Below are 56926 nucleotides of genomic sequence, written 5' to 3'. Positions count from 1 at the left end.
AGCGCCGGGCTCCGACACGCGAACGACCGTGGATCCTCACAGCCGCCGCCGATGCCGGATCGGTACCGTCGGTGCCATGACGACCGGCAGCTCCGTGCCCCCGCTCTCGATCACCGACGGTCTCCAGAACTTCACGCCACAGGAGCTCCGGAGCCTGCGCGACGAGTTCCAGCAGTTCCTCCTGGAGTACCGCTTCGGCATGCAGGAGATCGAGACGAAGCTGCAGATCCTGCGCGACGAGTTCCAGCAGCTGCACGATTACAACCCCATCGAGCACCTCTCGAGCCGGCTGAAGTCACCCGACGGCATCGTGGAGAAGGTCGTCCGGAAGGGGGTCGAACCCGAGTTCGCGTCGATCCGCGAGCACATCACCGACATCGCCGGCGTCCGCGTCACCTGCAGCTTCACGCAGGACGCCTATCGCCTGTTCGACCTGCTCACGGCCCAGGACGACATCGAGGTCCGGACCGTCAAGGACTACATCGCTGAACCCAAGCCCAACGGCTACAAGAGCCTGCACGCGATCGTGGAGGTGCCCGTCTTCCTCTCGACCGGACGCATCACCGTGCCCGTCGAGGTGCAGTTCCGCACCATTGCGATGGACTTCTGGGCGAGCCTCGAGCACAAGATCTATTACAAGTTCGCCGCGAACGTGCCGGCGGAGCTGACCGCGGAGCTGAAGGATGCCGCCGAGACGGCGGCCGAGCTCGACGCGAAGATGGAGCGCCTGCACCGCGAGGTGCGGCACCGTCCCCGCGTCGTGCGCATCTGAGCGCGCGACGCGGGGACGCGGGGATCAGTCCTCCGAGACCGTGATCTCGACGGGGATGTTGCCGCGGGTCGCGTTCGAGTACGGGCACACCTGGTGCGCGGCGTCCGCGAGCTCCTGGGCGACCTCGCGCTCGACGCCGGGCAGCACGACCTCGAGGACGACCGAGAGCGAGAACCCGCCGGCATCCGTGGGGTGGATCTGCACCTGGCCGCCGACGGCCGAGTCGGTCACGTCGATCTTCTTGGAGCGCGCCACCATCTGCAGGGCGGAGTGGAAGCAGGCGGCGTAGCCGGCGGCGAAGAGCTGCTCGGGGTTCGAGCCGCTGCCCGAACCCCCCATCTCCTTCGGAATGGCCATCTCGAGGTCGACCCGGCCGTCCGTGGTGCGGACGTGCCCGTTGCGGCCGGCGCCCGTCGAGAGTGCTTCGGCGGTGTAGAGAGCGCTCATGCGTGCTCCTCCTTCATTTCCTTTTCGGGGGTGGTCTTCGTCGCGCGGGTATCCGCGCGCAGATCGGTGGCGGTGTCGCGCATCCCGTCCGCCAACTCGGTGAGGGCGGCGATCAGCTGCCGGGCACCATCGACGGTGACGCCCATCCCCTGCGCGATGCAGGCGGGCACGTGGGCGAGCTCCGAGCGCAGTTCGCGGCCTCGGGGGGTGAGCGACACGGTCACGACGCGCTCGTCGACACTGTCGCGACCCCGTTCCACCAGGCCGTCACGCGTCATCCGGCGCAGCAGCGGCGACAGCGTGCCGGAATCGAGGTCGAGCGCCTGGCCCAGGTCGCTGACGCTGCGGCCGTCGCGGTTCCACAGCAGCACGAGCACGAGGTACTGCGGGTAGGTCAGTCCGTGCGGCTCGAGGAGAGCCGCTTACGCCTTCGTCGTTGCCCGCGACGCGGCGTAGAGCGAGAAGCAGACCATGTGCTGCGTCGGTTCCATACATGCACTGTACACAACTAGGTTGTGCGCAATCAATATGCTGGAAAAGTGCGCCGGCAGCCGCGGCCACCGGCGCACTCGTCAGCGATGACGTCAGGGCGTGGGCATTCCGCCGTTGACGTTCAGGGTCTCCCCCGCGACGTAGCTCGACTCTGCCGACGCGAGGAACACGTAGGCGGGCGCGAGCTCCGCCGGCTGACCCATACGTCCCAGCGGGGTCTCCTCGCCGAAGCTGTCGATCTTCTCCTGCGGCTGGCCGTCGCTCGGCTGGAGCGGCGTCCAGATCGGCCCCGGCGCCACGGCGTTGACGCGGATGCCCTTCGGCGCGAGCTGCTGGGCGAGCGCCTTGGTGAACGTGTTGATCGTCGCCTTCGTCGAGGCGTAGTCCACGAGCGTCTCGGACGGCGAGTAGGCCTGGATCGACGTGGTGTTGATGATCGAGGCACCTGCCGGCAGGTGCGGCAGCGCGGCCTTGGTGATCCAGAACATCGCGTAGACGTTGGTCTTGAAGGTGTCGTCGAACTGCTCGTCGGTCAGATCGGCCAGCTCGTACTGGAAGATCTGCTTGCCGCCGTTGTTGACGAGGATGTCGATGCCGCCGAGCGCCGAGACCGTGTCGGCGACGAGCGAGCGGCAGTACTCCGGGTCGCGCAGGTCGCCGGGAAGCTGCGCCACCGTCACACCCGCATCCTTCAGGATGCCGGCGATGCGCTGCGCGTCCTCTTCCTCCTCGGGAAGGTACGAGATGGCCACGTCGGCACCCTCGCGCGCGAAGGCGATCGCGGTAGCGGCGCCGATTCCCGAGTCGCCGCCCGTGATGAGCGCCTTGCGCCCGGTCAGGCGGCCGCTGCCACGGTAGCTCTCCTCGCCGAGATCGGCCTTCGGCGTGAGGTCGGCGTCGAGGCCCGGCTCGTCCATGTGCTGCTTCTCGGGCTCGATGTCCGCGTACAGCTCGGCGGGGTTGACGAAGGTGTACTGGTCACGGGACATGGTGTCTCCTTCCATCGGTCTTCCTGGGGGTGGTCGTCACTCGGGTCCGTCGATCAGGCGATCGACGGAGACCCGAACGTGTGGATGGGGCGGCCGGTCGCGCCGGGTTCGAGGCGGAGGATGCCGCCCGAGAGAGGATGCCGCTGCAGCTGCTCCTCGGTGAGGTTCTCGCGCGCCGATCCGACGAGGAGGACGTCGAGGTCGGGCCCGGCGAACGCGACGGAGGTGATGTTGGGCACGGGCATCGTGCTCTCCTCGACGAGGTCTCCGTCGGCGCTCCAGCGCGCCACCATGCCCTCGCCATAGAGCCCGTTGAAGAACGAGCCGTCGGTCGCCATTACCAGCCCGTCACTCGACCGGCCGACAAGGTAGGGCTCGAGCTCTCCGAGCTCGCCGGCGGGACCGTAGGACGCGCGGTAGACGGTCGAGGTCGCGGTGTCGGTGATGTACATCGTGCGCCCGTCGTCGGACCACTCCATACCGTTCGCGATTCCGTAGCCGCCGCCGAGCACCCGCACGTCGCCGTCCGGGTCGACCGACCATACCGCCGCATCGGGGTCGTCAGTCGTGAGCTCCATGGCGCCGACGATGAAGCGGCCGAACGGGTCGACCTTGCCCTCGTTCAGCCGCATGCCGTCGTGGCGGTGACGCAGCGAGGCGAGGTCGCGCTCGATACGGCCGTCCGCGTCGAGAAGGACGACGCGGTCCTTCAGTGCCGCGATGTAGCCGCCTCCGGCGGCCGGCTGCACCGCCGATAGCGGCGGGGGCAACTCGACGACCCGGTCGTCGCTGCCGTCGACCGCCCCGTCGAGCGGGCCGCGATGCAGCAGCCCTGCGGTGATGTCGACCCACACGACCTCGTCGGTGCGGTCGTCCCACCAGATGCTCTCGACGAGCACGGCACGAGTGTCGCGGAACACTCCGATCTCATCTGCCACGGAGGGCCTCCTCGGGGACGACGTCGCGGATGGTGAGGACCGTCGCGATGAACGCGAGGTGGCTGAGGGCCTGCGGGGTGTTGCCCCAGGCGGTGCCGTCGTCAGCGTCGATCATCTCGGCGTAGATGCCGACGTCATTCGCGAGGGCGACGAGCTGGTCGACGAGGTCGAGCGCCTCGTCATGCCTGCCGACGCACGCCAGCGCCTCGGCGCGCCAGAACGCGCAGGCGACGAACGTCTTCTCCTCCGCCGACACCCCGCTGTAGCGGTACAGCAGCGGGCCGGCGCCCAGTTCGTCGGTGAGGGCGTCGATCGTCGTCGACATCCGCTCGCCGCGGTCGAAGCCGGTGGGCGCGTGCAGCAGCACGGAGGCGTCGAGCTCGTCCGAACCCGCGTAGAAGGCGTAGGCCGACTTCGCCTCGGACCAGCAGTTCTCGTCGATCCAGAGCCGGATGCGCTCGCGCTCGGCCTTCCACCGCTCGGCGCTCCCGGGGATCGCGCCGCTCTCGGCGAGCGCGACGGCGTCGTCGAGGGCTTTCCAGCATCCCATCTTCGAGGAGGTGTAGTGCCGTTCCTCCGGCAGCTCCCACATTCCCGAGTCGGGATTGCGCCACAGGTCGCAGGTGCGGTCGGCGACGCCCGCCAGCATCCGCCCCGTACCGATGTCCAGGACGTTCCCCGCATCGACGTACGTCCGGCAGATCGCCATGAGGTCGCCGTAGACGCCGAGCTGAAGCTGCTCGCGCGCTGGATTGCCCGTGACGACCGGACCGACGCCTCCCCAGCCGGGCACGGGGTAGTCCTGAGCATCGGGCACGAGTTCGCCGCCTAAGGTGTACATGACGTGCAGCTCGGGCCCGTGCTCGCGGATGGTGCGCAGCATCCATGACAGTGCCGCGTGCGTCTCCTCGCGGAGACCGAAGCGCACGAGCGCGTGAGCGGTGTAGGCGAGGTCGCGCACCCAGGCGTAGCGGTAATCCCAGTTCTTGCCGCCCTCGGGATTCTCGGGCAGCGACGTGGTGGCGGCAGCGGCGATCGCGCCGGTGGGACTGAAGATGAGCAGCTTGAGGGCGAGCGCGCTGCGCTGGATGCGTTCCTCCCAGGGGCCTTCGTACGAGAAGACCTCGGACCAGTGCCGCCAGTTGTCGATCGTCCGGTCGATGCCGACGTCGACGTTACGGGGGTCGGGAAGGTGCAGGGGCTCGTCGTGCGTCGCGGCGAGCGCGATGAGGTGACGCGAACCCTTCGAGGCGGTGAACGAGCCGGTCAGGCGGGGGCCGCTCGTGCCGTCGGGATCGGGAGCCTCGGGCCCGTGCTCGAACCCCACGACGACGAGAGCGGTCTTGCCGCTGCGGATGACGTCGCCGTGCTGAGTGCGCTCGATCCAGGGCGACGCCGTACGCAGCGAAGTACCGGGATGGATGCGCCAGGCCATCGGCACGGTGCCCTCGAGCCCGTCGATGCGACGAGCCAGCTCCGCCCACGGCATCCGCCCGGCGACTCCCGACACCATGGCGTCGGTGACTCTCACGGACCCGCGAGCCGTTGTGAACGTCGTCTCGAGAACATTGGTGTCGGGCACGTACCGACGGGTGGTCTCGAAATCCTCCGTGGGCGCGAGCTCGAGATATCCGCCCGTCTCGCGATCGAGCAGGCGCGCGAAGACGGGCGTCGAGGTCAGATCGGGGAGCGGCAGCCAATCCACGCTGCCGTCGAGACCGATCAGCGCGACGGTGCGGCCGTCGCCGATCGGCGCGTACGACTCGATCCCCGGGGTCACATGCCCTCGTCGTTGATGTCGCCCTCGCCGTCCTCGCCGAGTTCGGCGATGACCGGGTCGTCTCCCTGGGTCTCCGGCTGGGCGTATCCCGTGGGCAGGTCCTCTGCGGGGATCTCGTCTTCGTCCGACGGGATGTGCGCCGGGTCGTCGCTCGTCGCCGTCGCGACATCGAGTTCGGCGGGGTCGACGCCGGAGTCGAGCGCCTCGTCGATCGCGTCGGTGCGGTCCCACTCGCGCTGGGCCGGGTCGAGGTCGGGGTCGGCCACGCTGGTCGCATCGCCGTCGCGCAGCGGCTGGATGCCGGCATCCTCGGCTGCGGCGGGGCGGGCGAGGTCGTCGTTGAATGCGTTGGACATGCCTCCACGATGCGGCGGGGCGGCGAATCCGTCGAGCCACTTGCACCGGGCCGGAGTGCGCGGTAACGCGCGCACCCCTCGATCGCTCAGGTGCCGTCGGTAGGCTGGCACGCTCCGTCCCCGCTCTTCCCGGAGGTCCCCCATGCCCGTCGCCCGAATGCTGCTGGATGCCGGACGCGGCGCTCTCATCGGAACCGTCGAGATCATTCCCGGAGTCAGCGGCGGCACCGTCGCGCTCATCATCGGCGTCTACGAGACGCTCATCGAGTCGGCCGGCCACCTCGCCCGCGGGGTCGCCCGTGGTGTCGCGGACGGCGTGCGAGGCCGCGGGCTGACGCGCGCTCGTGCCGAGTTGGCCGCCGTGCGCTGGTCCGTCGTGCTGCCGGTCGGCATCGGCATGATCACCGCCGTCCTCGTCGCGTCCGCCGTCCTCGCCCCGATCATCGAGGCCGAGCCCGTCGCCTCACGCGCCTTGTTCGCCGGGCTCATCCTCGCGTCGCTCGTCGTGCCGATCCGCATGGTCGGCGGCCGGTGGCGGATGCGCGAGTACGCCGTCGCCCTCGTCGGCGCGGTCGCCGGCTTTGCCCTCACGAGCCTCCCCCAGGTCGACCCCCTCGACCCTCCTCTCCCGGTCGTCGCACTCGCGGCGGCGTTCGCCGTGTGCGCTCTGGTGCTGCCCGGCGTCTCGGGGTCGTTCCTCCTGCTGGCCGTCGGGATGTACGCGCCGACGCTGGCCGCCGTCAACGAGCGCGATTTCCTCTACCTGGGCGTCTTCATCCTCGGCGCCATGATCGGTCTCGGCCTGTTCGTCTCGGTGCTGCAGTGGCTGCTCGTCCACCGTCGGCGCATCATGCTCGCGACGATGACCGGCCTCATGATCGGCTCGCTCCGGGCGCTGTGGCCCTGGCAGGAGGGCGGCGCCGTCCAGGCCCCCGGGCCCGACGCGCTGCCGGCGCTCCTCCTGGTGGTGCTCGGCGCGGCGGCGGTGGGCGGCGTGCTGCTGATCGAGTCGGCCGTGTTGCGGCGGGCCGCGCGGCGCCTCGAATCCGGAGCCGCGGGCTAGCACACGGCGGTCCGATCCGCCTCCCCCTCGGCTCATCGGACCCGACGTGTGAGCGTGGAGACATGATGTCTTCGATCGCCGCCGCTGCACGCACGCTGACCGACGACTCCCCTCAGCTCCTGCTGCGTGGGTACCGATTCGGCGACCGCATCTGGAGTCGCGTACGGGCTGGCGCCCGCTCGGCTCCGATGGGCCTGCTCGGCGACCCGACCGTCTTCGTCCGCGGCGCGGAGGGCGTCGAGGTGTTCTACGACGAGGAGCGGGTCCGGCGCCACGGGGCGATGCCCGGAATCGTGCAAGAGACCCTGTTCGGGCATGGTTCGGTTCACAGCCTCGACGGCGAGGACCACCGGCACCGCAAGGCGACCTTCCTCGACGTCGCCTACGAGGACGAGCAGGTCGAGCGTCTGCGTCCGCTTCTGGCTGCCGAATGGCAGGGCGAGCTCGACGACTGGTTCGCCGGCGGGGAGCGTTCCGCCTACGACGCGGCGGTGGGCGCCTTCGGCCGCGCCGTCATGCGGTGGGCAGGACTCCCGGGAACGCCCGCGGCGAAGACGCGGTGGGCGGCTCGTCTCGCCCAGATCGTCGACGGCTTCGGCGTCCCCTACTCCCCCGAGTACCTCCTCGCCTGGATCAATCGCCGCTGGTCCGACCGGCACACCCAGCACCTCATCGAGGCGGTGCGCGACGGCGACCTCGAGCCCGAGCCCGGAACGGCCCTGCATGCATGGGCCTGGCACCGGGACCGCGCCGGTGTCCTGCTGTCCGCCCGCCTGGCCGGCATCGAACTGCAGAACAGCATGCGTCCGATGATCGCCGTCGCGCGCTTCGTGGCGTTCGCCGCGAAGGAGCTCCACGACCGTCCGGAGTGGCGCGATCGCATCGCCGCGGAGGCGGCCGAGCGTGAGACGCTCGACGGCGGGCCTCTCGCCGTGGCGTTCGCGCAGGAGATCCGGCGCACGGCCCCGTTCGTCCCCATGCTCCCCGCGCGTGCGGTCGCCGATATCGAACTCGACGGCCAGAGCGTCGCGGCGGGTGGCCGCGTCGTCCTCGACATCCTCGGCACCAACCTCGATGAGAACTCGTGGGAGCGTGCCGACTCGTTCGCGCCCGAGCGTTTCGTCGGCGTCGACGACTACGAGGCTCTCCCCGCATTCATCCCCCACGGCGGTGCCGATGTCGCGACGGGCCACCGCTGCCCTGGCGAGAAGCTCGCGATCGCCGGACTCGCGACGGCGATCACGGCGATGAGCCACCCGGATGTCACTATCCTCGACTCGGGTCTCGACGTGAACATGCGCCGGTTGCCCACCAAGCCGGCGTCGGGCGGGCGCGTGCGGGCGACGGGCACCGGCGGCGGCTGCCCGTTCCACCGGCGCTGACGCGTCACCGGCAGACGACGTGTCCCCCGAAAGGCCGACTCGACGGACCGGCGGGGAGGCCCTAGCGTCGATGACGTCGACGATCTTCCCCCCGGATCGTGGAACGCCCCGCATCCTCCGATGACGGGGCGTTCTGGTTTCTGCGGGACGCGCGGCGCCACGTCATCCGATCGGATGAAATCCTGCGCGGAAATTCAGCCCATACGTAGCTCGCAAATGGCACCGTTGCGCCCCGATTTCACTGCTTCACCGGCCATTTTCCCTCGAGGTGGACGGATGGTCGGCGCGCCCCAGCATCCTGCCACGCGAGGCATGATCGTGACGTCGGGTGCGATCCAGCGCTGATGGGGAGCAGGGCGGGCCTGCTCGATCCCTCGGCCGCGAGTTAGGTCCTCGTCTCGCGTCCGACCTGCGCCCGGGACTCTGGAGGGGTCCCGGGCGCCTTCTCGTTCCCGCGGACTTTCGCGCGCGGTTGCCGTTGCCGAATACGACAAAACCCCCGGTGCGTCCGGGGGTTTTCATCTGTAGCAGGAGCGGGGCTTGAACCCGCGACCTCACGATTATGAGTCGTGCGCTCTCACCAACTGAGCTACCCTGCCGCATCGCATCCGAGGATGCTGCGAGCCCCGAGTCAGGATTGAACTGACGACCCCTTCCTTACCATGGAAGTGCTCTGCCACTGAGCTATCGGGGCGTGCTACCCGCAAGCGGGCAACTAGAAGAGGATACCATCTCGGCGGCCTCACTTCGAATCAGGTCAGCGCTTCGTGTGCTCTTCGAGCCAGGCGATCGGGTCGATCTGCGTCGTCCCGCCGAGGAGCACCTCGAGGTGCAGGTGCGCGCCGGTCGACTTGCCGGTGCTGCCGACCTGTCCGATGATCTCGCCGGGCTCGATCGTGTCTCCGACCTTCACCCGCAGCGAGCCGTACTGCATGTGGCCGTAGCGCGTCGAGACGAGCTCACCGTCGATGTTGTGGTCGATGACGACGGTCACGCCGTAGTCGCCGCCTGCCTCGGTCGCGATGCGCACGGTTCCGCCCGCGACGGCGTGGATCTCAGCCCCGGCCCCCGGCGTCAGGTCGACACCGCGATGCGGGCGGGAGAACTCGGACAGGTACGAGACCGAGCCGAACTGCGCCGAGATCGGAACCCCGACCGGGAACGGCCACTGGATCGCGGCGTTGGGGTCGTTGACCCACGTACCGGCGAAGTTGGTCACACCCGAGTCGGCCGCGATCTCCGAGACGGACGTCACATCGAAGGTGTCGCTGCGATCGAAGGTGACGCCCGTGTTCGGAGACGAGACGTACGCCTGGATCTCTTCGGGCTCGATCGACGCGGATGTCCGGGGCGCCTCGGCCGTGATGTCGCGACCCGTGTCGCCCGAGGCGAAGACGGCGGCGGCAGGGCTCGTCAGGCCGACGGCCAGGAGACCGACGGCGGCGACGGCGCTCATCGAGACGGATGCGGCAGCAACTCGCTTGCCCACGCGACGCAGGCGACCCGGACGCGCGACCGTGACCTCGCGGGTGCGCTGCTGGTGCTCGGCGATGGACTCCTCGCCCACCTGCACCGGGGTCTGCGCTGTGAAGGAGAACAGCCGCGCGGCGAACTCGAACTCGTCGACGTCGTGCGCGTCGGACGGCTTGCGCGTCTCATCGCTCGCGTGCGCGTCGCTGTGCGAGCGCGCGTCATCGGCATCCGGCGTCTCGGTCGTCGCGGAGTCGACCGCGGCCGGGCCGAACGACTCGCCCTGCGCGGCGGCATGCTCGGCGGCCGGGCGGGTGCGACGACGGCGGGATGGCGCGACGAAATCCGGTCCCGCGTAAGCGTCGCCGTCCACGACGGTGAGGACCATCTCGTCGGCTACGGTCTCGCTGGTCGCGGCGGCCTGCGAATCGACGGCTTCGACGTCCGGCGTCTGCGGTGCCTCGTCGATCGTTGCGACGTCATCGGCCGGAACGGCGGCGACCTTCGCGGCGAGCTCAGCTTCAGCTGCCAGCCGCCGCCACTGTGCCCGGGTGAGACCGGCAGCCCGCGTGAGTCCCGCCGAGGCTTCCCCTGCCGAGGGTCGCGAGGACGCGGCCTCAGTGGGAGTGGTCTCAGAAGTCAAATCGCAGGCTCTCGAAAACAGCGCGCGCTCGTGCGCAGCGGAACAGTCCGGGTTGCGTTCGATCCCTCGGCTCGGGTTCCGAAGATAACGAACGGGTAAACACTAACGTCTTACAGCTGGGAACGCGATCCACGCGTCAGCTTTCGTGGAAAACCCGTTCGGTCAGCCGACTGTGGAGCGACGACGACGCGGCGATCGTCATGGTACGGCCGGGCCGCTCGCCGGGCATACCGGTGACGACGCCGCCCGCCTCGGCGACGAGAAGCGCCCCGGCGGCGTGGTCCCACGGCTGCAGCCCACGCTCGACGTAGCCGTCGAGACGCCCCGCCGCGACGTAAGCGAGATCGAGCGATGCGGCGCCGGCTCGGCGGATGTCGCGAGCGACCGGCATGATCCGCCCGAGTCGCGCGAGGTCGCCCGCGTGCGTCGCCGGGTCGTAGCCGAAACCCGTCGCCAGGAGGGCACCGGCATCCGTCGGCTCGGACACCGCCAGGCGCGCATCCCCGAGCCACGCTCCCCCGCCCGCGGTCGCCCGGAACATCTCGTCGACAGCCGGCGAGAAGACCGCCGCCACGACCGCCTCCCATCGCTGAGGATCGGGTTCACCGTCGACGACCGCGATGCTCACGGCGTAATGCGGGATGCCGTAGGCGTAGTTGACCGTTCCGTCGATAGGGTCCACGACCCAGGTCAGCCCGCTGGCGCCGCGCTCGGCGCCGGACTCCTCGCCGAGGAAACCGTCATCGGGGCGCGCATGTGCGATGCGATCGCGGATGAGGAGCTCGACCTCGCGGTCTGCTTCGGTGACGATGTCGGCGAGCGCCGACTTCGTCGCGGCGATCGCGACTCCCTCGCCGCGGCGTCGGCGCGCGAGCGCACCCGCCTCGCGGGCGATGTCGACGGCCAGGTCTTCGAGCTCTCGGGCATCCACCATGCCTCCACGCTACGCGGTCGTGCCGGAGGCCAGCCTCGAAGCCGGATCGCCCAGGTCGAGGACTCGGGGTTCGATCGCCTGCAACGCCTCCTCATCATGCGTGGCTCACACCACCGCACCGCCCTGAGCGAGATGACCGGTCAGCAGCTCTCGGAGCGCGCGGGCGGAGCTCCCCCCAGATCAATCCCGCCCAGTTAGCGAGGTCGAGCCCAATGAGGATGACGGCGCCGGCCGCTGTCTGCGACGGCACCCCGAACCGGGGCAGGCGAAGTGTCGTCAGGGCAGCAGCGACGATCCATGCGTGGGGCAGATCCACGATCACCGGCGCACCTCGCTCCGAACCGCCGGCATACGTGACAGCGAAGCTAGTGACGACACGGACATCAGCGCGTCGGCAGGAAGTCGCTCTACCGGAAGCTGACGAGTCCGAAGCGCGCCGCCGTGATGAGAACCTGCACCCGGTCGCGGGCGTTCCACTTCAGCATGATGTTGCTCAAGTGGGCTTTGACCGTTCCTTCGGATACGTGCATCGAACGGGCGATCTCGCCGTTGGACTGGCCCGCTGCCAGATATCGCACGATCTCTGCCTCGCGCGCCGACAGCTTCTCCGACTCGGTAGGCAGTCGCAATGCACCGGTTTCAGCTGTCTGCAGGGCTCGGATCAGCTAGGGCGGCCCTCCTCGGTGGAGCTTTCGACTCCCGGCGTGAGGGGCGAGAATGGGTGGTGACGGCAGCCCTGCCCATCACCTGACGTGCGGCCGCGGAAGGCCTCAGCGCGGGGCGATGGGCTGGTCGGGCAGCGGCGGAGGCGGCGGATAGTCCCCGTACCCGGGCTCGGCGTGGGCCGCCTGCTGCGGCGGGGCCACCTGCGGTGCGGGGGCGGACTGCTGCGTCGGCGCGGGGGCCTGCGGCGCCGGCTGCGCGGGAGCGTAACCCTGCGGGTAGGTGGGGCGCCCCGTGTAGTACGCCTGCCAGTCGGGCGATCCGTCGGCGAGGACGGGGAGAGGCGTCCGGCCATCGGCGTAGGTCGGCCATGCCGGGGCAGCCGGCTGAGGAGCGCGAGGCATCAGTAGCGCGTTCACGAGGGGCACGAGGGCCGTGCCCACGGCGGCGAGGATCGTCAGTGCGACCACGACCCGCCAGTAGATCGGCAGGAAGTCGAACCACTCCCCTCCGACCAACGGCACGATGAGCATGACGGCCACGATGCCGAGGAAGGCGATCGTCACATAGGTGACGATCGACAGGAAGGTCGTGGGGTTGCGCAGGTAGGCCTTGGTGAAGAGTCGCAGGTGCAGCAGCGCCAGCTGCAGGATGAGCAACACCAGCAGGAAACGCATGAACCGCTCGTACCCCCAGCCGAAGCTCTCGGTCGGGGATGGAAGCCAGATCATGACGGCGCCCACGAGCAGCGCCCCGACCCACGTGCCCATACTCGTCAGAGCGAACCACGCCGGGCGACGACCCGCGAGGTGCGACTCGAGGATCGCGATGCCTGCGAAGCCGGCGAGCAGCAGGACTGTCATGAACGCGCGGGCGACGATCCCGGTGCCCGACCCGATCAGCACCCAGACGACGCAGACGATCGCCGCCGCGATGAGCGCGCCGATAGCGACCCAGATCGCGGCTCGCAGCAGCTTGTTCGATTCCGGAGATGTGATGGGTTTGCTCATCGACAGGGTTTCCTTCCGCGCTGACACCTCACATCCTGGCACGCGCGAACGTTCCGTGCGGGGCTGAGAGGATTCTGTGGTGAACCCACCCCGAGAGCCTGGCCTTGAGTTCGACGCATCCGCGACGCGCACCTTCTTCCGCACGCGTCGCGCGGCGCTGATCCTGGTCGCGATCGTCTCGGTGAGCACGACCGTTCAGGTGCTCGCAACGCCGATCACCGCAATGATGGCTGGCCCCGTCGATTGGCCCTTCGACATATCGATATCGCTGCTGTGCGTCATCCTCGCCCTGGCATGCGTGGCCCAAGCCTCGGCTGTCCTCCTGAGCGATCGGTGGCCCCGCATCGCGGTCTTCGCAACCGTGGCCGTCTACCTCCTCCTCCTCGGCGCCTTCGACATACCGAACTGGCTCATCGGCATGTATCTCGTCGTGGCACTCGCGCAGTTCCTTCTTGCCCGCCGGGTCTCGGCCGGCTCGGCCGTCGTGTGCTTGCTCGGCGTCGTGGTCGCCGGAATGGGCGGGCTCTTCACCTGGGCCGTCTTCTACTCGGGTGATGTCGGTACCGCCCTGAGCTTCATGGCGAACGAGTTCTTCCGCTTCACCGCGCCGGCCCTCGGTGCGACCGCCCTGGGGATCTGGTGGGGCGCCCAGGTGCGTCAGGTGACCCTGGCTCGCGAGCAGGCCGAGCTCGCGCGCCAGGAGCACGACGCGCGGGTCAACGACGCGCGCGAACGCGAGCGCGCCCGCATCGCGCAAGAGCTGCACGATGTCGCGGGCCAGCACCTCGCCGGGCTCGTGACGCTGGCCGACGCCGCTATCTCCCTCGCACCGGCACGCCCCGACGAAGCCATCCGCCTGGTCGGCGAGGTGCGCAACGAGGGCCGATTCGCCGCCGCGAGCCTGGCGGGTGCGCTGAGCGACCTGCACGCCGCCGACGCAGCTGGTCCCGCCGAGACGACCCGCGACCTGCGTCGCGCCGGCGAGCTCGTGGAGTTCTGGTCGCAACGCGGCATGCCGGTCTCATTCGACCTAAACGGGGCCGTGTCCGATCTGCCCGCCGTCGTCTCGACCACCGCCTACCGCGTTCTCCAGGAGGCACTGACGAACGCGGCGAAACACGCCCCCGGAGCGCCGGTCACCATCTCGGTGACCGTGACCGAGGAGGAGCTCCATGCCCGCGTCGTCAACCAAGCACCCGGCACTGATTCGATGCCCGTTCCGGGCCTCGATCTCGGCTGGGGCCTGCGCGGGATGCGCGAGCGCGTCGAGCTGTTGCGCGGCACACTGTTCGCAGGGCCGACGCCGACCGGCGGATGGGATGTGCGGATCGCGATCCCGATCGACCCGATCGCCTGACAAGGAGAACGGTATGAACCGTGGGGCCGAGCGCATCCGCGTTCTGATCGCCGACGACAATCGCGCCGTGCGGCGGGGGCTGCGGCTTCAGCTCGAAGGCGCCCCCGGCATCCAGGTCGTCGGCGAGGTCTCGAACGGCGTCGACGCCGTTCATGTCGCACGCGCCGAACGCGCCGACGTCGTGCTCATGGATATCCAGATGCCCCAGATGTCGGGATTGTCCGCCACCCGCATGCTCGCTCGTCCCGACGACGGCCGCTCCCCCATCGCCGTCATCGTCATGACGAGCTTCGCCGTCGATGGCTACGTCAGTGAGGCACTTGATTCGGGCGCCGTCGGATACCTGCTGAAAAGCCACGACTCGGACCAGCTCGTCGGCGCGATCTACGCCGCAGCGCGGGGCGAAGCACTCGTGTCGTCGCGAGTGACGGCGCCGCTGATCCGAGAGTTCGTGCGCCGCGGCGGCGCTCCCGAAGACCCCGAAGCAAGCGCTCTGCTGACCTCGGCCGAGCGCCGCGTGATCTCCGTGCTCGCCGGCGGAGTCACGAGCAACGAGGGCATCGCCGAGACGCTGCAGGTGTCGGTTCACACCGTGCGATCGCAGCTGCACTCCGCACTCAAGAAGCTCGATCTCGCCGACCGCACCCAGCTCGCGCTGTGGGGCGCGCGCAACCGGGTGTGAGATTACTTCATCCATCCGGGTGAAACTTCGACACGGGTTTTCACCGCACGACCGACCGCACGACCGTCCCCCTCCCGCTGACCAGCGAGAGGGGGACGGTGCGTGTCAGGCTCAGCGGACCGCGCGCTGACGGTGGACCCGCAAGCCTCCCACGAGCAGGAGCAGACCGACCATCATGCTGCCCAGTCCGAGCATGAGGGCCAGGTGCGGTTCGCTGCCACCGGTGGCGGGCAGGGCGCTGTGGCCCGGGACCACCGGCTCGCCGCCGCGGACGTCGTTCACGAGGGCGGCGTCGACGGTGTCGCCCGGTTGGATCTCCACCGTGACCGGGTCGGCGGTGGCCACCTGGACCAGTGCGGTCGTTCCCGCCTTCGTCTCCGTGACGACGCAGTCCGAACCGGCGGGCAGGTCGGTGTACACCTGCTCGTAGTCGCCCGCTGCACTCCTCGCGGGGATCGTGAACGTCTCATCGAGCACGGCCCCGTCATCACAACGGACGGTGAGTTCGATGTCCGCCTGCAAGCCGGCGCCGCCACCCGTGATCGTCTTCACAACCCGCAACGAACCGGACAGATACACGACGTCGTTGGCCAGGGCGGCATCGACCGTCGCGCCCGGCTCGATCGCCACCGTGACCGGGTCGCCGGTCGTGACGTCGACCTGCGCGGTTGCGCCCGATTCGAGCTCCGTGACGGTGCACTCGGTACCCGCGGGGATGTCGGTGAAGAGCTGTTCGTACTCCCCCGCGGCAGCACCCGCGGGGATCTCGAACGTCTCGTCGAGGACGTCTGCGCACACGATGCCGAGCTCGATCGCTCCCTGCTGCCCGGCCGCCACTCCGTCGATGGACTTCACCACGCGCAGCGAACCGGGCCGGTAGGTCACGGCGTTCGCCAGGGAGGCGTCGACCGTCGCGCCGGGCTGGATCTCGACGGTGACAGGATCGCCGGTCGCGACCTGCACCTGCGTCGTCTCACCGGTCTCCGTCTCCGTCACCGTGCACTCCGTGCCGGCAGCCAGGTCGGAGTAGACCTGTTCGTAATCACCGGCCGCGCTCCCCGCGGGAATCTCGAAGGTCTCGTCGAGCACGTCGCCGCACACGATGCGCAGCGAGATGGCGCCCTGCTGACCCGCCGCGTCGCCGTCGATGTTCTTGACGACTCGCAGCGCTCCCGGCCGATAGGTCACCGTGTTGGTGACGGTGACGGCCGCGCCCTCTGACGTGATCTCCGCGTCCTGGCCGGCATCCGTCGAGACGTCGACGACCGTGTTCGCGCCCGTGACCGGTTCGGTCACGGTGCAGGTCGTGCCCACCGGTATGTCCGAGTACGTGAAGGTCTGCGTCGACGCGGTACCGGCCGGGATGTCGGCGGTATAGGCGTAGCCCTCGCCGCAGTCGATCGTCAGCTGGATATCGCCCTGCAACCCGAGCGCTTCACCGGCGAACGCCTTGCTGACCGTCAGCGAGCCCACAGCGAGGAACTCCGCCACCGCAGAGTCGACCGCGTCGAGTTCGGCGGTATCCGCGAGGATGAGCCGCTGCGCGTCGGCGAGATCCGGGGTGTTGCCGTCATATAGGTAGACCTGGCCGCGCTGAACGGTCACCGTCGCGCGCGCGTTGATCACCGCGTCTCCCGGTGATCCGTCGGGGACTCTCACCCAGATGTCGGTGCCCGATGGGACGGTCGCGGGGTTTGCCAGGGGCTCCATGCCCGCCTCATCCGTGAACATGGCGTACCCGCCGGGAACGGAGACGGTGACGTCGGTCGCTCCCTCGGCGGTGACCGTGTAGGGCCCGGCACTCGATGTCGCTCCGACCGTGTCGGACTCCGGCGTGATGCTCACTTCAGGCGCGGGCGGCTCCACGACGGGACCGGCGGCCTGAGCTGCCGCGACGATCGCCGCCGTGGCCTCGCGCACCGTGGAACTGGCCGCGGTGTTGAGCACATAGCCATCGGTGAAGTACCAGATCGCGGACTGCACGGCGGCAGCCTGCTGGTTCGCCGACAGACCCGCCGGCTCCGGAACGGTGGGGTAGAAGTTGTTGAGGATGTAGGTCACGTACCCGATGTTGGGCACGTTCGACTCCTCCCAGCTGCCGGACTCGTATCCGATCCCCACGTAGGTCGAGACGCGCAGATTGATGCAGTACATCTCAGCGGTGAGCGACGGGTCCGAGACGCTCGCCGCGACGATCGTGCCGGCGAACGTCGAGACCGATGCGTATCCCTCCGGGTTGCTCGCCGGGTACGGCGCCTGCGGGTCTTGGGTGATGGGCGACGGGGGTTGGAGACCGGGAAGCGTCGCACCCGGGCCGAGGCTCGTGATCTGGATCTCGGTGTTGGGACCGATCTGACCATCACCGATGGGCGTCGCATCATCGATGCGCGCATGTGCGGCGGGACCGAGCGGGAACAGAACGAGCGCCGCGACGACGAGAGCTCCCAGTGCGGCGATGATGCCACGGCTGCTCGCGCCGACTCGATCACCGCCAGGCGCGATGACTGAGCGCACCGTCACGGCGCGACCTGCTTTTCCTTCGACGAGTGATGCGCGGCTTCATGTCTCATGCCAGTCATGGCGTCGTCCTCTCTCCGGGGCGGGGGTGCAGACGCTCCCTTTCACGGGGATGCGTACGGTCACCCTCGACCACGACGGAGCGAGATCGGCAGTGCCATTCGTCCCTTCGATCTCCAGAAATCGAAAGAACTATCTCGCTCATAAAGGGCCGCTGTGCGTGCTTTCGTCGTGAGTGACGCGATACACGGCGGCTTGCGTACGACTTTCCAGATGCAACTTGGCGAGCAGTCCCGAGACGTAATTCTTGATGGTCTTCTCCGCCAAGCCGAGCCGGAGGCCGATCTGCCGGTTCGTCATTCCGGCGGCGATGAGACGGAGGACCTGCCGCTCGCGCAGGGTGAGGTCGGACACTCCCGGTTCGTCGGCGGGAACGACCGCGGTGGGCACCGCCTGCAGCCCATGGGAACCGTCGCCGCGCGCGATCCGCCGCACCAGCTGCAGGACGTCCTTCCCGCGGGCGTCATCGAGAAGATATCCGTCGGCTCCAGCCGCCCACGCGATGCGCTTGGCTTCCTCGGCGTCGGTGCGTCCGTGCACGAGCACGGGAACGTTCGCCTGCACACGACGGATCGTGTCGACCGTGTCGACGATGCGCGCGGTGGGTTCCGTCGCATCGAGGATGGCGACATCCAGCTCGGTCCGGTCGATCATTCGTCCCGTGTCGTCGAGTCGAGCCGCGTCGCCCACCACGACGACGTCGTCCGAATCCTCGATGACCGCTCTCAAGCCTCGTCGGACGACATCCCGTCGATTGATGAGGAGGACCCGTACTTCGTCTTCGGCGTCGAGGTCCTCATCAATTGACTCTGGCTGCGTCTCCACTTCGTCATTCATAGCCTCCGTGCCTCTCCCGGGTGGCCCCAGTCAAACACCTGCACCCGGGCGCGCCTAGGGGGTGCCCGGGTTTTCGAACGGTTTCAGGCCTTTAGTCCATACCACCTCCTTGCGGCGCGCATTCTGGACAAACGCGACTCCTTCATCCATTCGGATGAATTTTCACGACTTGTTTGCGGACCGCCTCGGTGCCCCTGCACCACTGCAACGCGGCACCACCGGTAGCTCAGGGCGCCTTTGTGCCGGGAGCGACGCAGGCGACGCCGCTCGAGCGGACGGATGATGACCCTGGGCCCGTCGTTCCGGGCCATGGGGGAAGCAGATGGAACCGATTTTCGGGCGCTTCGCGACACGAGGTCGGGTGTTCTACGACGCGCCCGGCACGGGTGACGCCAGCGCCGAAGCCGAGGGGCGTACCGCTGCGTACGTACCGGCGACGACCCTCGCGTGGCAGGGCTGGCGGCACAGCCGACGGGGCCCGTGGTCGGTGTGGCTGCCGCCCGCGCATCGTCTGCCCGAACAGGGATGGAAGGTGCACATCACCGCACTTCCCGATGCCGCAGCGACCGTGCTGGACACCGCCTCGAGGTACTGCCACCGCCACGGCATCGCTTTCAAGCACCTGCAGAACGCGCACGCGCTCGGCGCCGTGCTCGCCAAGGATGCCGACCGCTCAGGCGCGGGCAAGTTCATCACGCTCTATCCGCCATCCGAGCGCAGCCTCGAGCACTGCCTCGTCTCGCTCGACGACGCGCTCGGCGGCCAGCCCGGCCCGTACGTCCTTTCGGACCTTCGCTGGAACACGGGCCCCCTGTTCGTGCGGTACGGCGCGTTCACCGATCGCGAAGTCCTCGTCGGCGGCGAAGCCCTGCCCGCCATACAGGATCTGCGGACGGGAGAGTGGGTACCCGACCGGCGGACCGCGGGGTTCCACATCCCACCTTGGGTCGAACTGCCGCCTTTCCTTCAGCGGCAACTCGACGCGCTCGGACACGAGCCGCCGCCCGGCTTCCCGGAGATCACCGGCGCCCTGCACTACTCCAACGCCGGCGGTGTCTACACCGGAGCCCTCGACGGCGCCGAGGTCATCGTGAAGGAAGCTCGCCCGTTCGCGGGCTGGACGCCCGACGGGCGCGATGCCGTCGCCCGGCTCCGCGACGAGGAACGCACCCTCCGCGCTCTCGCCGGAAGGGTCCGCGTCCCGGCGGTCCGCGCTGCCTTCGAGGCGCACGGTCACCGCTTCGTCGCCATCGAGCAGCTGCCGGGACAGCCCCTGGACCGGCTGGTCGCAACGACCAGCCCGCTCACCGCCGCCGTCTCGACCGCAGCCGAGCGCCGCGCGTACCGCGATCGGATGCTGCAGCTGCTCGACGCGCTGCGGAGGGAGATCACCCGGCTGCACGCCGCGGGCGTCACCCACGGCGACCTGCACCCGGCGAACGTCATGGTCGACGCCGACGGCTCGGTGAGCCTCCTCGATCTCGAGATGTCCCTTCCCGTCGACTCCCGCGCGCCCGCCGTCCTCGGCGCAGCGGGATTCTCCCTCCCGGACGAGCCGGACCCCGTGCGCCGCGATGCACACGCTCTGGCGTGCATCGAGCTCTACGTCTTCCTTCCGATGACGAGCCTGCTGGCGCTGCAGCCGGCCAAGGCGGATGCCCTCGTCACCGAGGCCGCGACGGTCTTCGATCTGCCCCGCGAATGGTGCGAGCGGATGAGCGCCCGGCTTCGGCCCGCCAACTGTGCGGCGCGGCATCCTGCACCCGTCGTATCGATCGAGCGCGTCGCCGAGCAGCTCGTGGCCGACGCGACGCCCGAGCGGACCGACCGGCTGTGGCCCGGCGACCCCCGCCAGTTCGGGCAGCCCGCGTTCTCTCTCGGTCACGGCGCACTGGGGGTGGCCGTCGCGCTGGATGCCGGGGGCGTCGCCCTCCCGTCGAAACTGCGATCGTGGGTGTCGCGCTCGATTTCGAGGTCGCTCACCGGGCAGGCACGCCTCGGGCTGATGGACGGCGCGGCCGGCGCGCTCTGGGCCTGCCGGCGCCTCGGCTTCGCCGACGAGGCGACGGCACTCGACGAGTACCTGCACGACGACGCCGTCGGGTCACTCGGCTCCGACCTCGCGACGGGTCTTCCGGGGATCGGCATCGCTCTGCTCGACGAGCCCGATTCCGGGCGCGACATCGAGCGGGCGACCGCGATCACCGACGTCCTCGGCGCACGCTGGGGGCTGCTCGGCCCCGCCGCGCCGTCGGGAGCGCCGTCGCCCGCGCCGTCACGACGGCACGGCGGCCTGATGGGCGGCGCGAGCGGGACGGCTCTTCTGGCTCTCCGGGTGTTCGAACTCACCGGAGAGCGCCGCTTCCTCGAGATCGCCCGCCGGGCGCTCGACGTCGACCTCCGCACGTTGCGCCGCGACGCGGACGGGTCGGTGCAGGTCGACCAGGGATGGCGCATGCTTCCCTACCTCGCGCACGGGTCGGCCGGCGTCGGCCTCGTGCTCGCACGGTACCTGGCGCATGAGCCTGCCGATGACGAGCTGCGTGTCACGCTGCACGGCATCATCCGCGCGGCGTCGGCGCCCTTCGTCGTACAGGCGGGACTCTCCGCCGGCCGAGCCGGATTGGCCCTCTTCCTTCATTCTCTGGAGGCGACCGGACACGCGAGCGCAGACACGGTCCGCGCGCGCGACCATCACCTCGGGCGAATGACGCTGCACGCCCTCGACGCGCCGGTCGGCGCGCGTTTCGTGGGCGACGGGATGCTGCGCGCGTCGTGCGATCTTGCGACCGGCGCCGCGGGCGTGCTGCTCGCGCTCGCCTCCGCGTCGCCTCCGGCTTCGAACAGTGACCAGCCGGTCCTGCCCTTCCTCCCCCCGGTGCTCGTGCCCGCCGGTTCTCCGGCGGCGAGAGGATGAGGGAGGTGAACAAATGGGTTTCATCCTGGCATTGCAGACGCTCGAGAAGAGCGAAGAGGAACACCGCACTGTCGTGGGCAGCACAGTAAGCATCGGCCTGTGCCGGAGCACCGTGTCGACGGCCTGCTGATCCCGCCGTGATCGCGCGCTCCGCAGCGAAAAACGAAGGGCCCCCGCTGAGCGGGGGCCCTTCTCGATGTGGCGAGTGAGGGATTCGAACCCCCGAATGCAATGCAGTCTGATTTACAGTCAGATCCCTTTGGCCGCTTGGGTAACTCGCCAGTGCGCACCCGCCCGGCTTGTACAGTCGACCGGAGGCGCGAGAACCCATATTACCCCCTGTGGCCGGGTGCTCCGAACCACGGGGGTCGGCCGTCAGTCGTTGCCGACGACCCGTTCGACGAAGGCCTCGGTGCGGTGGCGCGTGCCGTCGATTCGGCGATCGACGCTCGCGCGGATCTCGCTGGGCGCGAGCGGGCCAGCGATCCGCACGTTGTCGTGGCATCCGAGGTCGGCGCAGATGTACGTGCCGATCGTGTCGCCGGCATCGCCGGCGGGCCCGGCCTTACGCGCACTGAAGAGGGTGACCTGGTCTCCGGGCTGCATCGTGTGACAGAGGTTGCACAGCGCGGACCGTGCGCGTGAGCTTCCCGACGCCGCGCGCATGACGACTCCGACCGGGGCGCCCTCACGCTGCGTGATGACGTATCCCCGCTCGCGCGAGTTCGGATCCCGCCACGCGAGGAAGTCGAGGTGGTCCCAGTCGAGCAGCATGAAGTCGATCGGCATCGCCATGATCCGGCGATCGTCGACCGTCGCGTTCACGAACGAAGCGCGGACTTGGTCTTCGGTCAGAGCTTGCACGCGTTCCAGCCTACGAAGCGCACGGCATCCGCGGGCCGCGTGCGCGGACGCCCTCCCGCGGTCACTGCGATGCGACCCATGCCTGCCAGTCGGCCTCGGTGAATTCGGTGCTGTCGACGAAGAATCCGCCGCCGAGGACCGAATCCACTGCCATCGTCCAGGCCGACCCGTCATAGGCATCGGCGTAGGCGTAGAACGAGCCCGCGGCGTCGTACGCGAGGTTCGCGTCCTTGCTGCGCAGCGCCTCGTCGGTGAAGGCACCCATCCCCTGCGCGGCGACGGCGGCCTTCACCTCAGGCCGGAGGTACCCGGGATCGGCGAGCCCCGATTTCCATTCGACGAAGCGGGCGAATCCCTCGTGGACCGCGACGGGCGGTGCGATGAACGACCCGGGCGCCGCTGCGTAGTGAAGGCCGTGTGCGAACTCGTGGACGAACACCTGCTCGCGACCCGACGCGCTGCCCGGGCCCATCACGATGAGCGTTCCGGATGTGTCGGATCCCGTCGCGATCACGGGGTCGAGGAAGCGCTGCGCGATCTGCGGACGCAGGGTCGGACGGGCATAACCGGCGACATCCATGTCCCACGGCGTGCCCTTGCCGTACTGCCAGCGCTGGAAGCGGTCATCGTCGTCGGTGATCGCCGATACGAAGCCGTCCTGCGTCGGCTCGCCGCCGAGGGCGCGGATCGTGTCGAGCGCGATGACGGCCGATCGCTCGGCCGCATCCGCGTTCTGATCGACCAGCTCGGCCTCGTCGCTCATCCCGAACAGGACGACGTGATCGCGCTTGGTGACGTAGATTTCGCCCTCGTCCCACGGGTTCGGCTCGCGCGCGGGGACGATGGACGTGATCGTTGCGGGCTCGGGCGGTTCCGTCTGCTCGTACCGGTCGAACGACCGGCTGGGGACGGTACCGGGCTCGAAGGTGACGGTGTAGGCGAAGCCCTGAATGAGGTCGAGGCCGGCGTCACGGTCGCCGTCGCCTCGCTGCGGCTGTGCCGCGAAGGCGTACTGAGCGCCGAGGATCACCTCGATGGTGCCGGTCTCGTCGACGTCGAAGTCCGACGGCGCGATCGCCGCGACATCCCACCCGATCTTGCTGGAGTTGTCCCACCACAGCGCGAGCTGCGTCGCCGCGTCACCCGTGGCGTGAGCGAGGAACCGCTCACGATCCTTGTCGCGCATCGCGGCGTTCATCTCGGCGAACGTGGCGCTGGTGGGAGTCGCGAGGTCGTTGTCGGCCCACGGCGCCCAGCCGACCGGAACATCGGCCGTCGGCCCGGTCTCGGGCGTCCGCGGCCACAGCACGACGCCCGCGGCGACGGTCATCAGCAGCGCACCGATGCCGAGGGAGGCGATGACGATCTGCATCGTGCGCGCCGCGCGATTGCGAGGCTTCGGCTGCGGTGATGCCGCAGGGTGCACTTCAGTCGTGTCGGTCATCGGGTCTCCGCCTTAGAGATGAGGATGATGCGGCGTTCGGAGTCGGTCGTCAACTCGCCGCCGACGCCTGTCGAGGCGAGAACGAAGACGTAGTCGGTGCCACCGGAAGAGATGAGGTACTGCTCGAGCGGCGCCGGGGTGTTGGGGTCGTTGTGCCAGCCCATCAGATCGGTCATCGGTGCAGCCTGGCCGACGACGGGGAACCCGGCGGCGAGGGCGTCGATGTCGATGCCGTCGTCGAAGGAGGTCGAGGTTCCGCCGCTCAGGCAGACCGCGGCCAGCACGCCTTCGGTGCGCGCGATCTCGGAAATCTGCGACAGCACCACGTCGGAGGTGTAACAAGCCTGATCGATAGGGGCGGGCTCGAAGCTCGTGGTCGCGACGACCGCTCCGTCGTACGCCGACGCCGAGGCGGCGCCCGTCACCCGCCAGGGGCCGATGGCCGTCGGAGTCTCCCCCTGGCGAGCGCCGGAGGGCACATCGTCACCGTAGTAGTAGGGCCGGGTCAGCCAGATCTCGCGGGTCGAGGTCGCCGTCTGCGGCGTGCCGTCGACGGTGAAGGTGTAGGTCATGTCGACCAGTGCTTTGGCGGTGTCCGCGCCGCTCGGCGACTCGTAGCCGGCGGTGCCGTTGGTTCCATAGAGGATGCCGCGCCGGTCGTACTCGATGGAGAGGTCGAGCACCTCCGCGGCACGCGCATCGCCGAACAGGGGCGTCGCCGACCCCGAGATCGCGATGTACCCGGGCGAGGCGTACTGCGTCCAGCTGGGCTCGTCTGCTGTGGCGGCGGCGAGGAAGCCGTCGACGACATCCGGCGCCTCCGAGGTCGCGGCGGCGTTGGCCGAGACGACGGTCCAGCCGACGAACCCGGCTGCGCCGCCGACGATGAGGAGGGTGGCCGCCAGCACGATCCAGGTCACGCGCGTCATCACCTTCTGCCCGGGGTTCTTGGACGCGGGACCGGGCGCGGCAGCGGGGGCCGCCGCCGGCGCGGCATCCGACGCCGACTGCTCCGCCACAGGGTAGGGCGAGACATGGTCGGTCCATCGCTGGCCGTCCCAATACCTCAGCTGCTGCTGTCCCGATGGGTCGGGATGCCAGCCGGCCGGCGCGGTCGGAACAAAGTCCGGCACGTCGTTCACACGTCCCCCTCGCCCCGGCCGCGAGCACCGCCGGTCCGTGACGATGCTATTGGCATGCGCGAAGTGGCTCGTACACCTGCTTTTCCGCGCCGGATCTGCTAGTCGTGACGGACACCCTGGGCGTCAGATGAACCAGCCGTTCAGGAATCCGGTCCCCAGCAGCACCTGCCCCCAGCCGAGGATCAGCGCGACCACGGGCCACCCGTATCCTCCTCGGTCACCGCGCGCCGCGATCAGCCCGATGATGCCGAGCACGCCGCCGAGGGCTCCGGCCGCGATCGAGATCGGCAGTGCGATGAACAGCATCCATCCCCAGAGCGGATCCACGGTGTACCCGAGGACGACCACGACAGCAACCGGGAGGATGCCGATGCCCGCGAGGATCGTCGCGGCGATTCCCCACCCGCGGCCGCGGCGGCGCCGGGACCGGTCAGCGGGCTCACTCGTCATGGCGCGAGCCTAGCGTCCCCCGGCGCGACGCCACGGGCGCGGCTAGAGTAGCGGCATGGCAGATTCCTCGTTCGACATCGTCAGCAAGATCGATCGCCAGGAGGCCGACAATGCGCTGAACCAGGCCCGCAAGGAGGTCGAGCAGCGCTACGACTTCAAGGGCACCGATGCCTCCATCGAGTGGTCGGGCGAGTCGATCCTCATCAAGGCGAACTCCGAAGAGCGCGCCAAGGCCGTGCTCGACGTCTTCCAGACGAAGCTCATCAAGCGGGGCATCTCGCTCAAGAGCCTCGACTCGGGCGAGCCCACCGCTTCCGGCCGCGAGTACCGCATCGTCTCGACGCTGAAGGAGGGCATCTCGTCGGAGGATGCCAAGAAGATCAGCAAGATGATCCGCGACGAAGGTCCGAAGTCTGTCAAGTCGCAGATCCAGGGCGACGAGCTGCGCGTGCAGTCGAAGTCGCGCGACGACCTGCAGGAAGTGCAGCGGATGCTGAAGGCCGCCGACCTCGACGTCGACCTCCAGTTCGTCAACTACCGCTGACGCTCCCCCGCACCATCCCGGGCTGAGCGCTCACCGGTCGAGGCCGCTGACGAACGACACCAGTCGGTCAGCGGCTTCGGCGCGTGCGGGCGCAGCCGAGAGGAAGACGTCGTGCAGGGCGCCCTCGATGCGGGCGATCGTGACGGTGGCGGCGATGCGGGTGGCCGCGCGTGCGATGTCGTCGACGACGAGCACCGAGTCGGTCGAGGTCATCGTGTCGTTCCAGCGCAGCGGCGACGTCGACCGCGCCGAGAGCAGAACGAGGGCCGGTGCGCCGACCTCCACGCCGGCCGCGACGCGCGCATGCCCGGCGATGACGGCGGCGAGCCATGCGGGATGCGTCGGGAAGCCCCGTTCGGGACGCCAGCCGTCGGGCGCATCGGGCAGGCTGCCCACTTCACGCTGGGCCCGCGTGTAGAACCCGAGATCGACGGCGGGGTGGGCACCGCGCGGGTCGAAGCGCGCCCGCACCTCGACGAGCGGCGCGACCGCCTGCCGCCCGAGGGGGCCGAGCTGCAGCTCCAGCCACGGACTGTTCAGCACCACGGCGGCGGCTCGCCCCGGGTGACGCGCCGCCCAGAGGGTGAGCGTCAGCCCGCCGGTGCTGTGCCCGAGGAGCATGAGCCGCCGGCCCAGACGCTCGGTGTCCATGGCAGCGAGCGCCGCCTCGATGTCGTCGTCGTAGACATCGAGCGATGTGACGTACCCGCGCGCCTGTCCGGGACGGATGCTGCGCCCGTACTTCCGCAGGTCGAGCGCGTGGAACCGCGCGCCACGATCGGTGAAGATCCGCGCGAGGTCGGTCTGGAAGAAGTAGTCCGACCAGCCGTGGACGTACAGCACGTCGATGTCGCGCCACGCGCCGAAGAGGCGGAGCCCCGGATGCGGCATCGCCCGCACGAGTGTCGCGACCACGTCGCCCTCGTCATCCGACCCGAGCGGAAGCGTCGTCTGCTCGAAGCCGGGACCCAGCAGGTCGGGACCCCACGTCACCTCATCCGCCCGCATGCCCCCACCCTAGGTCGTGGACATCCGCGGGCGCAGGGGGTCAGGCGGCGGAACTCTGCTGCGAGCCCGAGCCCGCACCGGAGCCGGTGCGACGGGCCTCACGCTCCTGGGCACGCTGGAGCGCGCGCTTGCGCTGCTCGCGGGCGTCGTCCTCGAGCTTCGCTGCCCTCTCCTCGTCGCGCGTGAGGTTCTCTCCCGTCTCGGGGTCGAACACGTGCAGCGAGTCGGGCGAGAACCACAGTGTCGCCGGATCCCCCGCGCGGATGTTGCTGAGCGAGTCGAGCGCCACGACGAGCTCCGTGCGGAGCCCCTCTCCGTCGAGATCGCGGTCGAGCTCGGCGAGCTTCTCGCGTACCGATTCCTCGACCTCGAATGGGATGTAGGCGTACAGCACCTCGCCGAGCCACTCGGTCATCTCGACGTCGACCTCGGCGCGCACACCACCCTCGAGCGGACGGTCGGAGGTCTCGGCATCCTCGAATGCATCGGGACGCACGCCGACGATGACGAGCTCGCGCTCTCCGATCGCGCGGCGCAGCCGGTCATCGAGCGGAACGTCGAACATCGGCAGCTTGAGGGTGTCGCCCTCGACCGTGCCGTGCAGGAAGTTCATCGGCGGCGAGCCGATGAAACCGGCCACGAAGAGGTTCACCGGCTGCTCGTACAGCCCGCGAGGGCTGGCCACCTGCTGCAGCTCGCCGCGGCGGAGCACCGCCACCCGGTCGCCGAGCGTCATGGCCTCGGTCTGATCGTGGGTGACGTAGACGGTCGTCGTTCCCAGCGAGCGCTGCAGCCGGGCGATCTCGGTGCGCATCTGCCCGCGCAGCTTGGCGTCGAGGTTCGACAGCGGCTCGTCGAACAGGAACGCCCGAGCGTTGCGGACGATCGCGCGGCCCATCGCCACGCGCTGACGCTGGCCACCCGAGAGGTTCGCCGGTTTGCGCTCGAGGTGCTCGTCGAGCTCGAGAAGGCTCGAGGCCCGGCGCACGCGCTCGTCGATCTCATCGTCGGGCACGTTGCTCGACTTCAATCGCATCGGGAAGGCGATGTTCTCGTACACCGTGAGGTGCGGGTAGAGCGCGTAGTTCTGGAACACCATCGCCAGGTCACGATCCTTCGGCGCCTTGTCGTTGACGAGGTCGCCGTCGATGAGCATCTCGCCGCTTGTGATGTCTTCGAGGCCCACGATCATCCGCAGGAGCGTCGACTTGCCGCATCCGGAGGGTCCGACGAGGATCACGAACTCGCCGTCGGCGATGTCGAGGTCGACGCCCTTGACCGCCGTGAAGCCGTCGTCGTACGTCTTCACGATGTTCTTCAGCGTGATGGAGGCCATGACGTTCCCTTCGAGGTAGACGCGGCGGCGGCGGGGATGCTGGAGGTCATCCCTTGACCGCGCCCTGCGTGAGGCCGGAGACGATCCGGCGCTGGAAGATGACGACGACCACCACGATCGGGATCGTCACGATGATGGCGGCCGCCGAGATCGCGCCCGTGGGCTGCTCGAACTGCGACGCTCCGGTGAAGAACGACAGAGCGGCGGGCACGGGGCGCGCCGCACTCGTCGAAGTGAGCGAGATGCCGTAGACGAAGTCGTTCCACGCGATGAAGAACGCGATGATCGCCGTCGTGAACACTCCGGGCGCCGCGAGCGGGACGACCGTCTTGCGGAAGGCCTCGAACGGCGTCGCGCCATCGACCTGCGCCGCCTGCTCGAGCTCCCAGGGGATCTGGCGGAAGAAGGCCGCGAGCGTCCAGATCGCGATCGGCAGCGTCAGCGAGAGGTACGGGATGATGAGCCCCAACCAGGTGTCGTAGAGGCCGATGACCCGCCACAGGTTGAACAGCGGCGTCACGATCGAGACGATCGGGAAGACCGACACCGCGAGCGCGGTGACGAGGATGATGCGCTTGCCGCGGAACTCGAGTCGCGCGATCGCGTAGGCGCACAGCGTGGCGAGAACGACCGCGACGAAGGTGGCGATGAGCGAGATGCCGACGGAGTTGCGCAGCGCCGGAAGGAACAGATCCTGCGCGCCGCCGCCGGGGGCGAGGATCTCGGTGTAGTTCTCGAGCGTCCATTCCTGCGGGAGCAGGGTTCCCGAGAACAGACCCGACGGCGTCTTGAACGACGTCATGAGGATCGAGAAGACGGGGAAGAGCGACCAGACGAGCACCGCGATGATGATCGCGGCCCATCCGATCCGCTGCGGCCAGGTGAGCGTGCGCATCAGGAGTTCCGTCCCGTCGCCAGGTCGACTTTGAAGCCCTTGATGAAGATCGCGGCGATGATCAGGACGCTGAGGAACAGCAGCACCGAGATCGCCGAGCCGAGCCCGATCTCGAGGCGCCCGATCGAGGTGTTGTACGCGAGCAGCGACAGCGCCTCGGTGTCATTGGCGCCACCGGTCATGATGTAGATGTTGTCGAAGATGCGGAACGCCTCGAGCGTGCGGAAGAGCACGGCGACCATGATCGCGGCCTTCATGTTCGGCAGGATGACGCGACGCATGACCTCCCACCCGGTGGCTCCGTCGACCTTCGCGGCCTCCTCCAGATCGCCGGGCACCTGCGCGAGGCCCGACAGCAGCAGCAGCGAGATGAACGGCGTCGTCTTCCACACCTCGGAGAAGATGATCACCACGAGGGAGGTGCCCTGCTCAGCGAACCAGTTGAGCTCGGGGTCGAACCCCGGGATCCAGCTGAGCCAGTTGTTGACGTACCCGCCCGAGTTTATGTCGAACGCGTAGAACCAGGCGAAGGCCGCCACGACCGTGATGATGCCGTACGGCACGAGGATCGCGGTCCGCACGAGCCCGCGGAGCTTCTTGATCGCCCGGTGCATCACCAGCGCGAGGAGGAAGCCGAGGATGAGCTCGAACAGCACGGTCACGACCGTGATGAAGAGGGTGACCCCCATCGACCGCCAGAACGCGGGGTCGCTGAGGACCACCCGATAGTTCTCGAAGAGGACGAACGACCGCTCGTCGGGGGCGGTGAGCCGCAGGCTGAACAGCGAATCGAACAGGGCCTGTCCGATGGGGTACATCGTGACCAGCAGCATGATGACGAACGCCGGGCCGGCCAGCATCCAGCCCAGTCGTCCCTCCGCACGCGCCCGGGCCGAGCGTCCGGGCCGCGGCGACGCGCTCTCCCGCGTGCTCACAGCAGACGCTCCCCTCGCAGGACGGCGAGGATGAACTCGCTCGATGTTCTCGGGGTGGTGTCGGGGTTCACAGCTGCCGGCGGGTGCCATGTCCGCTGGAGCCCGATCGAGATCTCGTTGTAGTACGGCGTCTGCGGACGCGGCACACCGAGGTCGAGCGACTCGCGGATGGTGTCGGCCATCGGGAACTCCTCCTGCACGCGAGGGTCGTCGTAGGCGGCGGCGTTGGACGGCGGGTTGCCGTCGGTGACGAAGTACTCCGACTGGTTCTCGGGCTGGACGATGCACTCGACGGCCTGCCAGGCGAGGTCGGGGTTTTTGCTGAAGGCGCCGACGCCGAGGTTGATGCCGCCCACCGGAGGTGCGGCCGGGGTGTCGGCATCGACACGCGGATACACCGCCCAGCCGAGGTCGTCGGCGATGGCGGGGTCGGCGCCGGTCATCGCCGGCCACACGAACGGCCAGTTGACCATGAAGGAACCCTGCTCGCCCTGGAACAGGTTCATGTTGGCGTTCTCGTCGGCGGTCGGGAGGCCCGGCCCGCCGAGCCCGTCGGCCCCGATGCGGTGGATGATCTCCGCCGCGGCACGTCCCGCGTCGCTGTCGAGCCCGAGCTCGAGCTCGTCAGCGGGCGCCTCGGGGTTCTTCAGGATCTCGCCGCCGGCCGACGCGACGAGAGCGTTGATCCACACCGTCAGCGACTCGGCCAGCGCGCCCTGAACGCCGAGCCGCAGATCCTGCTCCTGGGCGACGGCGATGATGTCGTCCCAGGTGACCGGCTGCGACATGTCGAGGCCCGCCGCCTCGACGACCGACTGCCGATACCAGAGCAGCTGCGTGTTGGCCCAGAAGGGAACGGTCACCAGCTCGCCGCCCCAGCTCGCGGAGTCGACCGCGCCCTGGACGATGCCGTCGGTGTTCTGCAGTTCTTCCGGGACGTCGTCGAGGAAGCCGGGCTCGGCGAGCTCCGGGATGAACGGCGGGTCGAGGCTCATGATGTCGAGCGAGGTGTCGCCGGCTGCCAGACGCCGGGCGAGCTGCTCGCGCTGCGACGCCGCATCACGCGGCAGCAGCGACGTCTCGATGCGATACGCGCCGTCAGCGGCATCCGTGCAGGCGGCGGCGATCCGCGCCTGCCCGCCGTCGTCGGGGTTGATGTACCAGGTGAGCGTGGGCACACCGTCATCGGGGGCGCAGGCGCCGAGCGTCGCTGCGAGCGCGACCACCGACGCGGCTGCCAGGACCCGGGTCGTGCGCATCGGGCCTCCTCGTTCCGTATCGTCGCGACCCAGCGCGCTCACGGCACCGGGCGTTCCCCCATCATGGCGTCGGAGGAATGCAGCGACCACGGGTTGCCCAACCCGACGCGCTGTAGTACGCCGGGCGGGCGAGGATGCCGGTCAGTTCTCGGCGACCAGGCTCACGATCTCAGCGGGGTCGTCGCCCGCGAACGCGTGCGATTTCGTCTCGAGGAACGCGCAGAGGGTCGACACCATCGCGAGCTCGGTCGACAGGGCGAGCGCGGCGCCGGCTCCGAGCCGCAGTTCGGTCTCGCGCGCCTCGAACGTGATGCGCCAGGTGTTTCCGCCCGGCACGTCCGGCTCGATGTACGTCACGGTCTGCGCGTTCATCATGTTGATCGCGACGAGCCCCGTGTCGCGGCCGAGACTGCCGTCCTGCGGGATGACCTTCACGGCGAGGGAGTATCCGAACTGCCGGAACTCCTCGATCCACGAGACGAGCGTCTCCTTGCTGCGGAAGGTCATCGCCCGACCTCTTCGCCGCGCGAGATGGCGACCATGTCGTCGCGGTCGACGACCTTCACACGCGCGCGATCGGCAGCGGCGCCGAGAGCGATCTCGTGCTCGTCGAGACGGTGCCACCCGTCGAGGTCGGTCCAGGCGACGCCGCGCTCGGTCAGCAGATCGAGGACGCCCTGCTCGGACGGGTCCACCGGCTGCCACCACGACCCCTGGTCGTTGATGACATGGCGCACGGTCTCCATCGCGTCGGACTTCGTGTGGCCGATGAGTCCGACGGGTCCGCGCTTGATCCATCCCGTCGCGTACACGCCCGGCACGCGCTCGTTCGAGTCCTCGTGGAGCACCTGACCCTCGTGGTTCGGGATGACGCCGTGCGTGGCGTCGAACGGCACGCCCGGCAGCGGCGACCCGAAGTACCCGACCGCGCGGTAGAGACCCTGGAGGGCGACCTCGCGCATCTCGCCGGTGCCCTCGACCCCGCCTTGCCCGTCGGGACGCGTCCGCTCGTAGACGAGCGCGGCGACGCGGCCCGCGGCATCCTTCTTGACCTCGACCGGCTTGGCGTAGAAGTGCAGGTGCAGGCGACGTGAGGCCTCTCCCCCGGCGCCGTTGACGCCCGGGCGCTGACGCCATGACTGCAGCACGCGGTCGATGACCATCACCTGCTTGTTCGACGCGATCGCCGCCTTCGAGGCCTCGTCGTAGTCGAAGTCCTCGTCGTAGACCACGAGGTCGACGTCGCGCAGATCGCCGAGCTCGCGCAGCTCGAGGGGCGTGAACTTGACCTGCGCGGGTCCGCGGCGTCCGAAGATGTGGACATCGGTCACGGCCGACGAGCGGAGACCCTGGTAGACGTTGTCGGGGATCTCCGTGACCAGAAGGTCGTCCGCGTGCTTGGCGAGCAGTCGAGCCACGTCGAGCGCGACGTTGCCGTTGCCGATGACGCCGACGGATGCGGCATCCAGCGGCCATTCGCGTGGGAAGTCGGGGTGACCGTCGTACCAGCTGACGAAGTCGGCCGCGCCGTACGAGCCGTCGGCATCGATGCCGGGGATGTCGAGGGCTGCGTCGCGCACCGCGCCGGTGGCGAAGATGACGGCGTTGTAGTGGTGCTTCAGGTCATCGAGCGTGATGTCCTCGCCGAAGCGCACGTTGCCGAACAGGCGGATGTCGCCGCTGTCGATCACGTCGCGGAGGGCGTTGATGATGCCCTTGATGCGGGGGTGATCGGGCGCGACTCCGTAGCGGACGAGCCCGTAGGGGGCGGGCAGGTGATCGAACAGGTCGATCGAGACGTCGAACTTGCGCTCGGCCTTCAGCAGCAGATCCGCGGCGTAGATGCCGGCGGGCCCGGCTCCGACGATGGCCAGCCTCAGCTTGGTCATGGGTGTTCCTCGTTCCTGGTGGCACCCGAGCGCGGGCGCAGCGGGGGTCTGTGTCAGCTGGCGCGGTCGACGACGACCTCGGCGAACCGGGTCAGCGCGTCGCGCACGGCGCCGGTCGGCAACGGTGCGAGGGCCGCGACGGCGTCGTCGGCCCACTTCTCGGCGAGCTGCCGCGTCTGGGCCGTCACCTCGTGGTCGCGCAGGCGGGCGAGCGGCTCGTCGAGGATCGCGGGATCGGCTCCCTCCGCGATCTCGGCGACGCCGCGGTCGATCGTCGCGGCGAGCTCGCGCGAAGCGGCATCGTCGGCGCGGGTCAGCAACAGGTAGGGCATCGTCGGCACCCCGGCACGCAGGTCGGTTCCGGGAACCTTGCCCGTGGCCTCGGGGTCGGCGGAGAGGTCGATGACGTCATCGAGCAGCTGGAAGGCGACGCCGGCCTTCTCGCCGAACGCGAGCAGCGGCTCGGCGAGCTCCTCCGGTCCGCCGGAGAAGAGCACGCCCACCTGCGCCGCAGCGGCGATGAGCGAGCCGGTCTTGTCGGCGAGCACCTGGATGTAGAACTCGACGGGATCATCGCCGGGCTGAGCGCCGATGGTCTCGTGCATCTGACCGAGCACCAGGCGCTCGAAGGTGTCTGCCTGCACGCGGATTGCTCGCTCGCCGATGCGCGCCATCAGCTGGCTCGCCCGCGAGAAGAGCAGGTCGCCGGTGAGGATCGCGACGTTGTTCCCCCACACCTCGTGTGCGCTGGGGACGCCGCGTCGCTTGTCGGCACCGTCCATGACATCGTCGTGGTACAGCGATCCGAGGTGGGTCAGCTCGAGCGCCGCAGCGCCGGCGATGACGTCCTCGGTCGCACCGTCGCCGAGCTGCGCGGTGAGCAGAGCCAGCATGGGCCGCAACCGTTTGCCGCCGGCTTCGTAGAGGTATCGGGTCTTGGCGTCGACGAGCGCGTCGCTGACGGTGAGCTCATCGCCGAGGCGCGACTCGACGCGCTCGAGCCCGGCTTCGACGGTCGCGAGCAGCTTGCGGGTGCGGGGTCCGGCGAAGATGCGCTCGGTCATCCCGAGGTGCTTCGCCAGCCGCGGCGCGGATGGGCTCGATGTCACCTCTCCAGCCTACCGGCCGGGCGACCGCGCCGATCCGCGCGAGCCGGTTCAGACCGCGGGCTTGACAGCGCGGTGGAGCGCCACGATGCCGAAGGACAGATCGCGGTGCGCGACCTCGTCCCAGCCGGCCTCGCGGATCCACCCGGCGAGGGTGCGCTGGTCGGGCCAGTCGCGGATCGACTCGTTGAGGTAGTCGTAGGCCTCGGCGTTGGAGCTCACCGCGCGCGCGACCAGCGGCAGCACCCGGTCGTTGTAGAAGCGGTAGATCCCCGCGAACGCCCGGGAGGGCGGCTGCGAGAACTCGCTGATGAGCAGGCGGCCGCCGGGCTTGGTGACGCGCAGCATCTCGGCGAGCGCCTTCTTCGGCTCGTTGACGTTGCGGAGTCCGAACGAGATCGTGACGACGTCGAACTCGGCATCCTCGAAGGGCAGGTTCGTGGCATCCGCCTCGACGAACGACAGATTCGGGATGCCGCCGCCCGGCGCCTGCGCTCCGTACCGGCGGACGCCCTCGGCGATCATGCCGGGCGAGAAGTCAGCGGCGACGACCTCGGCACCGCTGCGGGCGAGCGAGACCGAGCTCGCACCCGTTCCCGCGGCGAGGTCGAGGATGCGCTCCCCCGGCTTCGGGTCGATCGCGCGGGTGGCCGCGATGCGCCAGAGGCGGTCCTGGCCGAGGCTCAGGACGTCGTTGGTGCGGTCGTAGGCACCGGCCACCTGGTCGAACATGCCGCTCACGCGCGACGGGTCCTTGCCGAGGTCGGCGCGGTTGGGCTCGCTGGTCACGCTCCGAGTCTAGGCGCGGCTGTGCCCGCTCAGCCCCGCCCCGCGAGGTCCCACTTCGGCCGGGTAAGGACGCGGCTTTCCCGGCCGGAGTGGGACCTCGGCGGGCGGACGGGAGTCAGGGGCCCGCGGGGGCGGGGAGGGATGCCAGGATGCCGAGCCAATGGGCGGCCGTGGGAGCGTCGAAGGGCGGTCGGTGCGCGGCGACGGCCGCCTCGAGGTCGACGGCGAGGGCCTCGAGCTCGGCGACGATCTCCCGCGGGTACCCGTAGGCGACGCGATGCTCGTCCCACTCGTCGCGGTCGTCGATCCAGATGCCGCGGGTGGCGGAGTCGACGACATCCAGGTCCATGTCGATCGCCGTGGGCTCGCCGCCCTCGTCCCACCGGGCGTCCCAGGCGATGTCGATGTACACGCGGGTGGGATGCGGCGGCGCGTTCATCGTCAGCACCCACTCGCCGACCGGAGGCAGGAGCATCACGCACGGATGCGTCGCGACGAAGTCGCGTCCGGGCCGGTTGCTGCGGTCGCCGGGGCGCTGGCCGAACCAGTCGCCGTGCTCGTCGCTGCCGAGGTAGGTGCAGGCGTGCACCCAGTGGGTTCCGCCGTTCCACTTGCGCCAGCGGAAGGTCACCGGGGTTCCCGGCACGGGGCGGAGCATCACGCGCCGAGTCTAGGCTGGTCGAGTGAACGATTCTGCGCCCGCCGCCCGGCTGCGCGTGGTCACTCGCGAGGTCGAGGCCCCCGACGAGCTGCTGGTGTTCGCCGACCCGCAGCACCCGACGGTGTGGTCGCGACGCGGCGACATCCTCGTGGCGCGCGGCACTGCCGCGGCCTTCGACTCAGCCGACGCGAACCCCGGTCCACGCGAAGCTGCCGACTGGTGGCGCAGAACGGTCGCCGCCGCCGAGATCGACGATCCGGTCGGATTGCCCGGATCGGGACTCCTCGCGTTCGGCGCTCTGCCGTTCGATCCCCGCCCCGACGACCGCGCCGACGCCACGACACCGCCGCTGCACTTCGCGGTGCCTCGATTCGTCGTGGGTCGCCGCGGGTCACGCGCCTGGGTGACCGCGATCACCGCCGACGGCTCCGACCCGGATGCCGCCCTCCCCGCCGCGACCGGCTTCGGCCTGCACTGGTCGGCGACGACCGGCCCCGGAGCGCTGACACCCGACGGCTACCAGGAGATCGTGCGCGCGGGCGTCGACGCGATCCTCCACGGCGACCTGCAGAAGGTCGTCCTGGCGCGTGATCTCGCCGGCACCGTTCCCGCGGATGCCGATCTCCGGCGCCTCGTGCGCGCACTGTCGTCGGCGTACCCCGACACGTGGGCGTTCGCGGTCGACGGTCTGATCGGTGCAAGCCCCGAGACTCTCGTGACGGTGTCGGGCGGCACCGTCACCGCGCGCGTCCTCGCCGGGACGATCGCACGCGGGGCCGACGCCGACGCCGACACGGCGGCATCCCTGTCCCTCGCCACCAGCACGAAGGACCTCGACGAGCACGGCTATGCGGTGCGCAGCGTGCTCGACGCACTCCGCCCGTCGACCTCGTCGCTCGTCGCCGGCGAGCAGCCGTTCATGCTCAAGCTGCCGAACGTCTGGCACCTGGCGACCGACGTCGAGGGCGAGCTCGCCGGGGATGCCTCCGCCCTCGACCTCGTCGCCGTGCTGCACCCCACCGCGGCGGTCGCCGGCACACCGACCCCGAACGCACTCGACGAGATCCGCCGCCTCGAGCCCTTCAGCCGGGGACGGTACGCGGGACCCGTCGGATGGATCGACGCGCACGGCGACGGCGAATGGGCCATCGCGCTGCGGTGCGCGCAGTTCCGTCCCGGCGACCGCGCCGACGGCGGCGCCTCGATGCCCTTCACCGCCTACGCCGGTGCGGGCATCGTGGGCGCGAGCGACCCCGAGTCGGAGATGCTCGAGACGCGCGTGAAGTTCCGGCCGATCATCGACGCGCTGGCCTGAGCGGGCGCACGGGCCGCACACCGGGCGGAGCGACTCAGCGGGCGAGCGGGACCTCGATGAGCTGACGTCCGCCGACCGGCGAGGTGAGCACCTGGTCGAGCGCGGAGCGCGTCGTCACGCGGCGGTACTCCCACCCGTACGCGAGCGCGAGCTGCTCGAGCCGCGCCTCATGCGGCGTGAAGAGCACCCGGTCGGCGGCCTCCGGCGGTGCGGTGCCGGCGACCTCGAGCCCGTCGAAGATGGTGCCCCCGCCGTCGTTGCCGACGATGACCTGGATCCGGGGTTCGTCCTCGGTGCCGGGAAGCAGCAGCGCGCCGACGTCGTGCAGCAGAGACAGGTCGCCGGTGAGCACGCGGGTCACGCCCGCCCGTGCGTCGTCCTGGCTCGCGACCGCGATACCCATTCCGGTGGCGACGATGCCGTCGATGCCCGCGAGCCCCCGATTGGCGTGCACGGGCACTTTCTTGCCACCGAGCACCGTGTCGGCCACGCGAACGAGCCTCGACGAGGCGAACAGCAGACGATCGTGCGGCCAGCTCGCCCGCCAGACGGCGTCGACGAGCGACTCACGGTCGAGCGGAGCCTTGAGAACGGCCATCTCCGCCGAGATCGCGCCGAGTCGCTCCTGCGGCACCGCCGACGCGAGCCCGTCGACATCGGGCGCCGCGGGGCTCAGGTCGACGGCCTCCTCACGCGATGCGCGCATCCAGGCGCCGAGCCAGGCCCGGTCCGCCTCTCCGGGCGGAACGGACACCGCGGCGACCGCTGTCGTCGTTCCGTTGAGATTGAGGTCCTCTCCCGGGCCGCGCACGGCCCAGACCTCGACCTCCGGTCGCGAAAGCAATGCGGCCACCTCGCGGCTGAGCGTCGGGTGCCCGAACACGACGACCCGTTCCACGGCGTCGGCGAGATCGGGGCGGGAGAGCACCGCACGGTAACCGTGGACGAGGTTGCGCCCGAACCGCGCACCGCTGACGATCTCGGCGACGAGCGGCCAGCCTCCCGCGTGAGCGAGATCCTCCGCCGCCGGACCGGCATCCGCGCCCGCGACGACGAGCGTGTTCGGCCCGCGGGTGAGCTCCACCGGCTCGAGGGGCATCGGGGGTTCGGCTTGGCCGATGCCCCCACCGCCCTGATAGTGCGCGCCCGACACTGTGGCGTCGACTGTTTCGCCCGGCTCGGCGCCGCGGGCGGCCGGGGCGGGCGCGGGCTCGGCGTCCGCGTCGATGAGCCACGGCGGGAGGCCGCCCGACAACGGGTTCCGATACGGCAGGTTCAGGTGCACGGGGCCGGCCGGCCGCGATCGGTCGCCGAGCGCCGCGGTGAGCGCGTCGGCGGCCAGGACGGCGATCTCCGCCGACTGCGCCCCGGTGGGGGCGTCGTCGATGTCCTGCGGCGTCACGGCGTCGACCTCGAGCCGGACGAAGCGCGAGAACATCCCGGGCTGATGCGTCGCCTGATTGGCCCCGATGCCGCGCAGCTCCGGCGGCCGGTCGGCGGTCAGCAGCAGCATCGGCACGCCGGAGTGGTGCGCCTCGAGAACGGCAGGCATCAGGTTGGCGACCGCCGTTCCCGACGTGCATACGACAGCCGCCGGCATCCGGGTGTCACGTCCGATACCGAGCGCGGTGAACCCGGCGACGCGCTCGTCGATGCGGACGTGCAGACGGATGAGGCCCCGCCGCTCCAATTCCGCCGCCACGAGCGCCAGCGCCTGGGAGCGCGATCCCGGGCTCAGGACCACGTGGCGCACTCCCCCGGCGACGAGAGCACCGAGCAGTGCGGCGGCGGCGTCGGTCGCCGGCGCCCGATCCGCCGGCGTCGGAGCGTGTTCGGCCCCGCTCATCTCAGGCGCGCGGGCCGCGTGAGCCGGCCGGACCTTCGGCGTCGTCATCGCTCGACGACGAGGAAGCGGGCGGAACGTCGCGAGGGTCGTCGGCCTCGGCGTCGAGGGCCGCCAGCTCCTCCTCGAGACGGCGGATGCGCTCGTCCTGGTCTCGCACCGACCCGAGGCTGCCGAGGAAGTCGGGGTCGTCGTCCGGGGCCCGGCGGACGGGAGCGCTCGCGCGGCGGGCGCGTCCGACGACGAACCAGAGGATGCCGCCCAGCACGGGCAGCAGGACCACGATGAGGATCCAGACCGGCTTGCTGACGCCGCGGTGACGGGTCGCATCCTGCAGCGCGCAGTCGACGATGCTGTACACCCAGAAGGCGAGTGCCAGCAGCACACCGATGAGCAGGAGCCGCGCCATCCCCCCATCCTAGGCGTCCGGCGACCCCCTCGGCCCGGACGTAGAATGGCCGGATGAATGCCCGCTCGGCCGTCGTCTACTCGGTGCTGCGGCTCCTCGCCTTCCTGGTCCCGTTCGGCATCATGATGCTGTTCCCCATCATGCGCGAGTACTACTGGCTCTCAGCGATCTTCGCCGCCCTCATCGGCTTGAGCCTGTCGATGATCTTCCTGCGCCGGCCGCTCGACGATGTCGCCTCGGGCCTCGCCGAACGACGCACGCGCCGCCGCTCCGGCGCCCAGACCGACGCCGAGGCCGAAGACGCCGCGTCCTGACCTCAGATCTTCCGGGCCTCAGCCGACGAAGGCCCAGAACAGGAACGCGCCGTACGCGACGGACGTCAACGAGGTCAGCGCGAGGGCGACGACCAGTTCACGCGGCTGGCGGTACGTCCAGACGATGAGGATCGCCGACAGAGCCGGCAGCAGCGCGAAGAGGCTCAGCCAGGCGATCGGATAGACCAGGGCGAGCAGCACGGCGATCGCGAACGGCGCCAGGACGAACAGGGTGAAGACGATGCGCGTCGCCGTCCGGCCGATCAGGACCGTCAGGGTGCGCTTGCCTGCGATGCGGTCCTGGTCGATGTCGCGCAGGTTGTTCGCCAGGAGCACGGCGCACGCGAGGAGCCCAGCGCCCACCGCGCCGAACCAGCTCTCCTGGGGAACGAATCCGGCCTGGACGAAGGTCGTGCCGACGGTCGCGACAATGCCGAAGAAGACGAAGACGAAGAGCTCGCCGAGACCCGCGTAGCCGTACGGGCGCTTGCCACCCGTGTAGAACCACGCCGCCACGACGCAGGCGGCCCCGACCAGCAGCATCCACCAGTGCCCCGTCCGCACGACGATCGCGATGCCGGCGACGGCGGCGATACCGAAGAACCCGAGGGCGACGATGAGCACCGTTCGGGGCTTCGCCAGCTTGCCGCCGGTGAGTCGCGCGGGACCCACGCGCACATCGTCCGTGCCCCGGATGCCGTCGCTGTAGTCGTTGGCGTAGTTGACGCCGATCTGCAGTGCGACCGCGACCACGAGGCAGCACAGCGCGATGACCCAGTGCAGGTCGCGGTCGACGAGCATCGCCGCCCCCGTGCCGATGAGAACCGGGGTGATCGCGAGCGGCAGGGTGCGCAGCCGCGCCGCGCCGATCCAGTCGCGAGCCGTCGCCTTCCGCGGCGGCGGAGCCGAGACGAGGCCGCGCTTGGCGGGGTTACCGCCGCGCGGCGCGGGACGAGACGACTTCGGGGAGCGAGACGAGCGAGCCACGAGGGATCATCCTAGATCGCGAGCATGCGACGCAACGCCGCACGGTCGGGTTTTCCGCTCGCGAGCACCGGCATGCGCTCGACCGGGACGACCCGTGCCGGGCGCGCCGGCTTGCCGAGCCGGTCGCCGACCGTGTCCCGGATCTCGGACAGCAGAGCCGACTCGTCGGCACCGATCTCGGCGAGCGCTGCGATCTCGACGACGACGGCGGACGCCTGCCCCCATCGCTCGTCGGCCGTCGCGACGACGACGGCCGACGCGAGTCCGGGTCGCTCCCGGACGACGGCCTCGACGCGGTCGAGCGAGACGTTGACGCCACCCGAGATGATGACGTTGTCGACGCGCCCGGTCACCCGCAGCACGTTCTCGTCGAACTCCCCCGCGTCGCCGGTGCGGTACCAGCGCACACCGTCGTCCACGATGAAGGATGCCGCCGTGCGGTCGGGCTCGCCGAGGTAGCCGTCGGCGAGCATGGGGCCCGAGAGCTGCACCTCGCCGGCCACGATCCGCACCCCTACCCCGTCGAGCGGGACGCCGTCGTAGACGCATCCGCCACTGGTCTCCGTCGAGCCGTAGGTGCGCACGATGCGCGCCCCCAACCGCGTGGCGCGCTCGCGCTGCGACGCCGGGAGCGCCTGCCCGCCCACCAGGATCGCCTCGTAGGCCCGCAGGGCGTCGGCGACGGCGGCATTCGTCTCGGCCGCATCGAGCAGATCGGCCAGCTGGGCGGGTACCAGCGAGGTGAACGTCGCCGCACGCTGCCCGCCGACGCTCGAGTGCGTCGACGCGGTGACCGCGGCGAAGGCGGCGGGCGAGAACGACCCCGTGAGGACGGCCGGCTGGTGCCCCGCGAGGAGGCTGCGCACCATCACCTGCAGCCCCGCCACGTACCCGGGCGACAGGGCGAGGAGCCAGCGCCCTTCGCCGATGCGGGCCGCGGTCGACGCGGCGCTGGCGATGAGGGCCGAACGGCTGAGCACGACGCTCTTGGGCACCCCCGTCGACCCCGACGTCGTGACGACGGCGACGGTTCCAGGCGGCGCCTGCGCCGGAGCGCTCGTGCCGGCGGGCGCGCCGAGGGCGAGCGCCGGCCCGGCACCGTCGAGGGTCTGCCGAAGGGCCCGGAGCACCGCGCGGGGCTCCGACGCGACCGGGACGAGGTCGACCGCCATGTCAGAGGCGAGCCATCTCAGAAGTGGTAGGGGTAGGGCGACCAGTCGGGGTCGCGCTTCTGCAGGAAGGCGTCACGCCCCTCGACGGCCTCGTCGGTGCCGTAGGCGAGCCGCGTCGCCTCGCCCGCGAACACCTGCTGGCCGACCATTCCGTCGTCGATCGCATTGAAGGCGAACTTCAGCATGCGGATCGCGGTGGGCGACTTGCCGAGGATCGTGCGGGCCATCGCGATCGCCTCGCGCTCGAGCTCGGCGTGCGGAACGACACGATTGACCGCGCCCATCTCGTAGGCGCGCTGCGCGGAGTACTCCTCCGCGAGGAAGAACACCTCGCGGGCGATCTTCTGGCCGACCTGCCGCGCCATGTACGCCGAGCCGTACCCGGCGTCGAACGACCCGACATCCGCGTCGGTCTGCTTGAACCGGCCGTGCTCGGCCGAGGCGATCGAGAGGTCGCACACGATGTGCAGGGAGTGCCCGCCGCCCGCAGCCCAACCCGGAATGACGGCGATGACGACCTTCGGCATGAACCGGATGAGGCGCTGCACCTCGAGGATGTGCAGGCGCCCGGCCCGGGCCGGATCGGCGACCGCGCTCTCGTCATCGCTGTACTTGTAGCCGTCGCGGCCACGGATGCGCTGGTCACCGCCCGAGCAGAACGCCCAGCCGCCGTCCTTCGCGCTCGGACCGTTGCCGGTGAGCAGCACGACGCCGATGCGCGGGTCCTGGCGCGCGATGTCGAGCGCGCGGTACAGCTCGTCGACCGTGTGCGGGCGGAAGGCGTTGCGCACCTCGGGACGGTCGAACGCGATGCGCGCGATGCGCCCGTCGGTCGAGATGTGAGCGGTGATGTCGGTGTAGGCGTCCGCCCCGGGGGCGAGCGACCATTCCGCGGGATCGAACAGTTCCGAGACCATGCCGCCAGCCTATGCCGCGGTGGGAGGATGAACGCGTGGACCCCGCCCTGCCCCTCCCCTCCCTGGCCGAGCTGCTCGACCGATCGCACGTCGTGGCGCTGCCGCTGACGACGCGTTTCCGCGGCGTCGACGTGCGAGAGGCGCTGCTGCTCGAGGGGCCGGAGGGCTGGACGGAGTTCTCGCCGTTCACCGAGTACGACGACGGTGAGGCCGCGACCTGGCTGGCCGCCGCGCTCGAGTTCGGCTGGACCGCGATGCCCGCGCAGGTCCGCGAGCGCGTCGCCGTGAACGCCACCGTGCCGGCCGTCGCGGCCGAGCGCGTCGCCGAGGTGCTCTCGCGGTACGACGGATGCCGCACGGTCAAGGTCAAGGTCGCGGAGCGCGGCCAGGTGCTCGCCGACGACGTCGCCCGCGTGCGGGCGGTCCGCGAGGCGCTCGGCCCCGAGGGACGTGTGCGGATCGACGCGAACGGCGTGTGGAACCTCGACGAGGCCGAGCACGCGCTCCACGCCCTGGCGGAGTACGACCTGGAGTACGTCGAGCAGCCGTGCGCGAGCGTCGAGGAGCTCGCCGAGTTGCGCCGCCGTGTGCGTTACATGGGAATTCCCATCGCCGCCGACGAGAGCGTCCGCAAGGCCGACGACCCGCTCGCGGTGGCGCGAGCCGGTGCCGCCGATCTGCTCGTCATCAAGGCGCAGCCGCTCGGCGGCGTCCGGCGTGCGCTCGCTCTGGTGGCAGAGGCGGGTCTACCCGCGGTGGTCTCGAGCGCCCTCGACACGAGCGTCGGCCTGTCGATGGGGGTCACCCTGGCGGCGGCCCTGCCCGACCTCGACTTCGACTGCGGCCTGGGAACGGCCTCCCTCTTCGTCGACGACGTCGCGACCCCCGCCCTGCGTCCGCTCTCGGGTGAGCTCGCGACCGGACGGGTCACGGTCGACCGGGATGCCGTCGCCGCGCTCGCCCCGTCCGCGGAGCGGCAGCGGTGGTGGCGCGAGCGGCTCGAGCGCTGCCACGCGGTGCTCGCACAGGCGCGCTGAGCGCAGGTCGCTCGGGCCTCAGGCGTCGAGGAGCGCGGTCGCGAGCTGCCCGATGCGCTCGTGCAGCAGCCGCGTCGTCTCGGGTTCGCCGAGCCCTTCGACCGCCGCCCGCTCGCACGTTGCATCGGAGAGATCGACCATGAGCTGCGCGACCTCCGTGATCGGCAGCCGGAAGCGCAGCTCGTAGACCTTCCGGATGTCGTCGACGATCACCCGCACCCGCTCGACGATGCCGTCCTGCAGGCGAAGGTAGGCCTCGGCCATCCGTTCGTCGCGCAGAGCCTGCGTGCGCAGCTCCGACACCAGCCGGGGCTCCATGCCCCCGAGCGAGACGTCGACGATCTGGGGAACGAGCAGGGACGGATCGGGCGCCGCGGTGCGATCGAGGGTGCGTACGCGGTCGGCGACCAGGTCGAGCTTCTCGCTGGAGGACCGCTCGACCAGGGCGAGGAAGAGCTCGCCCTTAGAGTCGAAGTTCGAGTAGAAGGCGCCGCGCGAGAATCCGGCACGGTCGCAGACGGCCTCGACGGATGCCGCGTCGAGACCGACCTCGGCGAAGACCTCGGCGGCGGCATCGAGCAGCCGGGCGCGCGTGTTCTCGCGACTGCGGGTGGCTGTGCGTGCCTCGGCGTCCATGGTGCTCCTCGCGTTCACACCGATCGTCCAGCCTGACCGGTGCGTGATGAACCTAGGATACATTGGTGTATCGGATACAGCGCTGTATCGAACAACCGTGACGATCGATCAGACCTGGAGCGCCCGTGTCCACACTCCTGTTCACCCTCGGACGCTGGTCGTTCCGTCACCCCTGGCGGGTCCTCGTCTCGTGGCTGCTGATCCTCGTCATCGCCGGCGGCGGAGCGGCGCTGCTGAACAAGGGCACCGACAACTCCTTCTCGATCCCGGGGACCGAGGCGCAGGAGGGGCTGGAGTTGCTGAACCGCACGTTCCCCCAGGCGAGCGGCACGAGCGCGCAGCTCGTCGTCGTCGCCCCCGAGGGAGACAGCGTGCGCGACGAGCCGTTCGCCGGCGAGATCGCCGACACCGTGACCGCGTTCGGCGACCTGGGTGATGACGTCCTCGCCGTGACCGATCCGTTCGACCAGACGGTCTCCGGCCTGGTCTCGGAGGACGACCGGGCCGCGATCGTCCGCGTGCAGTTCGACGGCGAGGCGACCTCGGTCAGCGCAGAGACGAAGGACGCGCTCACCTCGGTGGCCGACCGGATGCGGGCGGACCTGCCCGACGGCACGCAGATCGCGCTGGGCGGTGACCTGTTCTCGACCTCGATCCCGGCGCTGTCGATCGTCGAGGTGATCGGTGTGCTGGTGGCACTGTTCGTCCTCATCGTCACGTTCCGCTCATTCGCCGTCTCGTGGTTCCCGCTCGTCAGCGCTCTCATCGGGGTCGCGCTCGCGACGGCGATGATCTTCGTGGCGACGCAGTTCGCCTCGGTGTCGTCGACGACCCCGCTGCTGTCGGTCATGCTCGGCCTCGCCGTCGGCATCGACTACTCGCTCTTCATCGCCGCCCGACATCAGGACCAGGTGCGTGCGGGCATGGACCCGGAGGAGTCCGCCGCCCGTTCGACCGGAACCGCGGGATCGTCCGTCGCGTTCGCGGGCATCACGGTGCTCATCGCACTGATCGGGCTCAGCTTCGCCGGCATCCCCTTCCTCACGACGATGGGCATCGCTGCAGCCGTTGCCGTCGCGATTGCCGTCGTCGTCGCCGTCACCCTCACTCCCGCGCTCCTCGGTTTCGCCGGAGCTCGTGTCGCCGGTTGGCCCCGCCGAGCGAAGCGGTCGCGGAAGCGACCGGCCGCGCCCCGTCGATCGTTCTCGGAGCGCTGGGTGCGCGGCGTCACGCGGCATCCGCTCGTCACCACGATCGCGGTCATCGCGGGTCTCGGCGTCGTCGCGATCCCGTCAGCGAGCCTGACCCTTGCCCTCCCCAACGCGGGGGTGCAGCCGCCCTCGAGCGAGGCCCGGCAGGCGTACGACCTCACCGCCGAGCACTTCGGTCCCGGCGCGAACGGTCCGCTGATCATGACCGGGACGATCGTCACCTCGAACGATCCGCTGACCCTGATGCAGGACATCGGCGATGACATCGCCACCATTCCCGGGGTGAAGGAGGTCGCGCTCGCCACCCCCAACGAGACCGCCGACACCGGGCTCGTGCAGATCGTGCCCGAGACCGCACCCGACTCCCCCGAGACGGCCGACCTCGTGCGCGAGTTGCGGGCACAGCACGACCGCCTGCTCGACGAGTACGGTGTCGACCTCAAGGTCACCGGGTTCACCGCCGTGGGTATCGACATCTCCGATCGGCTCGGCGAAGCCCTGCTGCCCTTCGGTGTCTTCGTCGTCGGGCTCTCGCTCATCCTGCTGACGATCGTGTTCCGATCGATCTGGGTGCCGATCAAGGCCGCGCTCGGATATCTGCTGTCGGTGCTCGCCGCCTTCGGCGTCGTCGCCGCCGTCTTCGAGTGGGGCTGGTTCGCCGACCTGCTGCACGTCACCCGCGAGGGGCCCGTGATCAGCTTCATGCCGATCATCCTCATGGGCGTCCTGTTCGGCCTCGCGATGGACTACGAGGTCTTCCTCGTCTCGCGGATGCGCGAGGACTACGTCCACGCCCGCCGCGACCGGGGCGGCCGCGCGGATCGCCTCACCGCCGTCGGGGCCGTCCGCTCCGGTTTCACCTCGTCGGCGCGCGTCGTCACGGCCGCGGCGGTGATCATGTTCGCCGTCTTCGCCGCGTTCGTCCCCGAGGGCGACTCGTCGATCAAGCCGATCGCACTGGGGCTCGCCGTCGGCATCGCCGTCGACGCATTCCTCATCCGCATGACGCTCGTACCGGCCGTCATGGCGCTGCTCGGTGAGAAGGCGTGGTGGATGCCGCGCTGGCTCGACCGCGTCCTCCCCCACTTCGACATCGAGGGCGAGGCCGTCGAGCGCGAGCTCTCGCTGCGCGAGTGGCCGGAGCGCAACACCTCCGCCGCCCTGGTCGGAGAGGATGTCGCCGTCCACGCCGACGACGACGGCCACGCGGCGGTCTTCTCCGACGCGACCTTCCGGGTCGAGCCCGGCGAGTCGCTCGTCGTCTCCCACCCCGATCCGCGCGTCGGCCGCGCCTTCGCCCTCGCCGTCTCCGGGCGGCTCCGCGTCGACGGGGGGCTGCTCCGCGTCGGCGGGCACCTGCTGCCCGAGCGGGCGCCGTGGGTCCGCTCGCACGTCGGCCTCGCGCTGCTCGACGACACGACCGACCCGGTGGCCGAGCTGCGTCGCGCCACCTCGGGCGGAGCGACGATCGTCGTGGTCGACGGACTCGACGCCCTCGCCGGCGCTGACCGCGATCAGGCCGCCGCGGTGCTCCGCGATGCGGCATCCGACCTCGACGAACGCCACGCGGGGGCCGGTGCCCTCACCGTCGTGGCGATCGTCCGGCGCGAGCTCGGCGTGCTCGACATCCTCGCTGAGGCCCATCGCCCGGCGCCCCACACCCTCCCCCTGCACGGCGGTGCATCCGCGACATCCGCGTCCGAACCGTCGCACCCGAACACCGAGGTGATCCCGTCATGACCCTGTTCATCGAGCGCGCCCGCTCGCGCAAGCCCGTCACCTGGCTCACGATCGTGGGCGTCATCCTGCTGCCCGTCCTCATCGGCGGCGTCTTGGTCGCAGCGCTCTACAACCCCGTCGAGCGCCTCGACAACATGCGGGCGGCGATCGTCAACGACGACCAGGCGGTCGAGGTCAACGGTCAGCTCGCGCCCCTCGGCCGGCAGCTGACCGCCGGTCTGGTCGCCGGGTCGGACGAGGTCCCGAGCAACCTGGACTGGGTCATCTCGAACGACGAGGACGCCCGGGCCGGGCTCGCCGACGGCACCTACGACGCCGTCGTCACGATCCCGAGCGGCTTCTCGGCCGCGGCCACCTCGACCGCCCCGGGCGGCACGCCCGAGAAGGCCACCATCCGGGTCGACACCGCCCCGGACAGCCTCGTCGTCGACGACGCCATCACGGCGCAGATCACACAGGCGGCCACCTCGCTCATGGGCTCGCAGCTCTCGACGGTCTATCTCGAGAACGTGTTCCTCGGCTTCACGACGCTGGGAGATCAGCTCGGAGATGCCGCCTCGGGCGCCCGACAGCTCGCCGACGGCGGGCGGCAGGCAGCCGACGGCGCCACGCAGCTCGCCGACGGTGCGGGCCAGTTGGCCAGCGGTGCGGGCACCCTCTCGGACGGGGTCGGCCAGCTCGCGACCGGTGCCTCGCAGCTCTCCGACGGGGCCGCGGCGACCCAGACGGGCCTGACGACCTGGGCGCAGGGCGCGCGCACCCTCGCCGGCGGAACCAACGAGTTCGCGACCCAGCTGTCGCAGTCGCTGAGCGGGCTGAGCGTTCCCGAGATCCCCGCCGAGGCCGTTGCCGGAGCGCAATACCTCGCCGAGAACTCCGACCGCATCGCGACCGGCGTGACGCAGGCCGCCGACGAGCTCGCGGCCGTCGCGGCGAGCTGCGAGGCCGACGGTGGATCGGCGCAGGTCTGCGACGCCCTTCGCGCCGTCTCCGCGCGCACGCAGAGCGCCCTGCCCGAGGTCACCGGTGCGATCGGTCAGTCCGGTCAGATCGCCGGACAGGTCTCGGGACTGGCGGCCTCCGCGCCCGAGCTGATCTCCGGTCTGCAGCAGGCCGCCGGTGCGGCGACGCAGCTCGCGAACGGCATGACCGAGCTCGCCGACGGTGCCGACGCTCTCGCAGCCGGAGGCGGCCAGCTGGCCTCCGGCGCCTCGGCCCTCGCCGCGGGTGCCGGATCCGCCGCCGACGGCGCCGCGCAGCTGTCCTCCGGCGCCGGCGAGCTGGCGGGCGGTGCAACCGACCTCGCCACCGGCGTCGGAACCGTCGCCGACGGCACGGGCACCCTCGCCGACGGCCTCGACACCGCAACGGCGGCACTGCCGTCGTACACTGACCAGCAGGCGACTGACCTCGCGAGCGTCGTGGCCGCACCCGTCGAGGCAGAGGGCCTCGGGTCCGACCTGTTCGGTGCCTCGGCCATCCCGCTGCTCACGGGCCTCGCCCTGTGGCTCGGCGCGATCGGATCGTTCGTCGCGCTGCAGGCCGTCCCCCGCGGCGCGCTGACCTCACGTCGCCCGTCGTTCCTGCTGACGCTGCGGGCCTTCGCCCCCGCCGCGGTGGTCGGGCTCGTGCAGGGCGTCCTGGTCGCGGTGGTCGTGCAGCTCGCGGCGTCGTACGACCCGTGGACGTGGGCCGCGTTCGCCGGACTCTCCGCCCTGGCGGGTGTCGCCTTCGCCGCCGTGAACCAGGCCCTCGTCGCGCTGCTCGGCGGAGCGGGCCGATGGGTCGCGGCCGGTGTCGCCGTGCTGGCGGTCGCCACGGGAGTCGTCTCGACCGTGCCCGGAGTGCTGTCGCAGATCGCGGGGCTGCTGCCGACGGCATCCGCCTACCAGGGCCTGCTCGCGGTGCTCACCTCGGCCGGAGGTGCCGGAGCCGCGGTTGCGGGGCTGCTCGTGTGGACGGCGATCTCACTCGTGGTCACGGTCATCGTCACGGCCCGGGCGCGCACGACCTCGGTGCGCGCGGTGCTGCGCCCCGCCGCCGTCTGACACGCGTTCGCCCCGCCTTCTCGTGAGGCGGGGCGGAGCGAGTGAGTTGGCAGTTCACGCCCCCACGCGCGACGGGAATGGGCACATGCTGCCAACCGAGCCGACGCCCCGCACCCCGGCAAGGTTGAGTGGGCAGTTCACGCCCCCTCCAGCGACGAGAACGGGCAGCTACTGCCAACCGAAGCGACGCCGCGCACCACAGGCGACTCCCAGCTGGCAGTTCGCGCCCCCTCCCGCGACGGGAATGGACACATGCTGCCAACCGAGCCGACGCCCCGCACCCCGGCAAGGTTCAATTGGCAGATCACGCCCTCTCCCGCGACGAGAATGGGCGCCTGCTGCCAACCGAGCCGACGCCGCGCACCACAGGCGACTCCCAGTTGGCAGTTCGCGCCCCCTCCAGCGACGAGAATGGGCGCCTGCTGCCAACCGAAGGCGACTCCCAGCACCCCGGCGAAGGGTCAGCTCAGGCCGCTGTAGGCGTGCAGACCCTTGAAGAACTGGTTGACGATGATGAAGTTGAACAGCACCGCTGAGAAGCCGACGATCGACAGCCAGGCGCTGCGGTTTCCGCGCCAACCGCGCGTCGCGCGAGCGTGGATGTAGCCGGCGTAGAGCACCCAGATGACGAAGGTCCACACTTCCTTCGTGTCGAAGCCCCAGTACCGGCCCCACGCGTCGTTGGCCCAGATCGAGCCGGCGATGAGGGTGAAGGTCCAGAAGATGAAGCCGATGATGGCGAAGCGGTAGGCGAGCGACTCGAGGGCGTCGGCGCTCGGCAGCGTACGCAGGAACCGCGCACCGTCGCGCTGCGGAGCGGATCCCGCGGATGCCGCATCCCCAGCATCGGCGCTGACCCGAGCGATCGCGCGTGCCTCGCGTCGCGCCTGCATGAGCTGCACGATCGACAGGGCGAACGCGAGCGCGAAGAACGCCGACGCCAGCGAGGCAACGAAGACGTGGATGACGAGCCAGATCGACTTCAGCGGGTCGGCGAGCGGCACCACCGCGACGTAGAAGTTGAGGACCGAGCCGCCGAGCAGCACGACCGCGAGCCCGGTGATGAAGGTACCGAGGAACCGGAGGTCGTACCGGAAGAGCACGACGAGGTAGACCATCACCACGAGGAGCAGCCCGGTGAGGGCGAACTCGTACATGTTCGACCACGGCACACGCTCGGCGGCGATGCCCCGCAGCACTGTCGCGCCGAGGTGGAAGAGGAACCCGATCCAGGTCAGGGTCGTTCCCATGCGCGCCCACAGCAGGCGCGGGCGGTCGGCGGGGCGGGCGTTGAGCGCGAGCTCGGCCTGAGCCTCCGCGGCGCGGATCTCGCCGATCGTCTGCGCACCGCCTGCGGCGACGAGGGCGGGAGCCGCCGCCGCGGCGGGGACGGAGTCTTTCGTCTTCAGCGCGAGGTCGGAACGACGAGCCAGATCGATCGCGTAGGCGATGAAGGCGAGCGCGTAGACAGCCACCGCTGTCCAGACGAGCAGGACCGAGACGGCATCCAGCGACAGGTCTTCGGGCATGATCCTCAGTTTACGTCGGGCGCTTGCGCGCGGGCGGGGCGGGGACGGCGCGGACGCTCGGCCTCGGGCGGCAGCTCGACCTCATCGCGCCCGAGGGCGGCGAGGTGACTGCGGGAGATGTCGGCGACCGCCTGCGCGATCGCGGGGTCCTCGCCGCGGGCGAGGCCGGCGTACTCCAGGCGGATCGCTCCGTCTACCGGGGTCGCCTTGACCCACAGGCGCCGCCGCGGCACGAAGAGCCCCGCGAGCAGGCCGAGGGTGGCGAGGATCGCGAAGACGAGCACGAACGGCGCCCCCACGTCACGGTGGATCGACAGCGAGACGTAGCGCTTGACCGCCTCCTGAGCGCCGGATGCGCGCTGGTCCTCGAAGGTCACGGTGCCACGACCGCCCGGGAGGTCGACGGTCTGACCGGGTTCGAGCTCGAGCGACGCGGCCTCCGCGTCGCCGCCGGCGATCTGCTCCATGCCGGTCGGGTCGAGCGTGTAGACCGAGCGGGGCGTCCCGTCGTCGATGCCGAGGTCGCCCTCGTAGACACGGAAGGTCACGAGCGGGTTGGTGAGGTCGCCGTAGGCGGAGGCGATGGCCCCCGTCTCGAGCGTCGCTGCCGTCGGGTAGAAGAAGCCGGCGAATCCGAGCTGCTTCGGCATCCCGTCGGCGATCTTGACGACGCCGATCGAGGTCATGTTGTTGTCCTGCGGCAGGAACGGCACGTCCTCGCTGAACACGACCTCGCCGGCGGCGTCGCGGACGGTGATCGTGGGGGCGTAGCCGTTGCCCATCAGATAGACGCGGTCACCCTCGATCCCGTAGGGGTGGTTGACACGCACCTCCCCGTCGCGCGGCTCCTGCCCGGGCTCGGTCACCGTGAGGTGGGCGAGGAAGTCTCCGGCCATCCCGTGACCCGGTCCCCCGCTGAACGGGCCGTATGTCACGTCGAACTTGTCGAGGGTCAGCGAGTACGGCGGCATCTGGTCGGTGTCGACGAAGCGGCCCGGGTTGAACGAGGTGTACCCGAGACCGAGCGAGTTGACGAACGTGTCACCCTCGACGATGACGGTCTGACCCGTGTACGTCAGCCCGCCGCCGATGCCGACCGAGATCAGCACGCCCACGAGCGCACCGTGGAAGACGAGGTTGCCCGTCTCGCGCAGATAGCCCCGCTCGGCCGAGACGGATGCGACCTGGCCCGAGTCGTACCGCTCGACGCGGTAACCCGACTTGCGCAGCTGTCGCTGAGCCTCGTCGACGGCCGCCGACGCCGCGGCCGCGGCATCCTCGTCGTCGCGCAGGGCGACTCCGACCGTGCGGTGATCGGCCAGCCGTGACAGGCGCACGGGGGTGCGGGGCGGGCGCGACTTCATGGCCTGCCAGTGGTGCTTCGTTCGCGGGATGACGCACCCGACGAGCGAGACGAACAACAGGATGTAGATCGCCGAGAACCACACCGAGGTGTAGACGTCGAACATCTGCAGCGCATCGAGGATCGGGTACAGATCGGGGTTGTCGGTGCGCCACTGGGTGACACCGTTGGGGTCGGCGCTGCGCTGCGGCACGATCGACCCCGGGATGGCCGCGATCGCGAGCAGGAGCAGCAGGACCAGCGCCGTGCGCATGCTCGTCAGCTGCCGCCAGCCCCACCGCAGCCACCCGACGAAGCCGAGCTGGGGCTGGGTGATCTCGCGGTCGCCGTCGGCGGGTTCGGCCGCGGGAGCGGCGTCGGAGTGGTCGCCCGGTCGCAGCGGCGCCGAGGGATCGGCCTGGTCAGAGGAAGGTCGGGACACCGGCCACCACTCCTTGGAAGACGGACATGATCGTGGTCCAGACGCCGGTGACCATCAGCAGGCCGAGGACGACGAGCAGCGCTCCCCCGGCGATGTTCACGACGCGGATGTGGCGGCGCACGAAGGCCACCGAGCGGGTGGCCCAGCTCGCGCCCAGCGCCAGCAGGACGAAGGGGATGCCGAGGCCCAGCGAGTACGCCACGGCGAGAACCCCGGCGCGGGTCGGGTCGGCTTGGCTGAGGGCGATCGAGAGGATCGCGGCGAGGGTCGGACCGATGCAGGGCGCCCAGCCGATGCCCATCGCGATGCCGAGCAACGGCGCTCCGGCGAGGCCGAGGTTCTGCCGCAGCTGCGGCCGGTAGATCCGCTGCGCGAAGCCGAACATGCCGACGAACACGAGCCCCAGGACGATCACGACGGCGCCGAGGACACGCGTGATGACCTCCTGGTACTCGAAGAATGCGCGGCCGATCGTGCCCGCGAAGACGCCCATCGCGAGGAAGACGACCGTGAACCCCGCGATGAACAGCCCGACACCGAGCAGGAGGCGTCCGCGGCCCGGCGCGGACGTCGGAGAATCCGTCGAAACGCGGACCGATCCGGCGGCATCCTCCGAGCTTCCCGACATTTTCCGAGCTTCACCGCGGCTGGCGACCCGCTCAGCGGGCTCGCGCGGCGTGACCGCGCTGCCGAGGAAGCCCAGGTAGCCGGGGACGAGCGGCAGCACGCACGGCGACAGGAACGACACCAGTCCCGCGAGCACGGCGATCGGCACCGCGAGCCACAGGGCTCCGCCGAAGACGATCTCGCCCGGGTTCACGACGATCCCGCGCCGGCGCCCGCCTTCGCGGCGTCCTCGACGAGGGTGCGGAGGATGCCGGCATCCCGCAGCTGGCCGACGATGCGGGCCGCTACGCGCCCTTCGGTGTCGAGCACGAGCGTCGTCGGCGCCGCCTGGACAGACGCGGATGCCGCGAGCGCGAGCTTCAGCTCGCTGTCGCCCTGCATGAGGAGCGAGGGGTAGCTGATGCCGTAGTTCCGCTCGAAGGCCGACGCCTGCTCGGGACCGTCGTAGATGTTGACGCCGAGGAACTCCGCGCCGACCTCCTGCGTATCGGTGTAGACCTCTTCGAGCAGCGGCGCTTCGGCGCGGCACGGGCCGCACTGCGCGTACCAGAAGTTGAGGACGAGCGGCTTGCCGGCGTAGTCCGCGCTCGAGATCGTCGAGCCGTCGACGGCCGTGCCGCTGAACGCGATCGGAGCGCCGCGCTCGGCCTCGGGGATCTCGGTGGTCGTGCCATCGCCCGAGATGAACCCCTTGTTGTCGCCGTCGCGGTACTGCCCGGCGAGGTCGTCGTTGGGGCTCGAGCAGGCGGCGAGGCCCGCCGCGAGTCCGAGTGCGAGGACGGCGGCCACGAGGCGGCGCTTCATCAGACTGCTCCTACATCGACGGCGCCCGCGGTCGATGCGGGCTCGGCGTACGCGACCTCGCGCCACGCGGCGCGCTCTCCCCCGTCAGAGAGCTCGAAGCTCGTGACGCTCGAGAGCGCGCATCGGCGCCGACGCGGGTCGTGGCGCAGCGGCTCGCCGGCGATCGCGAGGTGGGTGATCCAGATCGGCAGCTGGTGCGAGACGATCACGGCATCGCCCGAATCGGTCGAGTGCCACAGGTCGCGCATGGCCGCATCCATGCGCGCGACGATCTCGAGGTAGGGCTCGCCCCAGCTCGGAGTCGCCGGCGTGCGCAGGTGCCACCAGTTCCAGGGATTGACGAGGGCGTTGCGCATGCGCCGACCCTCGAAGACGTTGTGCGGCTCGATGACTCGTTCGTCGATGACAGGATCGAGGCCGAAGAGCTCGGTGAAGGGCTCGGACGACTCGCGCGTGCGCTGCAGCGGCGACGACATCAGGGCGGTGACCGGGCGGTCGAGCGACGCGACGTGCTCGGCGGCCGAACGGGCCATGCGCCGTCCGTCCTCGCTCAGTCCGAAGTGCGGCAGCCGTCCGTAGAGCACGCGCTGGGGGTTGTGAACCTCACCGTGGCGCACGAGATGGAGACGGGCTGCGGGCACGGTCTCCAGTCTACGGCGGCAGCTCCTATGCGGACCCTGAGCGCCCGATCGGCCGGCAGCCGGTGGGTCAGGACCCCTCGACGCTCGGCTCCGGCGCCGGCCCCGCGCCCGCGGCTCGATCGCGACGCAGATCGCGCACGCGCTTCACGACGAACCAGACGATGAGCACCGCGACGACGACGATCACGATCAGCTGGAAGGTCTCGGCGTAGCGCTCGACGATGTGCCAATTCTCGCCGAGGAGGAAGCCAGCCATCACGAAGATCGAGTTCCAGATCAGGCTTCCCGCGGTGGTGAGCAGGCCGAACTTCCACCAGTGCATCCGCGCGACCCCGGCTGGGATCGAGATGAGGCTGCGGAACAGCGGCACCATCCGTCCGAAGAACACCGCGATCGAGCCGTGCTTCTCGAACCAGTGGACCGACCGCACGACGTCGTCGCCGGTCACCAGCGGCATCCGGTCGGCGATGCGGCGCAGCCGCTCCGCTCCCAGCCAGCGGCCGAGGAAGTACAGGATGTACGCGCCGAAGACCGACCCGAACGTGGTCCACAGGATCGCCTCGGCGAGCGTGAAGGATCCGCGTGAGGCCGCGAGCCCGGCCATCGGCAGGACGACCTCACTGGGGATCGGCGGGAACAGGTTGTCCATGCCGACCGCGATCGCCGCCCCCGCCGGCCCGATCGTGTCCATGAGCGAGACGGTCCAGTCGGCGAGCGTGGTCAGCCACGACCCGCCCTCGTCTGCGGAGGCCTCCGACGCGTGGGCGTAGGCGGTGCGGGTCATGACGGTCATCGGGGGCCTTCGCGCTCGGTGATCGGATGCCCGGCCGGGCCCCGCGCACAGCCTAGGACGGCAACGTCGGAGATTGCTGGACGCGTAGACTCTCCCCTCGTGAGTGAACGCGTTCTCGTCCAGCAGCTGCAGGCCCGCCCCGACGGCCCCGTTTCGGTGTCCGGATGGGTCGAGACCGTCCGCGATCAGAAGAAGGTGCAGTTCGTCATCCTCCGCGACGAGACCGGCGCCGTGCAGCTGGTCAACCCCGCGACGCGCCCGGCCGAGGACGGCAGCGAGCAGGATGCCGCGGCCCTCGCCCTCACCGAGCTGATCTCGAACCTCTCGACGGGCACGTTCCTCACCGTCACGGGCGAGCTCAAGCACGACGAGCGCGTCAAGCTCGGCGGCGTCGAGATCAAGATCGGCGCCCTCGACATCGCGGCCGCCGCCCTCCCCGAGACTCCCATCGCGGCCGACTCCGGTCTCGACAAGCGTATGGACTGGCGCTTCCTCGACCTGCGTCAGCGCCGCAACAACCTGATCTTCCGCGTGCAGACGACGCTCGAGCATGCGATGCGCACGTACTGGATCGAGCGCGACTACATCGAGATCCACTCCCCCAAGCTCATGGCCTCCGCTTCCGAGTCGGCCGCCGAGCTGTTCGAGGTGCCCTACTTCGAGGACAAGACGGCGTACCTCGCGCAGAGCCCGCAGTTCTTCAAGCAGATGGCGCAGTCGGCGGGCTTCGGCAAGATCTTCGAGATCGGCGACGTCTTCCGCGCCGACCCGTCGTTCACCTCGCGGCACGCGACCGAGTTCACCTCGATCGACGCCGAGATCAGCTGGATCGACTCGCACGAGGACGTCGCTGCGATGCAGGAAGAGCTGCTGCAGTTCGCCTTCCAGGCCGTCAAGGACAAGCACGGCGACGAGATCGCCGAACTGTTCGGTGTCGAGGTACAGGTTCCGCAGACCCCGTTCCCCCGCATCCCCCTGGCTGAGGCCCGTGAGATCGTCGCGGCACGCGGCTACGACATCCCGCGCACCGACGGCGACCTCGACCCCGAGGGCGAACGCCAGATCTCGGCGCACGTGCTCGAGACCTACGGTCACCAGTTCGTCTTCATCACCGACTATCACCCCGAGATCCGCGCTTTCTACCACATGCGCGACGAGGAGACCGGGCTGACCAAGTCGTACGACCTGCTCTTCAACGGCGTCGAGATCACGACCGGCGCGCAGCGCGAGCACCGCGTCGACGTTCTCATCGAGCAGGCGAAGGAGAAGGGTCTCGACCCCGAGCACCTCGACTTCTACCTCGACTTCTTCCGCTACGGCGCCCCGCCGCACGGCGGCTTCGGCATGGGCCTCGCGCGCGTGCTGATGCTGCTGCTCGGTGAATCGTCGATCCGCGAGGTCACGTACCTCTTCCGCGGGCCGACGCGCCTCGCCCCGTAACACAACACCCCACGCACCCGGCAAGCGCTCAGGCAGCGTCCGCCGCCG

General features: G+C 70.1%; 52 protein-coding genes and 3 tRNA genes. 14 read left to right on the top strand and 41 right to left on the bottom strand.

Features of this window, described 5'->3' with window-relative positions:
- Positions 1–76: 76 nt before the first annotated feature.
- Positions 77–772, top strand: a complete 696-nt coding sequence (locus VC184_RS03780) for a GTP pyrophosphokinase (protein WP_112616804.1) — start codon at positions 77–79, stop codon at positions 770–772.
- Between the two features lie 24 nt (positions 773–796).
- On the opposite strand, the gene VC184_RS03775 is transcribed toward VC184_RS03780, so the two are convergent.
- The 6 genes from VC184_RS03775 to VC184_RS03750 form a co-directional block, all read right to left on the bottom strand.
- Entirely contained in the window at positions 797–1219 is a 423-nt protein-coding gene (locus VC184_RS03775) for an organic hydroperoxide resistance protein (RefSeq protein WP_282502171.1), read from the bottom strand.
- A complete protein-coding gene (locus VC184_RS03770) occupies positions 1216–1596 on the bottom strand; it encodes a MarR family winged helix-turn-helix transcriptional regulator (RefSeq protein ID WP_323987314.1) in 381 nt (126 codons plus the stop codon). Before VC184_RS03770 ends, VC184_RS03775 begins: the two co-directional genes overlap by 4 nt.
- Before the next feature lie 207 nt (positions 1597–1803).
- The gene (locus VC184_RS03765; protein ID WP_112616993.1) at positions 1804–2700 is read right to left on the bottom strand and encodes an SDR family oxidoreductase; all 897 of its coding nucleotides are present in this window, start codon (positions 2698–2700) and stop codon (positions 1804–1806) included.
- Positions 2701–2753: 53 nt separating this feature from the next.
- A complete protein-coding gene (locus VC184_RS03760; protein WP_282502170.1) occupies positions 2754–3638 on the bottom strand; it encodes an SMP-30/gluconolactonase/LRE family protein in 885 nt (294 codons plus the stop codon).
- Entirely contained in the window at positions 3628–5418 is a 1791-nt protein-coding gene (locus VC184_RS03755) for a glycoside hydrolase family 15 protein (protein ID WP_282502169.1), read from the bottom strand. The genes VC184_RS03760 and VC184_RS03755 overlap by 11 nt, the downstream gene beginning before the upstream one ends.
- On the bottom strand, positions 5415–5774 hold the full coding sequence (locus tag VC184_RS03750; protein WP_112616796.1) for a sugar ABC transporter ATPase: 360 nt from the start codon (positions 5772–5774) through the stop codon (positions 5415–5417). The genes VC184_RS03755 and VC184_RS03750 overlap by 4 nt, the downstream gene beginning before the upstream one ends.
- A 142-nt stretch (positions 5775–5916) precedes the next feature.
- On the opposite strand from VC184_RS03750, the gene VC184_RS03745 reads away from it, so the two are divergent.
- The gene (locus tag VC184_RS03745) at positions 5917–6837 is read left to right on the top strand and encodes a DUF368 domain-containing protein (RefSeq protein WP_282502168.1); all 921 of its coding nucleotides are present in this window, start codon (positions 5917–5919) and stop codon (positions 6835–6837) included.
- A gap of 62 nt (positions 6838–6899) precedes the next feature.
- A complete protein-coding gene (locus VC184_RS03740) occupies positions 6900–8219 on the top strand; it encodes a cytochrome P450 (protein ID WP_323987313.1) in 1320 nt (439 codons plus the stop codon).
- A 525-nt stretch (positions 8220–8744) separates the two neighbouring features.
- On the opposite strand, the gene VC184_RS03735 is transcribed toward VC184_RS03740, so the two are convergent.
- The 6 genes from VC184_RS03735 to VC184_RS03710 all read right to left on the bottom strand — a co-directional run bounded on the left by VC184_RS03735 (position 8745) and on the right by VC184_RS03710 (position 12939).
- Positions 8745–8818, bottom strand: a tRNA-Met gene (locus VC184_RS03735).
- A gap of 23 nt (positions 8819–8841) precedes the next feature.
- Positions 8842–8913: transfer RNA gene (locus tag VC184_RS03730), tRNA-Thr, on the bottom strand.
- A gap of 63 nt (positions 8914–8976) precedes the next feature.
- Entirely contained in the window at positions 8977–10332 is a 1356-nt protein-coding gene (locus VC184_RS03725) for a M23 family metallopeptidase (RefSeq protein ID WP_282502167.1), read from the bottom strand.
- Between the two features lie 136 nt (positions 10333–10468).
- Positions 10469–11266: an inositol monophosphatase family protein gene (locus VC184_RS03720; protein ID WP_282502166.1), complete on the bottom strand. Its 798-nt coding sequence runs from the start codon at positions 11264–11266 to the stop codon at positions 10469–10471.
- Positions 11267–11673: 407 nt separating this feature from the next.
- Entirely contained in the window at positions 11674–11844 is a 171-nt protein-coding gene (locus tag VC184_RS03715; protein WP_282502165.1) for a response regulator transcription factor, read from the bottom strand.
- 192 nt (positions 11845–12036) lie between these two features.
- Positions 12037–12939, bottom strand: a complete 903-nt coding sequence (locus VC184_RS03710; protein WP_323987312.1) for a hypothetical protein — start codon at positions 12937–12939, stop codon at positions 12037–12039.
- Between the two features lie 79 nt (positions 12940–13018).
- On the opposite strand from VC184_RS03710, the gene VC184_RS03705 reads away from it, so the two are divergent.
- Both VC184_RS03705 and VC184_RS03700 read left to right on the top strand, forming a co-directional pair.
- A complete protein-coding gene (locus VC184_RS03705) occupies positions 13019–14296 on the top strand; it encodes a sensor histidine kinase (RefSeq protein WP_274178494.1) in 1278 nt (425 codons plus the stop codon).
- Positions 14297–14309: 13 nt separating this feature from the next.
- Positions 14310–14978, top strand: a complete 669-nt coding sequence (locus tag VC184_RS03700; RefSeq protein WP_274178493.1) for a response regulator transcription factor — start codon at positions 14310–14312, stop codon at positions 14976–14978.
- A 111-nt stretch (positions 14979–15089) separates the two neighbouring features.
- On the opposite strand, the gene VC184_RS03695 is transcribed toward VC184_RS03700, so the two are convergent.
- Both VC184_RS03695 and VC184_RS03690 read right to left on the bottom strand, forming a co-directional pair.
- Positions 15090–17498: a thioester domain-containing protein gene (locus tag VC184_RS03695; RefSeq protein WP_282502163.1), complete on the bottom strand. Its 2409-nt coding sequence runs from the start codon at positions 17496–17498 to the stop codon at positions 15090–15092.
- A gap of 198 nt (positions 17499–17696) precedes the next feature.
- Complete coding sequence (locus VC184_RS03690; protein WP_282502162.1) at positions 17697–18392, bottom strand: LuxR C-terminal-related transcriptional regulator; 696 nt, start codon at positions 18390–18392, stop codon at positions 17697–17699.
- Positions 18393–18714: 322 nt separating this feature from the next.
- Here VC184_RS03690 and lanKC point away from each other — a divergent pair, with 322 nt between their 5' ends.
- Complete coding sequence (gene lanKC / locus VC184_RS03685; protein WP_282502161.1) at positions 18715–21309, top strand: class III lanthionine synthetase LanKC; 2595 nt, start codon at positions 18715–18717, stop codon at positions 21307–21309.
- Positions 21310–21322: 13 nt separating this feature from the next.
- The gene (locus VC184_RS16340) at positions 21323–21439 is read left to right on the top strand and encodes a SapB/AmfS family lanthipeptide (RefSeq protein WP_354451194.1); all 117 of its coding nucleotides are present in this window, start codon (positions 21323–21325) and stop codon (positions 21437–21439) included.
- A gap of 69 nt (positions 21440–21508) precedes the next feature.
- Here VC184_RS16340 and VC184_RS03680 read toward each other — a convergent pair.
- The 5 genes from VC184_RS03680 to VC184_RS03660 form a co-directional block, all read right to left on the bottom strand.
- Positions 21509–21590, bottom strand: a tRNA-Tyr gene (locus VC184_RS03680).
- Positions 21591–21684: 94 nt separating this feature from the next.
- Positions 21685–22173, bottom strand: a complete 489-nt coding sequence (locus VC184_RS03675; RefSeq protein ID WP_269267386.1) for an FBP domain-containing protein — start codon at positions 22171–22173, stop codon at positions 21685–21687.
- Between the two features lie 61 nt (positions 22174–22234).
- On the bottom strand, positions 22235–23617 hold the full coding sequence (locus VC184_RS03670; protein WP_282502159.1) for a hypothetical protein: 1383 nt from the start codon (positions 23615–23617) through the stop codon (positions 22235–22237).
- On the bottom strand, positions 23614–24759 hold the full coding sequence (locus VC184_RS03665) for a DUF2510 domain-containing protein (RefSeq protein WP_282502158.1): 1146 nt from the start codon (positions 24757–24759) through the stop codon (positions 23614–23616). The genes VC184_RS03670 and VC184_RS03665 overlap by 4 nt, the downstream gene beginning before the upstream one ends.
- A gap of 123 nt (positions 24760–24882) precedes the next feature.
- On the bottom strand, positions 24883–25209 hold the full coding sequence (locus VC184_RS03660; RefSeq protein ID WP_282502157.1) for a hypothetical protein: 327 nt from the start codon (positions 25207–25209) through the stop codon (positions 24883–24885).
- A gap of 55 nt (positions 25210–25264) precedes the next feature.
- On the opposite strand from VC184_RS03660, the gene VC184_RS03655 reads away from it, so the two are divergent.
- Entirely contained in the window at positions 25265–25753 is a 489-nt protein-coding gene (locus VC184_RS03655) for a YajQ family cyclic di-GMP-binding protein (RefSeq protein WP_071918434.1), read from the top strand.
- 30 nt (positions 25754–25783) lie between these two features.
- Here the strand turns inward: VC184_RS03655 and VC184_RS03650 are convergent, their stop codons facing one another.
- The 10 genes from VC184_RS03650 to VC184_RS03605 form a co-directional block, all read right to left on the bottom strand.
- Positions 25784–26761, bottom strand: coding sequence for an alpha/beta hydrolase (locus VC184_RS03650; protein WP_282502156.1), 978 nt, complete (start codon positions 26759–26761; stop codon positions 25784–25786).
- Positions 26762–26801: 40 nt separating this feature from the next.
- Positions 26802–28097 carry an ABC transporter ATP-binding protein gene (locus tag VC184_RS03645; RefSeq protein WP_112616747.1) on the bottom strand — a complete coding sequence of 432 codons (1296 nt, stop codon included), beginning with the start codon at positions 28095–28097 and terminating at the stop codon, positions 26802–26804.
- Between the two features lie 46 nt (positions 28098–28143).
- Positions 28144–28992 carry a carbohydrate ABC transporter permease gene (locus tag VC184_RS03640; RefSeq protein WP_094262209.1) on the bottom strand — a complete coding sequence of 283 codons (849 nt, stop codon included), beginning with the start codon at positions 28990–28992 and terminating at the stop codon, positions 28144–28146.
- Positions 28992–29927 (bottom strand): carbohydrate ABC transporter permease, encoded by a 936-nt coding sequence (locus tag VC184_RS03635; protein WP_282502154.1) that lies wholly within the window; start codon positions 29925–29927, stop codon positions 28992–28994. The genes VC184_RS03640 and VC184_RS03635 overlap by 1 nt, the downstream gene beginning before the upstream one ends.
- Positions 29924–31186 (bottom strand): extracellular solute-binding protein, encoded by a 1263-nt coding sequence (locus tag VC184_RS03630; RefSeq protein WP_282502153.1) that lies wholly within the window; start codon positions 31184–31186, stop codon positions 29924–29926. Before VC184_RS03630 ends, VC184_RS03635 begins: the two co-directional genes overlap by 4 nt.
- Positions 31187–31327: 141 nt before the next feature.
- Positions 31328–31693: a hypothetical protein gene (locus VC184_RS03625; RefSeq protein ID WP_274178475.1), complete on the bottom strand. Its 366-nt coding sequence runs from the start codon at positions 31691–31693 to the stop codon at positions 31328–31330.
- Positions 31690–33075, bottom strand: coding sequence for an FAD-dependent oxidoreductase (locus VC184_RS03620; RefSeq protein ID WP_274178474.1), 1386 nt, complete (start codon positions 33073–33075; stop codon positions 31690–31692). Before VC184_RS03620 ends, VC184_RS03625 begins: the two co-directional genes overlap by 4 nt.
- Before the next feature lie 53 nt (positions 33076–33128).
- Positions 33129–34184 carry a polyprenyl synthetase family protein gene (locus tag VC184_RS03615; protein ID WP_274178473.1) on the bottom strand — a complete coding sequence of 352 codons (1056 nt, stop codon included), beginning with the start codon at positions 34182–34184 and terminating at the stop codon, positions 33129–33131.
- A gap of 48 nt (positions 34185–34232) precedes the next feature.
- Positions 34233–34913 carry a class I SAM-dependent methyltransferase gene (locus VC184_RS03610; protein WP_282502546.1) on the bottom strand — a complete coding sequence of 227 codons (681 nt, stop codon included), beginning with the start codon at positions 34911–34913 and terminating at the stop codon, positions 34233–34235.
- Between the two features lie 172 nt (positions 34914–35085).
- The gene (locus VC184_RS03605; RefSeq protein WP_323987706.1) at positions 35086–35628 is read right to left on the bottom strand and encodes a DUF402 domain-containing protein; all 543 of its coding nucleotides are present in this window, start codon (positions 35626–35628) and stop codon (positions 35086–35088) included.
- Positions 35629–35653: 25 nt separating this feature from the next.
- On the opposite strand from VC184_RS03605, the gene VC184_RS03600 reads away from it, so the two are divergent.
- Complete coding sequence (locus tag VC184_RS03600; protein ID WP_323987309.1) at positions 35654–36946, top strand: isochorismate synthase; 1293 nt, start codon at positions 35654–35656, stop codon at positions 36944–36946.
- Positions 36947–36980: 34 nt separating this feature from the next.
- Here the strand turns inward: VC184_RS03600 and menD are convergent, their stop codons facing one another.
- Positions 36981–38792: a 2-succinyl-5-enolpyruvyl-6-hydroxy-3-cyclohexene-1-carboxylic-acid synthase gene (gene menD, locus VC184_RS03595; protein WP_323987308.1), complete on the bottom strand. Its 1812-nt coding sequence runs from the start codon at positions 38790–38792 to the stop codon at positions 36981–36983.
- Between the two features lies 1 nt (position 38793).
- Complete coding sequence (locus tag VC184_RS03590; protein ID WP_274178470.1) at positions 38794–39198, bottom strand: PLD nuclease N-terminal domain-containing protein; 405 nt, start codon at positions 39196–39198, stop codon at positions 38794–38796.
- A 53-nt stretch (positions 39199–39251) separates the two neighbouring features.
- Here VC184_RS03590 and VC184_RS03585 point away from each other — a divergent pair, with 53 nt between their 5' ends.
- Positions 39252–39512 (top strand): DUF4229 domain-containing protein, encoded by a 261-nt coding sequence (locus VC184_RS03585; protein ID WP_112616729.1) that lies wholly within the window; start codon positions 39252–39254, stop codon positions 39510–39512.
- An 18-nt stretch (positions 39513–39530) separates the two neighbouring features.
- On the opposite strand, the gene VC184_RS03580 is transcribed toward VC184_RS03585, so the two are convergent.
- The 3 genes from VC184_RS03580 to VC184_RS03570 are packed head-to-tail and all read right to left on the bottom strand — an operon-like array spanning position 39531 to position 42588.
- The gene (locus tag VC184_RS03580; protein WP_323987304.1) at positions 39531–40499 is read right to left on the bottom strand and encodes a 1,4-dihydroxy-2-naphthoate polyprenyltransferase; all 969 of its coding nucleotides are present in this window, start codon (positions 40497–40499) and stop codon (positions 39531–39533) included.
- Positions 40500–40510: 11 nt separating this feature from the next.
- Positions 40511–41671, bottom strand: a complete 1161-nt coding sequence (locus VC184_RS03575; protein ID WP_274178469.1) for an AMP-binding protein — start codon at positions 41669–41671, stop codon at positions 40511–40513.
- Between the two features lie 17 nt (positions 41672–41688).
- Positions 41689–42588, bottom strand: a complete 900-nt coding sequence (locus VC184_RS03570) for a 1,4-dihydroxy-2-naphthoyl-CoA synthase (protein WP_274178468.1) — start codon at positions 42586–42588, stop codon at positions 41689–41691.
- Between the two features lie 47 nt (positions 42589–42635).
- On the opposite strand from VC184_RS03570, the gene VC184_RS03565 reads away from it, so the two are divergent.
- Positions 42636–43625: an o-succinylbenzoate synthase gene (locus VC184_RS03565; RefSeq protein WP_274178547.1), complete on the top strand. Its 990-nt coding sequence runs from the start codon at positions 42636–42638 to the stop codon at positions 43623–43625.
- A gap of 18 nt (positions 43626–43643) precedes the next feature.
- Here VC184_RS03565 and VC184_RS03560 read toward each other — a convergent pair whose 3' ends face one another.
- Entirely contained in the window at positions 43644–44261 is a 618-nt protein-coding gene (locus VC184_RS03560; protein WP_274178467.1) for a TetR/AcrR family transcriptional regulator, read from the bottom strand.
- 125 nt (positions 44262–44386) lie between these two features.
- Between VC184_RS03560 and VC184_RS03555 the strand changes: the two genes are divergently transcribed.
- Positions 44387–47212 (top strand): MMPL family transporter, encoded by a 2826-nt coding sequence (locus VC184_RS03555; protein ID WP_274178466.1) that lies wholly within the window; start codon positions 44387–44389, stop codon positions 47210–47212.
- On the top strand, positions 47209–49260 hold the full coding sequence (locus tag VC184_RS03550) for a YhgE/Pip family protein (RefSeq protein ID WP_274178465.1): 2052 nt from the start codon (positions 47209–47211) through the stop codon (positions 49258–49260). The genes VC184_RS03555 and VC184_RS03550 overlap by 4 nt, the downstream gene beginning before the upstream one ends.
- A 461-nt stretch (positions 49261–49721) precedes the next feature.
- On the opposite strand, the gene ccsB is transcribed toward VC184_RS03550, so the two are convergent.
- From ccsB to VC184_RS03520, 6 genes are all read right to left on the bottom strand, one after another.
- Complete coding sequence (ccsB, locus tag VC184_RS03545; protein ID WP_274178464.1) at positions 49722–50789, bottom strand: c-type cytochrome biogenesis protein CcsB; 1068 nt, start codon at positions 50787–50789, stop codon at positions 49722–49724.
- 5 nt (positions 50790–50794) lie between these two features.
- The gene (gene resB / locus VC184_RS03540; protein ID WP_274178463.1) at positions 50795–52573 is read right to left on the bottom strand and encodes a cytochrome c biogenesis protein ResB; all 1779 of its coding nucleotides are present in this window, start codon (positions 52571–52573) and stop codon (positions 50795–50797) included.
- Complete coding sequence (locus tag VC184_RS03535) at positions 52554–53393, bottom strand: cytochrome c biogenesis CcdA family protein (RefSeq protein ID WP_114588157.1); 840 nt, start codon at positions 53391–53393, stop codon at positions 52554–52556. Before VC184_RS03535 ends, resB begins: the two co-directional genes overlap by 20 nt.
- Complete coding sequence (locus VC184_RS03530) at positions 53390–54004, bottom strand: TlpA family protein disulfide reductase (protein ID WP_112616711.1); 615 nt, start codon at positions 54002–54004, stop codon at positions 53390–53392. Before VC184_RS03530 ends, VC184_RS03535 begins: the two co-directional genes overlap by 4 nt.
- Positions 54004–54645, bottom strand: coding sequence for a histidine phosphatase family protein (locus VC184_RS03525; RefSeq protein ID WP_112616709.1), 642 nt, complete (start codon positions 54643–54645; stop codon positions 54004–54006). Before VC184_RS03525 ends, VC184_RS03530 begins: the two co-directional genes overlap by 1 nt.
- 67 nt (positions 54646–54712) lie before the next feature.
- Positions 54713–55438 (bottom strand): DedA family protein, encoded by a 726-nt coding sequence (locus tag VC184_RS03520; RefSeq protein WP_112616707.1) that lies wholly within the window; start codon positions 55436–55438, stop codon positions 54713–54715.
- 99 nt (positions 55439–55537) lie between these two features.
- On the opposite strand from VC184_RS03520, the gene aspS reads away from it, so the two are divergent.
- Positions 55538–56878 carry an aspartate--tRNA(Asn) ligase gene (gene aspS, locus VC184_RS03515; RefSeq protein WP_064956100.1) on the top strand — a complete coding sequence of 447 codons (1341 nt, stop codon included), beginning with the start codon at positions 55538–55540 and terminating at the stop codon, positions 56876–56878.
- Positions 56879–56926 lie beyond the last annotated feature (48 nt).

It is taken from the genome of Microbacterium plantarum (genome assembly GCF_035231185.1).
Classification (GTDB): domain Bacteria; phylum Actinomycetota; class Actinomycetes; order Actinomycetales; family Microbacteriaceae; genus Microbacterium; species Microbacterium plantarum.
Note: the sequence above shows the minus strand (reverse complement) of the source record. Positions and strands in the feature narration are given on the sequence as shown.

Excerpts from the sequence above, each read along its gene's own strand:
- VC184_RS03780 (WP_112616804.1), top strand. The coding sequence starts at position 77 with ATGACGACCGGCAGCTCCGTGCCCCCGCTCTCGATCACCGACGGTCTC.
- VC184_RS03775 (WP_282502171.1), bottom strand. The coding sequence starts at position 1,219 with ATGAGCGCTCTCTACACCGCCGAAGCACTCTCGACGGGCGCCGGCCGC.
- VC184_RS03765 (WP_112616993.1), bottom strand. The coding sequence starts at position 2,700 with ATGTCCCGTGACCAGTACACCTTCGTCAACCCCGCCGAGCTGTACGCG.
- VC184_RS03750 (WP_112616796.1), bottom strand. The coding sequence starts at position 5,774 with ATGTCCAACGCATTCAACGACGACCTCGCCCGCCCCGCCGCAGCCGAG.
- VC184_RS03745 (WP_282502168.1), top strand. The coding sequence starts at position 5,917 with ATGCCCGTCGCCCGAATGCTGCTGGATGCCGGACGCGGCGCTCTCATC.
- VC184_RS03740 (WP_323987313.1), top strand. The coding sequence starts at position 6,900 with ATGATGTCTTCGATCGCCGCCGCTGCACGCACGCTGACCGACGACTCC.
- VC184_RS03720 (WP_282502166.1), bottom strand. The coding sequence starts at position 11,266 with ATGGTGGATGCCCGAGAGCTCGAAGACCTGGCCGTCGACATCGCCCGC.
- VC184_RS03710 (WP_323987312.1), bottom strand. The coding sequence starts at position 12,939 with ATGAGCAAACCCATCACATCTCCGGAATCGAACAAGCTGCTGCGAGCC.
- VC184_RS03700 (WP_274178493.1), top strand. The coding sequence starts at position 14,310 with ATGAACCGTGGGGCCGAGCGCATCCGCGTTCTGATCGCCGACGACAAT.
- VC184_RS03690 (WP_282502162.1), bottom strand. The coding sequence starts at position 18,392 with ATGAATGACGAAGTGGAGACGCAGCCAGAGTCAATTGATGAGGACCTC.
- lanKC (WP_282502161.1), top strand. The coding sequence starts at position 18,715 with ATGGAACCGATTTTCGGGCGCTTCGCGACACGAGGTCGGGTGTTCTAC.
- VC184_RS16340 (WP_354451194.1), top strand. The coding sequence starts at position 21,323 with ATGGGTTTCATCCTGGCATTGCAGACGCTCGAGAAGAGCGAAGAGGAA.
- VC184_RS03670 (WP_282502159.1), bottom strand. The coding sequence starts at position 23,617 with ATGACCGACACGACTGAAGTGCACCCTGCGGCATCACCGCAGCCGAAG.
- VC184_RS03660 (WP_282502157.1), bottom strand. The coding sequence starts at position 25,209 with ATGACGAGTGAGCCCGCTGACCGGTCCCGGCGCCGCCGCGGCCGCGGG.
- VC184_RS03655 (WP_071918434.1), top strand. The coding sequence starts at position 25,265 with ATGGCAGATTCCTCGTTCGACATCGTCAGCAAGATCGATCGCCAGGAG.
- VC184_RS03650 (WP_282502156.1), bottom strand. The coding sequence starts at position 26,761 with ATGCGGGCGGATGAGGTGACGTGGGGTCCCGACCTGCTGGGTCCCGGC.
- VC184_RS03645 (WP_112616747.1), bottom strand. The coding sequence starts at position 28,097 with ATGGCCTCCATCACGCTGAAGAACATCGTGAAGACGTACGACGACGGC.
- VC184_RS03640 (WP_094262209.1), bottom strand. The coding sequence starts at position 28,992 with ATGCGCACGCTCACCTGGCCGCAGCGGATCGGATGGGCCGCGATCATC.
- VC184_RS03630 (WP_282502153.1), bottom strand. The coding sequence starts at position 31,186 with ATGCGCACGACCCGGGTCCTGGCAGCCGCGTCGGTGGTCGCGCTCGCA.
- VC184_RS03625 (WP_274178475.1), bottom strand. The coding sequence starts at position 31,693 with ATGACCTTCCGCAGCAAGGAGACGCTCGTCTCGTGGATCGAGGAGTTC.
- VC184_RS03620 (WP_274178474.1), bottom strand. The coding sequence starts at position 33,075 with ATGACCAAGCTGAGGCTGGCCATCGTCGGAGCCGGGCCCGCCGGCATC.
- VC184_RS03610 (WP_282502546.1), bottom strand. The coding sequence starts at position 34,913 with ATGTTCGACCAGGTGGCCGGTGCCTACGACCGCACCAACGACGTCCTG.
- VC184_RS03605 (WP_323987706.1), bottom strand. The coding sequence starts at position 35,628 with ATGCTCCGCCCCGTGCCGGGAACCCCGGTGACCTTCCGCTGGCGCAAG.
- menD (WP_323987308.1), bottom strand. The coding sequence starts at position 38,792 with ATGAGCGGGGCCGAACACGCTCCGACGCCGGCGGATCGGGCGCCGGCG.
- VC184_RS03590 (WP_274178470.1), bottom strand. The coding sequence starts at position 39,198 with ATGGCGCGGCTCCTGCTCATCGGTGTGCTGCTGGCACTCGCCTTCTGG.
- VC184_RS03585 (WP_112616729.1), top strand. The coding sequence starts at position 39,252 with ATGAATGCCCGCTCGGCCGTCGTCTACTCGGTGCTGCGGCTCCTCGCC.
- VC184_RS03575 (WP_274178469.1), bottom strand. The coding sequence starts at position 41,671 with ATGGCGGTCGACCTCGTCCCGGTCGCGTCGGAGCCCCGCGCGGTGCTC.
- VC184_RS03570 (WP_274178468.1), bottom strand. The coding sequence starts at position 42,588 with ATGGTCTCGGAACTGTTCGATCCCGCGGAATGGTCGCTCGCCCCCGGG.
- VC184_RS03560 (WP_274178467.1), bottom strand. The coding sequence starts at position 44,261 with ATGGACGCCGAGGCACGCACAGCCACCCGCAGTCGCGAGAACACGCGC.
- VC184_RS03550 (WP_274178465.1), top strand. The coding sequence starts at position 47,209 with ATGACCCTGTTCATCGAGCGCGCCCGCTCGCGCAAGCCCGTCACCTGG.
- ccsB (WP_274178464.1), bottom strand. The coding sequence starts at position 50,789 with ATGCCCGAAGACCTGTCGCTGGATGCCGTCTCGGTCCTGCTCGTCTGG.
- VC184_RS03530 (WP_112616711.1), bottom strand. The coding sequence starts at position 54,004 with ATGAAGCGCCGCCTCGTGGCCGCCGTCCTCGCACTCGGACTCGCGGCG.
- VC184_RS03520 (WP_112616707.1), bottom strand. The coding sequence starts at position 55,438 with ATGACCGTCATGACCCGCACCGCCTACGCCCACGCGTCGGAGGCCTCC.